This window comes from Pseudoruegeria sp. HB172150, assembly GCF_013184805.1.
Lineage (GTDB): Bacteria > Pseudomonadota > Alphaproteobacteria > Rhodobacterales > Rhodobacteraceae > Psychromarinibacter.
Genome location: NZ_JAATNG010000001.1, coordinates 622,584 through 677,657, shown reverse-complemented (window position 1 = coordinate 677,657; position 55,074 = coordinate 622,584). Strand labels below are relative to the sequence as shown.

The following is a 55,074-nucleotide window of genomic DNA, read 5'->3' as shown; positions in this document are numbered from 1 at the left end:
CCAGATGCCCTCGATCCGCAACCAGCGCGAGGATTACCTTCTGAAAGCACTGCGGGACTACAAGGCCGAACGCCGCCTTGGCGACCGTGCGGCCATGGTCGAGGTTGTGCAGGAACTCGGCGAAGCGGAACTGGCCGACCTCGCCCACTACGTCGCGCACCTGCCGGCAGAATAGCTTCGGCTAGCTGGCCGCCCGAACCGGCTCCGGCACCAGCGAGGGTCCTCCCTCCGCTCAACGGCGGTACCTTCTCATGAGGTTTAAGGCAGCCGCGATACACCGCGGTTAGACCGGCATAATCGCAGGTTTATGCCGGTGCGGCTGGGCCTCTCGGCCTCAGTCCGCCTCGCCCATCTCCATGCCCAGCGCCTTGGCGACGGTGAAGATGTCCTTGTCGCCGCGCCCGCACATGTTCATGCAGATGATGTGATCCTTCGGCAGTTCCGGCGCGATCTTCATCACATGCGCCAGCGCGTGACAGGGTTCCAGCGCCGGAATGATGCCTTCGGTCTCGCAGGACATCTGGAACGCCCCCAGCGCTTCCTTGTCCGTGATCGCGACATACTCGGCGCGCCCGGTATCGTGCAACCAGGAATGCTCCGGCCCGATCCCGGGGTAATCCAGCCCCGCCGAGATCGAGAAGCCCTCCAGAATCTGCCCGTCATCGTCCTGCAGCAGGTAGGTCCGGTTGCCGTGCAGCACGCCGGGCCGCCCGCCGGTAAGAGAGGCGCAATGCTCCATCTTCTCGTTCACACCCTTGCCGCCGGCCTCGACGCCGATGATCCGGACCTCCTTGTCGTCTAGGAACGGATAGAACAGCCCCATCGCGTTCGACCCGCCACCTATCGCGGCGATGATCGTGTCGGGCAGTCGGCCCTCGGCCTCCAGCATCTGCTCCTTGGCTTCCTTGCCGATGATCGACTGGAAGTCGCGGACCATCGCCGGATAGGGGTGCGGCCCCGCCACCGTGCCAATGCAATAGAACGTGTCGCGCACATTGGTCACCCAGTCGCGCAGCGCATCGTTCATAGCGTCCTTCAGCGTGCCGCGCCCGGATGTCACCGGCACCACCTCTGCGCCCAGAAGGCGCATGCGGAACACGTTCGGCTTCTGCCGCTCCACGTCATGCGCGCCCATGTAGACCACGCATTTCAGCCCGAACTTGGCGCAGACGGTCGCCGTCGCCACGCCATGCTGCCCCGCCCCGGTCTCGGCGATGATGCGCTCCTTGCCCATCCGCCGCGCCAGCAGGATCTGCCCCAGCACGTTGTTGATCTTGTGCGCGCCGGTATGGTTCAACTCGTCGCGCTTGAAATAGACCTTCGCGCCGCCCAGACGCTCGGTCAGCCGCTCGGCGAAATACAGGGGCGACGGACGGCCGACATAGTGCTTCCAGAGAAACTCCATTTCGTCCCAGAAGCTCTGATCGGTCTTCGCCCTCTCGTATTCCGCTTCCAGGTCCAGGATCAGCGGCATCAGCGTTTCCGACACGAACCGCCCGCCATAAAGGCCGAAACGGCCATTCTCGTCGGGTCCGGTCATGAAGGAGTTGATCAGGTCTTCGGCCATGGGTCTCTCCGCATTCGAGTGTGCCGTGGATACCGCCGCAATGCTGCAGGAACAAGCGCAACCGCCCGCCTGACCCACGGCAAGACATCGGAATTTCGCCACAATGGCCCTATATGGATCGTGAAGAGGATCCGAGCAGATGACACCCGACCAGAACACGACCGGCGGCATAACAATCGTCTATGATGGCGATTGCCCGTTCTGTTCCAATTACGTGACCATGGCGCGGCTACGCGCCGCCGCCGGCCCGGTCCGCCTGATCGACGCCCGCGAAGGCGGCGAAGAAGCGCGCTGGCTTCAGTATCAGGGCTATGACCTGAACGAAGGCATGGCGATGATCGAGGACGGCGAGGTCCATCACGGCGCAGATTGCCTGACCCGCATGGCCCTGCTCTCTACCGAATCGGACTGGTTCAACCGCCTGAACGCCCGCATCTTCCGCTCGCCCGGTCTGTCCCGCGCGCTCTACCCGGTCCTGCGCGGCGGCCGAAACCTGACCCTCCGGCTGATGCGGCGGCGTCCGATCTGACGTTCCCTGCTTAGTGGGTGCAGACCTTCGGCCGGTTGAAATCCACCGGCTTGAACAGCAGGAACCTGTGCGCCAGCGGACCCGCCGCCAGATAGGTGTTCTCCCAGCCATCCGCCGTGCTGACCGGTCCATCAGGTCCCGCCACCTCGACCACCAGCCCGGGATTCAGCGCAAGGATCCGATCGAAGGAATAGCGCACCAGCGCCAGCCCCTCGCCGACATAGGCGGCATCGAAACTCGGCTCGTTCGACCCCAGCGGCACGACCAGATCGTTCTGGTACCCGGCCCCGAACGGCAGCACCCCGGTGATCAGGTGATTGGTCTCGCCGCCCTCGGTATGCAGGTTGCTGAACATCGCGATGGAACCTTCGGTCTTCAGCCCCAGATAGGGGCTCAGCCCGTTCACGAAGAACAGGATCGGGATGATCGCCAGCCACCCGGCGTGCGGTTTCTGCTCTCCGGGTGCCGGACGCACGCAGGTCAGGACGAAGGCGTAGAAGTTCAGCGCATAGGCGGTGAAGACCCATGTGAAGCTTTCATGCGTGATCGCCAGCGACCCGAACTTCACCATCGACAGCACGACATAGCTTACCGCCAGCCCGAACAGCGCCATGCGCCCGGCCCGCAGCGCCGCCGCCTGCCCGCCCATCATCGCGGACATCTTGTCCAGCCCGATCCGTAGAGCGGCGGCAGGCAGGAACAGCGCGTAAAGCGCCAGCACCACGGTCGAGAAGTCCTTGTAATAGGCATAACCCGTCCAGCCGATGATGACGTGGAACGGAATGCCGATCGCCATGCCAACCAGCTTCCAGCGGGTGGAAAACAGCAGGACCATCGCGATCCCCTCGATCACGAAGGTCGCATAGATCGCCCCGTACTGGCCCAAACGCCAGTTCTCCAGCCCGAACACATCCGCCAGCCGCGCATAAAGCACGGTCGCGCAGCTGACCGACGGGTCAAGGAAATCGACGTTAATCTTGTGGTAGATGCCGTAGAAATACATGATCGCCAGCAGCCACCGACCCGGCCCGGCAATCGACCGGAACACGCCCTCGCGGTCATCGCCGCGGCGAAACGCCAGCAGCCCGCCCGCGACAATCGCCAGCGAAAAGAAGAACGCGGTGGTCTGATTGTTCGACGCGACCGGCGACATCGCCAGGAAATGCAGCACGAACACCGCGGCATTCACGCCCATAAGGCTGACCGCGCGGGGCAGCAGGCACTGCACGAGGCTCACGGCGATCATCGCCGCCAGCAGTGACGACGACCAGATTGAGTTGTCCTGAAAGAAATAGGTGGTCCAGATCTGCAGGAAGTAGACACCGGACAGCAGCGTGACCAGCCCGAGGCGGTCCATCGGTTGCGCCGCAAGCGCACTGCGCCGCTCCTGATACGACAGGCTTGTGGTCTCGGCCATGATCGCTGCCCCTGATTTCCGGCTCATGTTATACAAAGCCGGGAAAACCACAGAATTGGGGCGGAATCTTAACCAATTCTGGGTCAGGACGGGACCTGCGGCACAACGGACCGTGTCAATCCAGCCGCTTCTTGAACCCCACGTGGCTCGCCTCGAACCCGAGCGTTTCGTAGAATTTCCGAGACTCCGTCCGCTGCGCGTTCATCGTCAGCTGCATCAGGCTGCAGCCCGCCTCCCGCGCCCGCCGCTCCGCATCCTCGAACATCGCGCGCCCCATGCCCCGGCCGCGCAGACTGTCGGCGACCCGCACCGCCTCCACCTGCGCCCGCCGCGCCGCGCTTAGCGACAGACCCGAGATGAACGTGATCTGATAAGTGGCGACAACCGCGCCATCCTCCTCCCCCACGATCAGCAGGTTCGCCCCTTCCGCGCACATCGCGTCATAGGCGGCCAGATAGGCTTCCATGTCGGAATGCTCGCGGGTCTTGCCAAGGAAATCGTTCGCGATCAGCGCCACGACGGCCGGCACATCCTCGCGCCGGCCCTCGCGAAACACCACCGTCAAGCGAGCGCCGCCGCGAAAGCGGCAATCTTCGCCGGGTCCTTCACCCCAGGCGCGCTTTCGATGCCCGAGGACAGGTCCACCTGCCGCGCGCCGGTCAGGCGCACTGCCTCGGCCACGTTGTCCGCCGTAAGCCCGCCCGCAAGCATCCATGGCACCGGCCAGCGTCGCCCGGCAACCAGCCGCCAGTCAAAGGGAACGCCGTTGCCGCCCGGCAATTCGGCCCCCGGCGCAGGCTTGGCATCGACCATGATCTGGTCCGCCGCCTTCAGATAGCCTTCCAGCAGCGGCAGATCGTCTGCCGTGGCGATCCCGACCGCCTTCATCACCGGCAGACCGTAACGCGCCTTCACCTCTCGCACGCGGTCAGGCGTTTCGCTGCCGTGCAGTTGAAGCATGTCCAGCGGCACCTTCGCGGTGATCGCATCAAGCGTCGCGTCGTCGGCATTCACGGTCAGCGCCACCTTGCAGATGGCCATCGGCACCTGCGCCGCCAGCTCCGCCGCCGTGTCAATGTCCACGTAGCGGGGCGACTTAGGAAAGAAATTGAAACCGACATAGGCCGCACCAACCCTGGCCGCCGCCTCGATGTCAGAGGCGGTCCGCAGGCCGCAGAACTTGATCCGGACGGAATTGGTCATGCCGCGGGTCTAGCCCGCCTTGCTGCCATTCTCAAGCAGGGCCAGCACGTCGTCGTCGGCGCCGGGATTGCTTGTCTTGATCTTGCTGACCTCGCGCGCCAGCTTTTCCTTCTCGCGCCGCTGACGTGTCGCCTCGGCCCGGTGCTTGTGCTCGCGCATCCACTCCCAGATGAAGCCCAGAAGCACACCGGCAATGACGCCGCCCAGGATCACCAAGAACAACGGCAGCGTCACGTCAGCGCTGAAACCGATCAGTTCCGCCAGGTCCGCCGGCAGCAGGTGAAGCGTCACCAGTTCGCGATTGGCAAGAGCGACGGTGATAAGGCAGACCGCGATGACGGCCAGGATCGCATAGCGGATGTAGCGCATTCGGGTGTCAGGCTTTCCCGTTCAGTCTGTCGCGCAACAGCTTGCCGGTCTTGAAGAAAGGCACGTGCTTTTCTTCCACCTCGACAGATTCGCCGGTACGCGGGTTACGCCCCACTCTGGCATCTCTTTGCTTGACGGAAAAGGCACCGAATCCGCGCAGTTCGACCCGGTCGCCCCGCGCCATCGCCTCAATGATCTCGTCGAAAATCGTGTTCACGATCCGCTCGACATCGCGCTGGAACAGGTGCGGGTTTTCGTCGGCGATCTTTTGAATCAACTCCGAACGGATCATATTCAAGTTCCCCCTTCGTAATAGCTTTTCTGACCGCTTTGGTACGGCTCTTCGGCTTGGGCGACTATAAGGCGAAACCTTTGGCCCACAAACATTAACAGTCCTTCCACCCGTGATAATTCACGAGAAAACGGTCTCAATCGGCAACCATTTTGGCTATGACCCGGAAAAACGCAATGATTCCGATGAATTCGCAAAAAACGGGCAGGGTTTGGCCGGTGGTTGATTCGGTCCGGTAATACGACCATTCACCGAGTGATGCCTAGTTCTGTTTCTGACGTAACTTTTTAGATTGTTCACATGTTTAGTAAATTAATAAGAAAAAGCCCCGCACGTTAAATGCGGGGCTTCAATACTTATCAGATCGACAAGTCTAGTTGTCGTCGCCCTTCAGGGCAGCACCAAGAATATCCCCAAGCGATGCACCGGAGTCGGAGGAACCGTACTGTTCGACGGCCTCTTTTTCCTCGGCGATCTCGCGGGCCTTGATCGACAGACCCAGGCGGCGCGACTTGGGATCGACGTTGGTGACGCGAACGTCGACCTTGTCGCCAACCTGGAAGCGTTCTGGTCGCTGCTCGGCACGGTCACGCGACAGGTCGGAGCGGCGGATGAAGGACTTCATGCCTTCGTATTCCACCTCGATGCCGCCGTCCTCGATCGCCGTGACGCCCACGGTGATGATCGAGCCGCGCTTCACACCGTCCACGGCATCCGCGAACGGATCGCCTTCCAGCGCCTTGATCGACAGCGAGATACGCTCTTTCTCGGTGTCCACCTCGGTGACGACGGCCTTAACCATGTCGCCCTTGCGGTAGTTCTGGATTGCATCCTCGCCGCGCTGGTCCCAGCTCAGGTCGGACAGGTGAACCATGCCGTCGATGTCGTTCTCGAGACCGATGAACAGACCGAACTCGGTGATGTTCTTGACCTCGCCCTCGACCTCGGTGCCGACCGGGAACTGTTCTTCGAACACTTCCCACGGGTTGCGCATGGTCTGCTTCAGACCCAGCGACACGCGGCGCTTGGCGGTGTCGATCTCCAGCACCATGACATCCACTTCCTGAGAGGTGGAGACGATCTTGCCGGGATGGACGTTCTTCTTGGTCCAGGACATTTCCGAGACGTGCACCAGGCCCTCGACGCCCGGCTCCAGCTCGACGAACGCACCGTAGTCGGTGATGTTCGTGACGCGGCCGGCATGAACCGAGCCCAGCGGGAACTTGGCTTCGACCGAATCCCACGGATCGTCCTGCAGCTGCTTCATGCCCAGGCTGATACGGTGGGTTTCCTTGTTGATCTTGATGACCTGAACCTTGATGGTTTCGCCGATCGACAGGATCTCGGACGGATGGTTGACGCGGCGCCAGGCCATGTCGGTGACGTGCAGCAGGCCGTCCACACCACCCAGATCGACGAAGGCGCCGTATTCGGTGATGTTCTTGACCACGCCGTCGACGGCATCGCCTTCGCTGAGTTTGCCGATGACCTCGGCACGCTGCTCGGCGCGGCTCTCTTCCAGGATCGCGCGGCGCGAGACAACGATGTTGCCGCGGCGGCGGTCCATTTTCAGGATCTGGAACGGCTGCTTCAGACCCATCAGCGGGCCGGCATCGCGCACCGGGCGCACATCGACCTGCGAACCGGGAAGGAACGCAACGGCGCCGCCCAGGTCGACGGTAAAGCCGCCCTTGACCCGGCCAAAGATCGCGCCTTCGACGCGCGCATCGTCGGCATAGGCTTTTTCCAGACGATCCCAGGCTTCCTCGCGGCGGGCCTTGTCGCGGCTGATGACCGCTTCGCCGCGTGCGTTCTCGACGCGGTCAAGGAACACCTCGACCTCGTCACCGACGCTGATGTCGGGCGCTTCACCGGGATTGGAGAATTCTTTAAGGTCGACGCGGCCTTCCATCTTGTAGCCGACGTCGATGATGGCTTGTCCCGCTTCGATCGCGATGACCTTGCCTTTGACGACAGACCCTTCGTTCGGGGTGTCGATTTCGAGGCTTTCATTAAGGAGGGCCTCGAATTCCTCCATGGATGCGTTATGAGCCATGTGGCGTGTCAGTTCCTTACATTTTGCTATTCGGGCCGGGCGGTTGTCTCCGCCGGTCTTGGGGTTTCGTTGGTCAAGCGGTCCGCAAAACAAAGAGGGCCGGAACTTCCGACCCTGCTCGTCCTCTTGCCTTGCAGCGTTGCCCGCCTTGTCGACGGGCGCGATATAGCCGCCGCCCGGCCCGAATGCAAGCCCCGCGCCGTCGGCGCCCTTCCGCGCGGTCAGGGGGAACCTCCTGCCATCGGCGGCGTCCTGTCTTTCATGGTCGTCATCGCCGTCATCCTCATCACCTCTGCTGCGCTGATCCTCGGCGCTGTCTGGGGCGCCTTTCGCGGTCTTGGCGACCAGACGGAGGGCTTCATCGTCTCGATGGCCGGCGGCGCGCTGATCGTCTCCTTGATGGAAGAAATGATCCGCCCCAGCACCGAAACCCTGCCGCTCCTCGCCGTCACCGTCGCCATCGGCTTCGGCGCGACCCTGTTCACGCTGCTGGACAACTGGGTAGACGCGAAGCTCTCGAATGCCGGCGGCATCGGTCTGCTGCTGGCCGTCACGCTCGACGGCGTGCCCGAAAACCTCGCCCTCGGCACCGCCCTGATCGGCTCCGACGCGCTGCAGGTGGCGGCACTGGCCGGATCGATCTTCCTGTCGAACTTGCCAGAGGCGGCAGGCGGCGCCAAGCGGATGATGAAGGATGGCAGAAGCCGCGGCACGGTCATCGCGATCTGGTCCGGCGTCGCGGTTCTGCTCTCAGTCGCAGCACTTCTCGGCTACTGGGGGCTCTCCGACGCACCCGACGAACTGACCTCCGCGATCAAATGCTTCGCCGCCGGCGCCGTCGTCGCGTCGCTCGCGCGAGAGGTCTTCCCGCAGGCCAGGAAGGAAGACAAGAAATGGACGGGCGTCGCCGTCGCCCTCGGCCTCTGCCTGTCGCTCACCCTCAGCCAGCTCGGCTAACCGGCGGCACACCACTCGTAATGAACGTCCCACTCGTCGCTGCCGGTCATCCGGAACCCGCAGCGCTGGTAGAAACCGTTCGCCGGGCTGTCCCTCAGCGCCATAAGGCGCAGCGGCAGCTTCGCATCGCGCGCCTCCTGCTGGATGATCTCCACCACTGCGCGGCCCCTGCCGCCACCCTGCATCGCGGGCCGCAGATAAAGGTGGTCGAGATACAGGTGATCCGCCTGCACCCGCACCACGACAAACCCCGCCAGCACCTCGCCTACCAGGATCAGCCGCGTATCGCCGGGCTCGAAACGGTCAAAAAAACCGCGCCCGCGCCCTGACCGGATCGAACCGCCCCAGCGCCTCCAGGCTCATGCGCATCGCCTCCACACGGATATCCGCCAGCCGGTCCGCATCGCGCGCCGACGCGGGCGCCAGAGCGATCCCGCTCACCCCGTGCAGGTCAGCAATAGCGTTCCGGCCCGTTCCACTGCCCGGTGTTGTAGCGGTCGCCATGCGCCCATCCCACCGGCAGCACATCCTCGATAGAGGCCAGTTCCGACGCGCCCAGCTTCAGCTCCGCGCCTCGCGCCAGCTCGCGAAAATGCCGCACCGAGCGCGTCCCCGGAATCGGGATCACCTGATCCCCGCGCGAAATCAGCCACGCAATCGCCAGCGCCGCCGCCGGTTCTCCCAGCGCCGCCGCCAGCCGGCGGAACCGGTCGGTGATCTCGAGGTTGTAACGCAGGTTCGTCGGCTCGAACCGCGGATTCGACTTCAGGAACGGGATCGTCTCCACCCGCTCCGGCGTATGCGGATCGTCCGTCAGCAGCCCGCGCCCCACCGGCGAAAACGCTACCAGCGCCACGCCCAGCTCCGCGCAGGTCTGCACCAGCCCCAGCTCGGGCGAGCGCGTCGACAGCGAATATTCCGACTGCACCGCCGCAACCGGCGCCACCGCCGCCGCCCGCCGCAGGGACGACGGCGCGATCTCGGAAAAGCCGATGGATTTCGTCTTGCCCTTCTGCACCAGCAACGCCAGCGCCTCTGCCGCTTCCTCGATGGGCATCTCCGCCTGCCGCCGGTGGATATAGTAGAGATCGACGCACTCCACCCCCAGCCGCTTCAGGCTCTTGTCCAGCTCGCCTTCCAGATACGACGCCGAGTTGTCGTAATACCGTTCCCCTTCCGGGCTCCGCGCGATCCCGCCCTTGGTGGCGATGGAAAAGAAGTCCCGCGCCTCCGGTCGCTTCGCCAGATAGGTGCCGATGGCGGTTTCCGACCGCCCCGCACCATAGACGTTCGACGTGTCGATATGGCTGATCCCCAGCTCCATCGCGGCATCGAGGATCGCGTGGCTCTCCGCCTCGTCCGTCGGCCCGTAGAAATCGGCGAAGGACATCGCCCCGATCCCCATCGGAGAGATCTTCGCCCCGCCCTTGCCCAGTTCACGCTGCTGCATCATCGCTCTCCTGTCATCCGCGCCTCGACCGCCGCGATGGACGCCGCCACCGCCTCGTCGATACTCATTTCGCTCGTGTCGATCAGCACCGCGTCCGGCGCCATCGCCAGCGGTGCGTCGGTCCGCCCGCTGTCCCGCGCATCCCGCGCCTTCAGATCCGCAAGCACCCCGTCAAAGGTGACGTCATGCCCCGTCGCCTGCAACTCGATAAACCGCCGCCGCGCCCGCACCTCGTCCGAGGCGGTCACGTAAAGCTTCGCTTCCGCCCCCGGGCAGATCACCGTGCCGATATCGCGCCCGTCCAGAACCGCGCCGCCCTCCTGCCGGGCAAAGCCCTGCTGAAACGCCACCAGCGCCCTGCGCACATCGCCGCGCACCGCCACCTCGCTCGCGGCGGACGCCACCTCGGGCGACCGCAGACCATCGCGATGCAGGTCCTCCGGCCGCAGCGCCTGAGCCGCCGCCAGCGCATCCTCGCCATCCAGCACCCGCCGGCCCACGGCGCGATACAGCAACCCGGTATCAAGATGCGCGAACCCGAAATGCCGCGCGACCTCCTTGGAGACCGTCCCCTTCCCGGCTGCCGCCGGCCCGTCGATGGCGACGGTGAATGCGGAACCTGCGGGCATCAGACCCCTTGATCCGGCATCATGGTGGTCAACACCGGATCCTCGCCCTCCGCCTGCGGCAACCCGTCGGCGATCTCGAAATAGTCGCCCTTCGTCGCGCAGTAGATATGCCCCATCAGCGTCAGGCCTGTGGGCCCGTCCAGCGTCCCCGCATGGATCGACAGGTTCCGCCCCGGCCCGTCCCAGAACAGGCTCGACCCACAGCGTCCGCAGAACCCGCGCCGTGCCGTGTCCGACGACTGGTACCAAGACACCTCGCCGAAAACCTCGACATCCTCCCGCGGCGCCGAGGTCGCGGCCACGAAATGGCCCGAGGTCTTGCGGCACTGGATGCAGTGGCACGCGATCACCGGCCGCATCGGCCCGCTCACCACGTATCGCACGTCCCCGCACAGGCAGCTTCCCTCGGCCATGCTCACGCCCTCTCGTAGACCTGGAAGATCCGGATCCAGCCGCCCTGCCCGTCCGCATTCTCCTGCAGCACGGTCATCAACCGCCCGTCCCGCGACACACGGCGCACCGCTTTCAGGATCGCCTCGCCGCCCGCCATCGCATCGCTCAGCAAGGTGAAATCGTCCTCATGCGTGACCGAATAGCTGTCGACCCCGGGAAACCCCGCCTCCACCGGCGATCCGTCCGCCGGCGCCGCGAACTCCGTCTTCAGTTCTTTCCCCTCTGCCTCCCAGCTGACGGTGAACGCGATCTCGCCATCACGGTCCTCGATCACATAGTCGCCGCGCTCCGGGGGGCCGCCCGCCGAGTAGTGGCTGATTTCCGGGATCAGCCGCCAGTGCCCGAAATACGCGCTCACGAATTGCTCCGGACCAGCTGCGCGCCCAGCCCCGCCATCAGCGGTTCGAAGATCGGGAAGGACGTCGCGATCGGCCCGCTGTCATCGATCTTCACCGGCTTCTTCGCCGCCATCCCGCAGCACATGAAGGACATGGCGATCCGGTGATCCAGCCGCGCCTCGGCGGTGGCGCCGCCCGGCACGCCGCCCGCGCCCATGCCATGCACGATCAGAGTGTCCTCGTCCTCCTCGATGATCACACCGCAGGCCTCCAGCCCGCGCGCCATCGCGTCGATGCGGTCGCTCTCCTTCACCCGCAGTTCCTTGACGCCGCGCATGACGGTCTTGCCCGTCGCATTCGCCGCCACCACCGACAGGATCGGGTATTCGTCGATCATCGACGGCGCCCGCTCCGGCGGCACCTCGATCCCCTGCATGTCGGGAGAGAACCGCGCCCGCAGGTCCGCCACCGGCTCACCGCCCTCGACCCGCTCGTTCTCAAGGGTCAGGTCCGCGCCCATCTCGCGCAGCGTCTCATAAAGCCCGGCCCGCGTCGGGTTCAGCCCGATATTCGGTACCAGAACGTCCGATCCCTCGACGATCAGCGCCGCGCAGACCGGGAACGCCGCCGAGGACGGATCGCGCGGCACCGCGATCACCTGCGGGCGTAGCTCCGGCTGCCCGACCAGCGTGATCACCCGCTCCTCTGCCAGCGGCTCGACGGAGATTTCCGCGCCGAACCCCGTCAGCATCCGCTCGGTATGATCCCGCGTCGCCTCCGGCTCGATCACCACAGTCTCGCCCCGCGCGTTCAGCCCGGCCAGCAGCACCGCGGATTTCACCTGCGCCGAGGCCATCGGCAGGGTATAGCGCACCGGCACCGGATCCGCCGCACCCACCAGCGTCATCGGCAGCCGCCCGCCCGCGCGCCCATAGGCCCGCGTCCCGAACAGCGCCAGGGGGTCGGTGATCCGCCCCATCGGCCGCTTCCGCAAACTCGCATCCCCGGTAAAGGTCGCGGTGATCGCCGTGGTCGCCATCGCCCCCATGACCAGCCGCACCCCGGTGCCGGAGTTACCGTAATCGATCACATCCTCCGGCTCGGAAAAGCCGCCGATGCCGACGCCGTGCACCCGCCAGTGGCCGCCGCCCTCCTCGACGACGTCGGCCCCGAAAGCCCGCATTGCGGCGGCGGTATCCAGCACGTCCTGCCCTTCCAGCAGGCCCGAGATCCGCGTCTCACCCACCGCCAGCGCGCCGAGGATCAGTGAGCGGTGCGAAATCGACTTGTCCCCCGGCACATGCGCCGTGCCTTTCAGCGGTCCCGACTTGCGGGCGGTCATGGGAATCGCGGGGCCGTGGCTCGACATGGGGACCTCTCAGTAAACCGTCCCCCGATTACCCAAGCTCCGATACAAGGTCCACCGTCTGATGCAGCTGGCAGAGACGGGAACGTCCGTTACAGGCCTTCACCCGTCAGCCAGGCATGCGGATTGGTCTCCGCAATCTGGCGGAAGGTTTCTTCCCCCAACGCATTCCGCAGGCGAAAACAGATATCCCGCTCTGACAGGGCCTCGCGACGCGTCATGTAGAAATCCGACCCGAACAGAACGCGTTCGCGCAATCGTTTGCCTGCGTCGTCATCCGCCAGCAGGAAGATCCGCAGGTAGGGGATGTAGTCGTCGAAATAGAACAGGGTATAGGAGATATCCGTCCACAGCCCGGGCCAGTCGTCGCTACAGATCAGCCGGCGAATCCGCACTTGCCAGTTGTCGTTCCCGGTCGGTGCCTCGCCACGCGCATAAGCCTCCCAGTCGCGCTGGCCGCCGAAATGCGCCAGACAGACGCGCAGCTTAGGAAATTTCTGCAGCACGGGCAGAAAAGCGTCCGGCTCGCTATACCGATCGGCGGTGAAATCGCTCAGCTCACGCCCCTGCACGCCACCCCGCGAACAGTGGGTCATCACGGGCAAACCCTGTTCCGCGAGATTAGGATAAACCTGGTCCATCAGCGCCGGATCATCGGGCGCGAAACCCAGTCGCGGATACAGTTTCAGTCCCTTGAACTGCAACTCGCGGATTGCGCGCATCCCCTCGTCGATGCTGGCCTGCGATCTGGGGTCCATCGTGGCGAAGGGGATTATGCTGCCCGGCGCCTTGTCGTTCACCTGCAGCCGGTTGAGTTCGTCATGCTGCTCTTTCAGCGACATCGGGACGGGCCCGTACCCGATGCAGCTCATGTCCATCGGCAGAACGACAAACCGGGTCCCCTCCGGATAATACCCTCGTACTGCCTCCAGTATCTCGCGCTGCTCGACCTTGTCCGATTCCTGCTGGAATCGATAAAGGCGGTCGAGCATGTCCGCCCAGTCCGTTCGATTGATTACCCGCGCAACCCAGGCAAAGAACCGAACCAGAAACGGTAATCGCCGGAACGGCCGCAGAAGCGGCGACGGATAGTCGGACGGTATGTGGTTCCGGGTGAAGAGATGAATGTGGCAATTGGTGATGCAGAGGTCGGCCATTGCTAAATCCTCGGTTAGAATGACCCGAGGATATCACATTCTCCGAAACGTCAGGTAATGCGGCACCCGCCCCTCGCGCAGCGCCTTCTGCTCGTAGCGGGTCGAATACCAGTCGTCCCACGGCTCCCGCCAGTCCGCCGCCCGCTCGGCGGTCCACTCGAACCCGAACTGCGGCACCTGCTCCAGCGTCTGTCGCACGTAATCCGGGATATCCGTCGCCACCCGGAATTCCGCCCCCGGCTTCTGCACCCGCGCCAGCGGCTCTAGATGCTCCGGCGTCACGAAACGCCGCCGGTGATGCCGCTTCTTCGGCCACGGATCGGGATAGAGCAGAAACGCCTTCGCCACCGAGGCTTCCGGCAGCACGTCGAACAGGTCGCGCACGTCGCCCGGGTGAATACGGATGTTCTCTACTTCCGCCTCGCGGATCTTGCCCAGCAGCATCGCCACGCCGTTAATGAACGGCTCGCAGCCGATGATCCCGACATCCGCATGCGTCGCCGCCTGATGCACCATGTGCTCGCCGCCGCCGAACCCGATCTCCAGCCACAGCTCGCGCCCGCCGAACAGAGCCTCCACGTCCAGCGCCGTGCGCTCCGGGTTCACGTCCCAGTCCACCGGCCCGGGGCTCAGCGCCGCCAGATCTTCCTCAAGGTATTCCTGCTGCGCCGGCCGCAATGTCTTGCCGTGCCGCCGCCCGTAGAAATTGCGCCACGGCGCTTTCGGGTGCTTGGTTTCGCTCATCGGCGCGGGAACTGGCAGGTTCGATTTCCCCGGTCAAGCCCACGAAACAGGCACAAACCACGCGAGTCCGGGCGGAAAACCGGTATTCCGTTCGGGACAACGCCGAATCGTGATACCTTACCCAACGTTAGCGTAAAGTCGATTATTCGACATGGTGGGGGACAGTTATGACCGATTGGGAAATCCATGGCCGCGAGATGGTCAATTGTAACTGCAGCTATGGCTGCGGCTGCCAGTTCAACGCATTGCCGACACACGGCCATTGCCGCGCGGCAGTCATCTTCGAGATAAACAAGGGCCACTACGGCGGCGTAAAGCTCGACGGCCTCTACACCGCCTCCAACTACACCTGGGACGGCCCGGTCCACGAGGGCGGCGGCACCATGCAGCTCTTCATCGACGACAAGGCGACCGACGCGCAGGCCCAGGCGATGGAAAAGATCATGCTCGGCGAGGATACCGACGATATGGCGACCATGTGGTGGGTCTTTGCCGCCATGTCGCCGAACCGGCTCGAAACGATCCGCGCACCGATCGGCTTCGACCTCGACATAGAGGCGCGCACCGGCAAGGGCACCGTCGGCGACATTTTCGAGATGACCGCCGAACCGATCCGCAACCCTGTGACCGGCGCCGAGCACCGGGCCCGCATCGACCTGCCCAACGGCTTCGAATACCGCATCGCCGAGATCGGATCCGCCAGCACACGTTCCAGCGGCGAGATCGACCTCAGCGGCCTCGACAGCAGCTACGGCCAGTTCGCCGAGCTGCACCTTTCCGGCAAGGGCGTGCTGGAAGCCGCCTGACCGCATGACCCGGGGGCTGGTGGAAACCGCGCTTCGGCGCGACCGCACACTGCTGATCTGCGCCATGGGCGCACTGTTCCTGCTGGCCGGGCTCTACACGGTCTATGGCATCGGCATGAACATGACGGCGGTGGAAATGACGCGGATGGCGGGCATGCGCGACATGCCCGGGATGCGCGAACCCGGCGCGTGGGGCTTCGGCTACGCGGTCCTCGTCTTCCTGATGTGGTGGGTGATGATGATCGCGATGATGCTGCCCAGCGTCGCGCCGGTCATCCTGCTCTATGCCGCCCTGCTCCGGCAGACGGCGCAGGCGGCGCGTGTGCCCGCCATCGCCGCTGCGTTTCTCGGCGGATACCTCGCCGCCTGGGCAGGCTTCAGTCTGCTCGCGGCCTTCGCGCAATGGGCGCTGGAGGCGGCGGGCATCGTTTCAGCGACGATGATGACGCTGATCGACACGATCCCCGGCGCACTCGTCCTGATCGCCGCCGGCGCCTTCCAGTTCACACCGTGGAAGGATACCTGTCTCGCCCATTGCCGCTCGCCCGCCGATTTCCTGACCAGGCGCCGCCGCCCGGGTGCATCCGGCGCATTCGTGATGGGGCTCGAACACGGCGCCTATTGTCTCGGCTGCTGCTGGTTCCTGATGGCGCTGCTCTTCGTCGGCGGTATCATGAACCTCTACTGGATCGTCGGCCTTGCCGCGTTCGTGGCACTGGAAAAGCTCACGCCCTTCGGCCGCCCGCTGTCGCGGGTCGCCGGCGCCGTCCTGATCGCCTGGGGCGTCTGGGTCATCGCCGGGGCTGTCTGAGCTACTCGGCACGCGCCGCCGGGGTTTTATCCAGCCCGTCAGCCCCGTACCCCCGTCGGTGCCTCCCGCAGCAACTTCGGCCAGCCCCAAGCAGGAAGCGACCGCCAGATCGTAGACTGCCCGAAACGAAAAAGGCGACGCTCCGGCAGAGCGTCGCCTGTATCGCCTTGCAGGAAGGCCGCGCTTACACGGCCTTCTTCAGCGCCTCGGCCAGATCCGTCTTCTCCCACGAGAAGCCGCCGTCCTCTTCGGGCGTGCGCCCGAAATGGCCGTAGGCCGCGGTACGCTGGTAGATCGGGCGGTTCATCTGCAGATGCTCGCGGATACCGCGCGGGGTCAGGTCCATGACCTTGCCCACCGCCTGTTCGATCTCGGCATCGGTCACGCCGTCGCAGGTGCCGTGGGTGTCGACATAGATCGACAGCGGCTTTGCCACGCCGATGGCATAGGACAGCTGCAGGGTGCAGCGTTTCGCCATGCCCGAGGCGACCACGTTCTTCGCCAGGTACCGCGCCGCGTAGGCCGCCGAGCGGTCCACCTTGGTCGGGTCCTTGCCGGAAAACGCGCCGCCGCCATGCGGGGCAGCACCACCATAGGTGTCGACGATGATCTTGCGTCCGGTCAGCCCGGCGTCGCCGTCCGGCCCGCCGATCACGAACTTGCCGGTCGGATTCACATGCCACTCGGAGTCGGGCAGCACCCAGCCATCCGGCAGGATGTCGTAGATGTAAGGCGACACGAGCGCCTTGACGTCTTCCGAGGTCAGCGACGGGTCGAGGTGCTGCGTCGACAGCACGATCGACGTCACGCCAACCGGCTTGCCGCCTTCGTATTTCACCGTCAGCTGCGATTTCGCATCCGGCCCCAGCTTCGGCTCGGTGCCGTTCTTGCGCACCTCGGCCAGCTTTTTCAGGATCGCGTGCGAATAAAGGATCGGCGCCGGCATCAGTTCCGGGGTCTCGTCGGTCGCGTAACCGAACATGATACCCTGGTCGCCCGCGCCCTCGTCCTTGTTGCCGCTGGCATCGACGCCCTGCGCGATATCGGCCGACTGGGCATGCAGGTAGCTGTCCACCTTCATGTTGGCCCAGTGAAAGCCTTCCTGCTCGTAGCCGATATCCTTCACGCAATCGCGTGCGATTTGTTCAACGCTGCGAATGATATCGCCCGGCCCGCGGACTTCGCCGCCGATGACCACGCGATCTGTCGTTGCAAATGTCTCACATGCGACGCGGGAATAGGGATCCGCGCCTAGAAATGCATCGAGGACTGCATCCGAAATCCGGTCACAGACCTTATCGGGGTGACCCTCCGAAACGGATTCGGAGGTAAAAATATAGTTATCTCTGGACATGAGTGCTCCATTAGGGTTTTGGGCCGACCACGCCAGGAAGCCGTTGTGGCGGCACGTTCGACTGCGTTATCGGGACGCAGCGATTTCGTCAACAGAATTGCTGCGCCGCAGGAAAAGACCGATCAGCAGCACGAACAATAGCCCCGCCACGGGCCAATCACCCGTCTTCGCGTAAATAGTCGGCGGCAAAGCGGGCGGCAACGGCGCATCCACCCAGCCCGCCTCGTTCAGCGGCAGCGACTGCAGCACGTTGCCCCGCGCATCGATCACAGCCGACACCCCGGTATTCGCCGCACGCACCATCGGCAGCCCCTGCTCCACCGCCCGCAGCCGCGCCTGCGCGAGGTGCTGGTACGGGCCCGAGATTGCACCGAACCACGCGTCATTGGTGATCTGCAATAGCCAGTCGGGCCGTTCCGGCGCGGCGGCCACATCCTGCGGAAAGATCGCCTCGTAACAGATCAGCGGCAGCACCCGGCCCAGCGCCCCCAGCTCCAGCATCTCCGGCCCCGGCCCCGCACTGTAGCCGCGCCCGGTCCCGACACCGAACAGCGTCGTCCCGGCCCGGTCCAGAACCCGGTCCAGCGGCATGTACTCCCCGAACGGCACCAGGTGATACTTGTCGTATAGGTCCGAGACCTCGCCGTTCTCGTCCAGCACGATCAGGCTGTTGAAGGCGTCGTCGCCCTCGGTCCGCTGGATCCCCAAGATCACCGGAACAACGCCGGCGGATTCGTGGATCAGTTCCAGCCACACCTCCGCCTGCTCCAGCAGCACTGGAATCGCCGTCTCCGGCCAGATGATCAGGTCCGGACGGCCATCTTCACCGGCGGCGGTGAACTCCCGCGCCCGCTGAAAGAACAGCCGCGCATGGTCCGGATCCCATTTCAGGTGCTGCGCCGCGTTCGGCTGCACCAGCCGCACCACCGGCCCCAGCGGCTCCGCCAGGTGCCGCGCCCCCTGCCACACGCCCAAGCCGTAAAGCGCCACGAAGGGCAGCAGCACCAGCACGATACGCCGCCACGATGGCCACGCCGCCGCCGCCAGCGCCGCACACAGTACCGTCAGGAAACTAAGCCCAACCGGCCCGACAAAGGCGGCAAGCTGCATCGGCGCCCAGCCGACCCAGGCATGGCCGACCAGCGCCCAGGGAAATCCGGTCAGGATGTAGGACCGCGCCAGTTCCACCAGCGCCAGCGCCGCGGCAAAGGCCACCGCCCGCCCCCAGCGCCCCGATCCGACCCAATGCGCCAGCGCAAAGGCCCCGGCCCAGAACAGCGCAAAGCCACCCGCCATGAACACAAGCGCGAAGGGCGCCATCCAGCCGTCATGCGCCGCGTCGACAAAGAACGGCTCGACGATCCAGAACAGCGTCGCCGCGAAATACCCCACGCCGAACGCCCAGCCGATCCACGCCGCGCCCTTCGATCGCGCCGCCAGCGCGAACAGCGGATAGACCAGCGCCAGCCCGGCCAGCGTCGCCCAGGGCAGCGACACCGGGGCCTGCCCCAGCGCCGCCAGCACACCGAACAGCGCGGCCAGCGGCATCGAACGACGTCCGAACCGGGCCGGCAGCGCGCTAGTTGTCACGCGTTTCCTGCGGCAGCCGCACCCGCAGCCGCTTGATCCGCCGCGGGTCCGCATCGACGACCACGAATTCCACCCCGGCGGGATGCGGGATCATCTCGCCGCGTGCCGGAACCCGGCCGCACAGCATAAAGACCAGCCCGCCCAGCGTGTCGATCTCTTCCTGATCCTCTTCGTCGGCCAGCTTGATACCGATCTCGTCCTCGAACTCCTCGAGCGGCGCCTTCGCCTGGACAAGATAGGTGCCGGGCTTTTCCAGCACCCAGTAATTGTCCTCGTCGATGTCGTGCTCGTCCTCGATCTCGCCGATGACCTGTTCGATCAGGTCCTCGATGGAAACCAGCCCGTCGACCCCGCCATATTCGTCGATCACCAGCGCAAGGTGCATCCGCTGCGTCTGCATCTTCTGAAGCAGCACCCCGATCGGCATCGACGGCGGCGCGAACAGTAGCGGCCGCAGCATCTTGCGCAGGTTGAACCGCCCGCCGCCGCCGTTGAACCCGTGCGTCAGCGCAAAGTCCTTCAGGTGCACCATGCCCAGCGGCGTATCCAGCGTGCCCTTGTAGACAGGCAGCCGGGTCAGCCCGCTTTCGCGGAACACCTTGACCAGCTCTTCCTTGGTGATCTCCACCGGAACCGCCACGATCTCCACCTTCGGGATCGCCACGTCCTCCACCCGCATCCGCCGCAGGTTGAGAAGCCCCAGCGAGGCGCCTGCCTGCGAGGTTCCGTTCACCTGAACATGGGTGTCTGTGGAATGGTCCGGCTCGGTCTCGCCCGAACCGTTGGAGAAGGCATCTTTCAATCGGGCAAACAGCCCACGATACCCGTCGTTACTATGATCCTGCGCGCTCTGCGCCGCGCTAGAGGACCCGCTATCCGAGTCGCCCATCGTTCCTTTCCAAAAACACGGGCCTCCTATGGACCCGCGACGCTAATATGGGTCCGGAAGACCCAGGGTTGCAAGTATCTCGGCCTCAGTCCGTTCCATCAGTGCGGCATCGGCGTCATCTTCGTGATCGTAACCGAGTAAATGCAAAATTCCATGAACGATCAGATGCGTGACGTGATCGGCCACGGGCTTGCCCGCTTCGGCGGCTTCCCGCTCACAGACACCCCAGGCAATCGCGACGTCTCCCAGCTCGCCCGGCGCGGGCAATTCGGGCCGTTCGCCCGCCACCTCCGCCGCCCGTTCCTCGGACGGCCAGCTCAGCACGTTCGTTGGCGTCGGCTTGCCCCGGAACGCCTCGTTCAGCACCGCGATCCGGTCGTCGTCGCAGCCCAACAGAGCCGTCTCGAAATCTTCCGGCTCCAGCCCAAGGTGCGCCAGCGCCGCCGCCGCCGCCCGCGAAGCCAGTGCCTCCAGCCCCAGCGCCTCCCATTCGGGGGCCTCGATCACGACATCGACCGTCATGGCGCCATGCATCCGATCCCGCCGCAATTGTCCAGTCCTCGCCAACAAAATGAACGCGTTCGGTCCTTTGATCGACACACGCGCATGAAATCAGGAGATCATCAGAAGACCGAAGTGAAACCGTCCCGAGGCGATTGCTATCCGATAACACCCGGCTGTTTTTGAACGACAGCTCCCCGCCGGGCCAGGATCGAGGCACCAGCAAGGAGACCCGCAATGCATTTCACCGTCATGTTCCGCCGCAACTGCCTGCAGATGTATTACTTCCCGCAGCGCGCCCGCCGCCCGGCCCCGCAGCTCCGCCTCGTCGCCAGCTAAAGCGTTTCGATCTTAACCTGAAACAGACCGCATCCCGCAATGCGTTGAAATCTCTGATTTCAGGCAGCGTTGCGTGATCCAGAATAAATCGACAACGCTCTAGGCGTGACCAATCACCGGCGCGCCATCGCAGGCGTGCCGCGCGCATTCCAGCTCCAGCGTCGAATGCCCCACCTCGAACCGGCTTTTCAGCACGTCCTTGATGCGGTCCTTGATCGCGTCCGCCTCGCCCCAGCGACCTTCCTCCAGCACCACATGCGCCTCCAGCGCCGCGGCATGCTCCTCCATCTGCCACAGATGCGCGTGATGCACGCCCCGCACGCCGTCGACACCGCGCAGCGCCTCGACCACCTCGCGCGAATCGATCCCCGGCGGCGACGCCTGCATCAGGATGCGGATCACCCCGCCGATCTCGGCAAAGGCCATCCACAGGATGTACCCCGCGATCAGCAACGTCACCGCCGGGTCGATCAGCCGCCAGTCGTACAGCAGGATCAGCGTCCCCGCGACGATCACAGCCACCGAACCCAGCGCATCCGCCAGATTGTGCAGGAACGCCGCCCGGATGTTCACGCTGTTCTTCGACATCGCGTAGGTCAGCAGCGCCGTCACCGCATCCACGATCAGCGCGATGGCCGCGATGATCACCACGACCCAGCCCTCCACCGGCTGCGGATCGAGGAACCGCAGAATCGCCTCGTAGCCCAGATACAGCGCCAGCAGGATCAGCGTCGTGTAGTTGATCAGCGCCGCGATCACCTCGGCCCGGCCATAGCCGAAGGTCATCTCCGCATCCGCTGGCCGACGCGCGATCTTGCGCGCGGCGAATGCGATCACCAGCGACACCGCGTCGGACAGGTTGTGCAGCGCATCCGCGATCAGCGCCAGCGACCCCGCCAGGATACCGCCGGCGATCTGCGCCAGCGTCAGCCCGAAATTGACCGCGATGGCCAGCCACATCCGCCGGTCGCCCGCCTCCGGGTCGACATGGTGATGATGATGGTGATGATGATGCCCCATGGCCGGCCCTCCGAGTCACCCGATACCTAACCCGCCTCCGTCCGAGGGCGAGCCGCGACCCGTCGTCACCCCAGGTACAGGCTCAGCCCCATATCCCCGCAGCGCTGCGTCAGAAAGCCCGAGGCCGGATCGCTCACCGCATCGAAATAGTCCTTCGTCGACGCAAGGCTCAGGTTGTCCGACAGAACCATCGCCCCCGGCTTCAGCTTCGGCTTCAGGATCTCCAGCACCGTCAGGTACATCCCCTTCCAGCCGTCCAGCAGCACGAAATCCACCGGCCCCTCGACACCCTTCAGTGTCTCCCGCGCATCGCCTTCCAGCAGCGTCACGCAATCCTCCACGCCCGCGCGCCTGAAGGTTTCGTGCAGCGCCGCGCATTTGTCCGGATGTACCTCCGTCGTGGTGAAATGCCCGCCCGTCTTCCACATCGCCGCCGCGAAATACATCGCCGAAATCCCGAAGGACGCGCCAAATTCCACAACGTTCTGCGCCCCGGCGGAGCGGGCCAGCATGTAGACCAGCTCCCCCTCCTCCGGCGACAGCGCCAGGAATTCCGTCCCCATGCGCACGATATTGTCGCTCATGTCCTGCGGACGGAACCCGCCCCGTGCCTTACGCGCCGCCCGCGCCTCTTCCGAAGCCGCACGCAGACGAGTCAATTCCGCCGCGATCAGCGGATCATCCGGTAGCCACATCTGTCTGTCCTCATTTTGCCGGAATATCGGCTCAGGACGCCTCGTCCGCGTCGTAAGCCTCGATGATCCTCGCGACCAGCGGGTGACGCACGACGTCCTTGGCTGTGAAATAGTTGAACGAAATCCCCTGCACCGTGCTCAGCAGACGCTCCGCATCCTGCAGGCCCGACTGCACGCCGCGCGGCAGGTCGACCTGGCTTCGGTCGCCGGTAATCACCATCCGCGACCCCTCGCCAAGCCGCGTCAGGAACATCTTCATCTGCATGGTCGTGGCGTTCTGCGCCTCGTCCAGCACCACGAAAGCGTTCGACAGCGTGCGCCCGCGCATGAAGGCCAGCGGCGCAATCTCGATATTCTTCTCCTCCATCAGCTTGGCCAGCTGCTTGCCGGGAAGAAAATCGTTCAGCGCATCGTACAGCGGCTGCATGTAGGGATCGACCTTCTCCTTCATGTCGCCGGGCAGAAAGCCAAGCCGCTCGCCCGCCTCCACAGCCGGACGCGACAGGATGATCTTGTCGACATGGCCGCCGATGAACATCGACACGCCCACCGCCACCGCCAGATAGGTCTTACCGGTCCCCGCCGGGCCGATGCCGAAGGCCAGCTCGTTGGAAAACAGCGACTTCACATAAGCCTTCTGCGCCTCGGTCCGCGGCTCCACCGTCTTCTTCCGGGTCTTGATCTCCACCCGGCCGCCCTGGAACAGTTCCATCTGGTCTCCGTCCCGCGCGCCCGTGTCCTTGTCGCTGCCGCCCAGCCGGATCAGCCCGTCGATATCGCCCGCATCCACAGAACGCCCGGCTTCCAGCCGCGCGTACAGTTCCTGCAGCACCGCCGCCGCCTGCCCGCGCGCCTCGCCGTCGCCGATCACCGCCAGGTGGTTGCCCTTTCGAAAGATCTGCACCGACAGCCCGTGCTCGACCTGCGCAAGGTTGCGGTCGAACTCTCCGCAGAGGTCGATCAGCAATCGGTTATCCGGGAATTCCAGAAGGGTTTCGTGAATCTCTTCGGGTGAGACAGGCGGGGTCAAGGTGCCAATGGCCAAGTAGCTCTCCGTTCCCTGGTACTTGCTTCGAGCGTGCCAAGCGCCGATGCCGGACGCAAGTCACAATCGGCGGCAGGCGCCAATATGGGGGCCAGTCTGCACACATGGTTGTGGCAAAAGCATGAAACCGCGGCAGATATTGTACGCGTTCGCCGGATCCCGCCATTGCCGCACCGCAGCAGCCCGCAAAGTGCCGATCAGGAATAACCCACCGTGCGGCCGCCGCGCCATTCCGTCCGCCCGCTCCGTCCGCCCGCGATATCCGCAGCCGCCACCAGGCATCAGTTCCGCACAGGCGTTTCCCGCAGCATCCGTGCCACCGCCTTGCGCAGCCCGGCCGGGTCGTTGACCAGCGCCGGATCGCGGCAGATCCGGTTCGCGATCGCGCTCGCTGTCGCAATGTCGTAGCCGGCGGCGACAAGGCTGTCGATGAATTCCGGCTGCGGCCGGTCCCAGATCACCTGCTGCCATGGCCCGCGATAGCAGCTGATCGCGATCGTGGGCCGCATCGCCACGTAACCGGCATTCGCACTCAGCCGCTGCGCTTCCGCGACACCGGCGAGGCCGGCCAAAACAAGGACAAATCCGGCAATTCTCAGCATCCGCAACCCTCCAGCCTCACGAAAAAGGGCGAATATGCTGCAATGACCGGTTCTCCTCCGAACCGGCCCATCGCCCCCATACCTGGCAGGCGCAGGCTAGACTGCTCTGGTTAAGAAAGGCTTTCCGGAACCGGCGCCCGGCGGCGCTACACCAGTTCCCCGGCCAGCGAGTTCGGCCCGCTCGCGGTGATCCGCACCCGGGCCAGATCGCCCACGGCCACGTTCGCGCCCTCGACATACACCGCGTGCAGGTGGTCGGACTTGCCCGCCATCTGCCCCGGCATCCGCCCCTTGCGCTCGAACAGCACGCCGACCTCGCAGCCGACCATCTCGTCCTGGATCTCCCGCTGCTGCCGCGTCAGCAGCGCCTGCAGCCGCGCCAGCCGCTCGCTCGCAACATCGGCATCGACCAGCGCCCGCTCCGCAGCCGGCGTTCCCGGCCGCGCCGAATACTTGAAGGAATAGCACTGCCCGTACCGAACAGCTTCGACCAGCGCCATCGTGTCGGCGAAATCCGCCTCGGTCTCTCCCGGGAAACCGACGATGAAATCCCCAGACATCAGGATATCCGGCCGCGCCGCCCGGATCCGCTCGATCAGCCGCAGATATTTCTCCGCCGTGTGCTTGCGGTTCATCGCCTTCAGCACCCTGTCCGACCCCGACTGCACCGGCAGGTGCAGGTACGGCATCAGCTTTGCGCAGTCCCCATGCGCCGCGATCAGGTCGTCGTCCATGTCGTTCGGGTGCGAGGTGGTGAACCGGATCCGCTCCAGCCCGTCGATCCCGGCCAGTTCCCGGATCAGCCGCGCCAGCGACCAGTCGCCGCCCTCCGCTGCCCCGTGATAGGCATTCACGTTCTGCCCCAGCAGGGTGATCTCCCGCACCCCGCGCTCCACCAAATCCCGCGCCTCGCCCAGCACCTGCGCCACCGGCCGCGACACCTCGGCGCCCCGCGTATAGGGCACCACGCAGAAGGCGCAGAACTTGTCGCAGCCCTCCTGCACCGTCAGGAAGGCGGTCGGCCCGCGCTTCGCCTGCGGCCGCCGCTTCAGCCGGGTAAACTTGTCTTCCTCGGGAAACTCGGTATCCAGCGCCTTCTCGCCGCCGCGCGCCCGCGCCTCCAGCTCCGGCAGCCGGTGATAGCTCTGCGGCCCCACTACCAGATCGACCAGCGGCTGCCGCCGCATGATCTCTTCGCCTTCGGCCTGCGCCACGCAGCCCGCCACGCCGATCTTCAGGTCCGGCCGCGCCGCCTTCAGCTCCTTGAACCGCCCCAGCTCGGAATAGACCTTCTCCGCCGCCTTCTCGCGGATATGGCAGGTGTTCAGCAGGATCATGTCCGCGTCGTCCGCCGACGCGGTTTCCACATAGCCCGCGCCGCCCATGGCTTCCGCCATGCGCTCGCTGTCATAGACGTTCATCTGACAGCCATATGTCTTGATGAACAGCTTCTTCGGCTCCGCCATCGTCGGCCAGTCTCACCTGCTAGGATCAGGCCCGCCGCATACACCCAACCGCCCCGTCTTGCAAACCGCGCCGTGATCGGGGCACGCTCCCGGAAACCCGACGCAACCGGACCCGCCCATGCGCTACCCGAGCCTCGACGCATTCCTGAAAGACGGCAAAGCCGCGCTGGCGAAAGGCCCCGTCGCGATGATCTTCGTCGAGGACCTCGTCGAGGTCGATTCCACCATCCGCCACCATATGAATCTCGGCTTCCCCACCGTCCTGCTCTTTGCCCCCGGGGAGCTTTCGCTTCCCCGCCACCTCGCCGAGGACGTGCACCGCATCGACCACCCGCTGCAGCGCGCCGGCGCCCATATCCAGGCGGTCAACGCCGTCATAGCCGCGGCCCCCGGCACGTGGCTCTATTACTGCTTCAACGCCGAATACCTGTTCTTCCCGTTCTGCGAGACGCGCTCCATCGCCGAGATGCTGGCCTTCCACACCGAGGAACGCCGCGACGCCGTGCTCACCTACGTCGTCGACCTCTACGCCGCCGACCTCGAAACCCATCCCGACGCCGTCAGCCTCGAGGACGCGCATCTCGACAAATCCGGCTACTACGCCCTCGCCCGCCTCGACCCCGACGGCAATCAACCCAAGGAACGGCAGCTCGACTTCTTCGGCGGCCTGCGCTGGCGGTTCGAGGAACACGTTCCCCCCGCCTCCCGCAAGATCGACCGCATTGCGCTGTTCCGCGCGAAAAAGGGGCTGACCCTGCGCCCCGACCACACCTTCTCGGACGAGGAATACAACACCTATTCCTGCCCCTGGCACCACAACATTACGGCGGCAATCTGTTCATTCCGGACCGCAAAGGCGCTCAAGACCAATGCCGGCTCCACCTTCGACATCCCCACCTTCCACTGGCACAACTCGACATCTTTTACGTGGCATTCCAAGCAGTTGCTCGACCTTGGGTTGATGGAGCCCGGCCAATGGTTCTAGGCCGATAACCGCCGGCCCGGCCCCGGCGCCGCATTTTCGCCGTATTCAATCCGTAGCCCTGTGGATAAATAAAAACACCTATCGACGCAGACAAAACAAAAAACACAGAGGCTAACAGGCACGCCATGCGGATCTTTCAGATCGGCTTCAACAACTGTGGCACGACGGCTCTCAACCACCTGTTCCAGGCCAGCGGAATCATGTCGCTGCACGGAACCGGCCGCTACTGGCGCGAAAAGGGCCATCCCGCCGTCCAGGGCCGCAACGTCCAGCTCGCGATCCACCGAAACATCTCCGCCGGCCGCCCGGCGGTCTACGGGTTCGACGACTTCCGCGCCTTCTTCGGCATGGAATTCTCCCAGGGCGGGCTGCAGATAGAAAACTTCCGCCGCTTCGCGCTCCTCGCCGAGGAATATCCGTCGGCGAAATTCATCCTGAACACCCGCGACACCGACCGCTGGCTGCAGGACCGCATCGACCGCCAGGGCGGCCGCTACCTGCAATGGGCGATGGATCGCACGGGCATGAGCCTCAAGGGCGTGCTGAACCTCTGGGCCGACGACTTCCACCGCCACCACGACATGGTGCGAGAGCATTTCCGCGCCGATCCCGACCGGCTGATGGAATTCGACGTCGACAGCGGCTCGGTCAAGGACCTAATCAAATTCGCCCGCAGCGCCAACATGCGCCTGTCCTCGCGCCACTGGAAACGCGCGCGCGTCAGCGATCACTGGCAGATCCCGGACCGCTTCCGCGCCGCCTGATCCGCCACCGGGCCGCGCCCTGTTTCGGAAAGCCCGAAGCTGAATTCCACGCGACACACAGCACCGCCCAAAAGGCGGCGCGTCCCCTCACCTATTTCAGAAAAAACAGCGCGCTGATGCGCTCATTCCAGCAACAACAGCCGAAAAAGGGAAACTCAGCCCCGCGCCGGACGCAGCCGGATCACCACGTCGACCTTGGCGATCTCCGCCCCTTCCGGTGCCTGTGGCAGCTGCGCGATCTTCAGCTCCTCCGCCGGCGCATCCGTCAGATGCGCATCGTCTTCCCAGAAGAAATGCGGATGGTTCGAGGTGTTGGTGTCGAAATAGCTCTTCGACCCGTCCACCGTGATCTCGCGCATCAGCCCCGCCTCGCAAAAGGCGCGCAGCGTGTTGTAGACGGTGGCCAGGGAAACCTTTTCGCCGCTGTCGCAGCTTGCGGCATAGAGGCTCTCCGCCGTCACATGCCGGTCCTTGCCGTCACCGATCAGCAGCGCGGCCAGGGCAACGCGCTGCCGTGTCGGGCGCAGCCCGGCACCAGCCAGCCAATCGGCCCCGCGTTTCTGGCGTGTTTCGGTCGCCTGCATCGTGATCCCGTCCCGCATGAAACCTAATATAGTGTCCACAGACCCCGAGTTTCAAACGGAATCCTGCCCCCGCGGTATCGGACAGGTAAACGCACGCGCTTGCCAGCCCGCGGATACGGGTGATAGAGACCCCGTGATTCAAGAGGCATAAGCCGAAAAACGGGGGGGAAATGTCCCAATATCCGACGTCATTCGACAAGGAAGCGCTGTTGAAATGCGCACGCGGAGAGCTTTTCGGCCCCGGCAACGCGCAATTGCCGGAACCGCCCATGCTGATGATGGACCGGATCACCGAAGTGTCCGCCGACGGTGGCGAGAACGGTAAGGGTCATATCACGGCGGAACTCGACATCTCGCCCGACCTCTGGTTCTTCCCCTGCCACTTCCCCGGCAACGAGGTGATGCCCGGCTGCCTGATGCTCGACGGGCTCTGGCAGCTCACCGGCTTCAATCTCGGCTGGCGTGGCTGGCAGGGCCAGGGCTTCGCGCTCGGCGTCGGCGAGGTCAAGAATTCCGGAATGGTCCGCCCTGACCGCAAGCTTGTCACCTACGAAGTGACCTTCACGCGGGTCATAGACCGCAAGCTGAAGATGGGCGTTGCAGACGGCCGCGTGCTGGCCGATGGTGAGGTCGTCTGCGAGGCAACCGGCTTGAAGGTCGGCCTCGCCGCCGCCAAGTCCTGACGAGGACCGGGCAGCAGGGAGAGTGCAAATGCGTCGTGTCGCAGTCACCGGACTGGGGATCGTCTCCTCCATCGGCAATTCCGCCGAGGAGGTGACAGCAAGCCTGAAGGCCGGGAAATCCGGTATCGTCGCCGCGCCGGACTATACCGAGCGCGGCTTCCGAAGCCAGGTCAAGGGCGCCATCGACATCGACGTCGAGGCGCAGATAGACAAGCGCCTGCTGCGCTTCATGGGCCCGGGTGCCGCCTATTCTTATATCGCCATGTCCCAGGCCATTGCGGATGCCGGCCTGTCCGAAGAGGAGGTGTCGAATCCCGGCACCGGCCTTATCGCGGGTTCCGGCGGCCCCTCGACCTCGGCCATGTTCGCCGCGCACCAGACCGTGCTGGAAAAGGGCGCACCGAAACGCATCGGTCCCTTCGCGGTGCCGAAATGCATGTCGTCGACGATCTCGGCCAACCTCTCGACGGCCTACAAGATCAAGGGCGTCAACTTCTCGATCACCTCGGCCTGCTCGACCTCGCTGCATTGCATCGGCATGGCGGCGCAGCAGATCATGCTCGGCCAGCAGGATGTGATGTTCGCCGGCGGCGGCGAGGAACTCGACTGGACGCTCAGTTGTTTGTTCGATGCCATGGGCGCGATGAGCAGCAAATACAACGATACCCCCGCGACGGCCTCCCGCGCCTTCGACGCCAACCGCGACGGCTTCGTCATCTCCGGCGGCGGCGGCATAGTCGTGCTGGAAGACCTCGAACGCGCCAAGGCGCGCGGCGCGAAGATCTATGCCGAGGTCACCGGCTTCGGCGCCACCTCCGACGGGCACGACATGGTCGCCCCCTCCGGCGAGGGCGGCGAACGCGCCATGAAGCTCGCGCTGAAAACCCTGCCGGAGGACCGCAGGATCAGCTACATCAACGCCCACGGCACCTCGACCCCGGTCGGCGATGTCGGCGAGGTCGAGGCGGTGCGCCGCATCTTCGGCGAGGGTAGCACGCCCCCCGTCTCCTCGACAAAGTCGATGACCGGCCATGCGCAGGGCGCGGCCGGCGCGCTCGAGGCAATCTTCTGCCTCCTGATGCTGCGGGACGATTTCATCACCCCCTCCATTAATATCGAGACCCTCGATCCGGCGCTTCACCCGGACGAGATCGCCACGGAAACGGTCACCGGCGCCGGTCTCGACACGGTAATGACCAACTCCTTTGGCTTCGGCGGCACGAACGGTTCGATGCTGCTCAGCAGATACGACGGATGAAACGACATGGCTGACCTGATGCGCGGCAAGCGCGGGCTTATCATGGGCGTGGCGAACGAACGCTCCATCGCCTGGGGCATCGCAAAAGCGATGGCCGCAGAGGGTGCGGAGCTGGCCTTCACCTACCAGGGCGAGGCCTTCGGCAAGCGGGTAAAGCCGCTGGTCGAGACACTGGGCGAAAACATCCTGATCGACTGCGACGTGATGAACGAGGCGAAGATGGACGCCACCTTCGCCGAGCTTGGCGACAAGTGGGGCAGCCTCGATTTCGTCGTCCACGCCATCGCCTATTCCGACCGCTCGGAACTGACCGGCCGCTTCATCGACACCTCGCTGATGAACTTCACCAACTCGATGGCGATCTCCTGCTATTCGCTGATCGACGTCGCCCGCCGCTCGCGCGCGCTGATGCCGAACGGCGGCACTGTGCTGACGATGACCTACCAGGGCTCGCACCGCGTCACGCCCTATTACAACGTCATGGGCGTGGCCAAGGCGGCGCTGGAATCCACCGTGCTCTACCTCGCCAACGACCTCGGCCCCGAGGGCATCCGCGTCAACGCCATCTCCCCCGGCCCGATGAAGACGCTGGCCGGCGCTGCGATCGGCGGCGCCCGCAAGACCTTCAAGCATACCGAGATCAACGCCCCCCTGCGCCGCAACGCCGCGCTGGAATCGGTGGGCGGCACCGCGGTCTACCTCGCCTCCGACTACGGCGCCGACACCACGGGCGAGATCATCAAGGTCGACGGCGGCTTCCACGTGCTGGGCATGCCGCAGACCGATAATCTCTGACCATGATCCGCGGGAGCCTGCGATGACGGAACTACATCGCGGCTCCTGTCAGTGCGGCGCCGTCCGCTTCGAGATCGAGGGCGAGTTCGAGCGTTTCTTCCTCTGCCACTGCAGCCGCTGCCGCAAGGGCTCCGGCTCCTCCCACGGCGCCAAGCTGTTCTCCTCCACCGCCCGCCTCACCTGGCTGTCGGGAGAGGATCACCTGCGCACCTACCGCATCCCCGCCGCGCGCCACCAGACGACCTTCTGCACCAATTGCGGCGCCCCGGTCCCCGACCTGCGCAACGACGGCGCCCTGCTGATGGTGCCCGCCGGCTGCCTCGACACGCCCGTCGATTTCCGCCCGCTGGCGCATATCTACATCGCCAGCCGCGCCAACTGGGACGACCACCTCGAAGACCTCCCCGCCTTCGACGAACGCCCGGCCTGACCCGCCGGCGGCCAACCGCCGGTGTTCACATGAGCCGGAAGCTTAATACCACCCCGCCAATGCTCATCCCCTACCCGTCCGTATGCCGTGTCGCCGGATGCAACGAGGTCGCCAGGATGTGGTCCGACTTGTGCACCACATGCTCCGCCCGCCCCACGATCAAAGGATCCGGCGTGCCGACGATGCTGTCATCCTTCTCCGGGTAATCCAGCGTCGACAGGAAATGCCGCATCGCGTTGATCCGCGCCCGCTTCTTGTCGTTCGACTTCACTATCACCCACGGCGCATCGGCGGTGTCGGTGTAAAAGAACATCGCCTCCTTCGCCTCGGTATAGTCGTCCCACCGCTCCAGCGAGGCCAGGTCCACCGGCGACAGCTTCCACCGCTTCAGCGGATCGGTCTTGCGGCGCTCGAACCGCCTGTGCTGCTCGTCCTGCGTGACCGAAAACCAGTATTTGTACAGCTGGATCCCCGACTGCACCAGCATCCGCTCCAGTTCCGGCGTCTGGCGCATGAATTCGAGGTATTCGTTGGGCGTGCAGAACCCCATCACCCGCTCCACACCGGCCCGGTTGTACCAGGACCGGTCGTAGAACACCATTTCGCCCACGGTCGGCAGCTCCGCGATGTAGCGCTGGAAAAACCACTGCCCGTGCTCCTCCCAGGTCGGCTTGTTCAGCGCCACGACCCGCGCCTGCCGCGGATTCAGATGCTCCATGAACCGCTTGATCGTGCCGCCCTTCCCGGCCGCGTCCCGCCCCTCGAAGAGCAGCGCGAATTTCTGGTCCGTCTCCTGCGCCCAGATCTGCACCTTCAGCAGCTCGGCCTGAAGCTGCGCCTTCTCGCGCTCGTAATCGGGCCGGGTCATCTTCTCGGAATAGGGATACTGGCCGCTTTCGAACGCCTCGCGCACCTGATCGGGCGTCACGGTAGGAAAGCCGGTGGGATCCGCCCCGTTGGCCTTGGGCGCTTCGCTTACGGGCTTAGGAACATCCTGCATCGCGCATCTCCTCGAACCTGTCCGCTCCCCGGATAGCGCAGTTTACCTGACAACGCCTTGATACGTGTCAAATATATGACAATGCGCGCCGGGCCGCCCACACGGCCCGGCGATCCGGTTGGCACGATCGCGCAGCTCAAAGCGAAGACGCATCTCGCAAGTGTTGAGCAGAACAGCCCGCAACTCGGATCGCCCTGCCGCTCTTACCCGCTGGCCTCAGCACGAACAGAAGCCCAATCCATCACCGATCGGACCTTCAGCCGCCGACGGCGACCCATACGCCACCAAGCGCGGTCGCCAGACCAAGTCCGCGAACGATCTTCGGACCGGTGATGGCGCGTCCTGCCAGCACGGCAATGGTGACGCCAAAGGCATGGAGGATGGCCGTCGACACTGCAAATCCGGCTCCGAAGGCGATGGCACCCGCGGTCCCGAGTTCGCCGCCATGGGCATGGCCGTGGAACAGGCCGAAAACGCCGACGATGCCCGCCGCCGCCTCGACCGGCAGGCGAAGAGCGAAGGCGACCGCAAGTCCGAGGGCGAAGACCGAGACAAGGATCATCGGTTCAACGAATGGCAGAGGCATCCCCGCGACGGCGGCAAAGAACCCGACAACCATTGACCCGACGAAGGCGGTCGGAAGAAGCCAGGTGGCACGCCCGCCGAGCGACGCCGCCCAGAGACCGACCGCGACCATCGCAAGGATGTGGTCCAGCCCGAAGACAGGATGCGACAGGCCCGCCATGAACGACCCGTGTTCATCGGGGTTCAAATGGGCAAGCGCCGGAGTCGCGGCAAGAACGGCGGCAATGGTCAGAAAAGTGCGTTTCATATCGGTTCCTTGCTTGGGTTAACCGGATACCTCGATGGGAGTCGTATCCATGTTCGACGTAAAGCAACTATGGGCACTCATGGATCGGCCAGGCAACCGCTTCGCCGCAGATGGCGAAACCGAAGGCAGAGTGTGCCTGATTTGTATGCTTTCCCGCCGTTTGACTGATTTTCAACCGAACTCGGCCAGGAACCGGATTTCGTTAGACCCGCGCACATGGCGGCAAGGCCGCCGCGCTTCGCCGGGCCGCGACTCTGCGCCCGGGCTGCAACACCGTTGTCTCGCAAAGCAGTCGGAACTGGTTCGCACGGGAACAGCTCAACTCGCACTCAGCGATCGCGTGTTAGAATGCGCCTTCCGGAACGTAGAGGCAAAGCAGATAGCCTTCCTTGCTGCTGATGCATGCGTGGAAGTAGTTGTCTCGTGAAGGCCGCACCCTGAAGTCATCAAAGTGAATAATATACTTCACAGATGAATTTAACATCGGATGGTCATTCGCCTTGAGTGAGACAATCCAGGCACCATCAACTGCAACTGCAGTCGCCCGAATATGTGCGCAGTCACGATCAGAACAACAATATGGATCGTACCAACCATGCGGTTGGGCGGCTGTGGCGAAAATTAACAAGAGAAATGCTTGCAGTTTCATACGCAAGCCCCCCCGTTAATACTATCATATCCTTACGTAAAAAAGTAGACCGGTGCCTCTTGAGCATGAAACCCACATGCGTCCAATGCAGCCGCAGGACTCCGCGGAATGAAATGTCCGTCTCAGCGTCGCCACGGTCGGTGAATGACCGGGCCCGATGGGCCCGGCCCACGTCACACGCACAAAGTCAAAACCAACTCAGGCTTTCCGGCGCAGCACCCGGCGCGCGCCGACCAGACCCAGCGCACTGGCCAGCAGCAGGCCGCCCGCCGGCAGCGGCACCGGCGCGACCGGATCGCCCTCGACCTTGATGCCGAAATCCTTGACCGGGTTGCTGGAGCCGAAGTTGAACAGTCCGTCCTCGTCATAGGCCGAGGTGCCGGGCGTATCGACGCCGGCATAGCTGTTCGGCGCAAGCACTTCGACGGTGCTGCCGCCCAGCGTGCCGACCCCGTCGAAGACGATGGTGTAATCGCCCACCAGCGCGCCCAGCGCCGAGAAGTCGAAGCTCCCCAGAACGGCATCGTAACGGGTCGCATCGGCGTAGAAGGACAGGGTCGCCAGCACGGCGCCGCCCAGTCCGGTACCCTCGACCAGCGTCGCGGTGATGTCGGCATAGGATCCGAAGGTCGAAAAATAGGCACTGATCTCAAGATTGGTGGTCTCTTCGGACAGGGTGAAACTCTGCCCGACCGGGCCATATGAGGCCAGGTTGAAGAACCGGAGCCCGCCCTGGTTGGTGTAATAGTCGAACGGCTCGGTATTGGTACTCAGCGTGTCGAGCACGGTCACGGCATGCGCCGCGCCGGTGCCCAGGACAAGGGTGGCCGCAACGGCAATCGCCTTGAAAAGGTTCATGGAATCATTCCCTCTGATTGATTTCCCCACGCTGCGAGCCTGCGCGGCGGACAAGACAACTTGTTAACAGATTCCGGTAACATTCATGACGCCTCGTCGCGCCCGCGCGAAGCCGAACGCGCCACCGCCCCCGCCGGTTGCACCGGCCGCGGAGGCCGCCGAAAGACCGCTCCGCCAACAGCCGGCAAGGCTTTCCACGCCCCCCCAAACCTGCCATTATGGCGGCAAGCAAACACAAGATAGAGCAGAGAATGGCCGACGACCTCCTGGCCGGCGCCCACGCCGAACACTCCTACGATGCAAGCTCGATCGAGGTGCTCGAGGGCCTCGAACCGGTCCGCAAGCGCCCCGGCATGTATATCGGCGGCACCGACGAGCGGGCGCTGCACCACCTTGTCGCCGAGGTCCTCGACAACTCGATGGACGAGGCCGTCGCCGGCTTCGCCAACCGCATCGAGGTGGAACTGCACGAGGATTACGCCGTCACCATCCGCGACAACGGTCGCGGCATGCCCTTCGACCCGCACCCGAAATTCCCCGGCAAGTCCGCTCTGGAGGTGATCCTCTGCACCCTCCACGCCGGCGGCAAGTTCTCCGGCAAGGCCTACCAGACCTCCGGCGGCCTCCACGGTGTCGGCGCGTCCGTCGTCAACGCGCTCTCCGACAGCATGGTCGTCCAGGTCGCCCGCGACCGCAAACTCGTCGAACAGCGCTTCTCCCGCGGCATCCCCCTCGGCCCGGTCACCGATATCGGCGCCGCCCCCAACCGCCGCGGCACCACCACCACCTTCCACGCCGACGAGGAAATCTTCGGCCACCACCGCTTCAAGCCCAAGCGCATGTTCACCATGGTGCGCTCCAAGGCGTACCTCTTCTCCGGGGTGGAGATCCGCTGGAAATCCGCCATCGACGACGGCGAAACCCCCACCGAGGCCACCTTCCACTTCCCCGGCGGCCTCGCCGACTACCTCGGCGAACAGCTCAACGGCTCCTCCACCTACGCCGACCGCCCCTTCGCCGGCACCGTCGACTTCACCGAACGCTTCAACACCCCCGGCAAGGTCGAGTGGGCGATCAACTGGACCCCCTCGCGCGACGGCTTCATCCAGTCCTACTGTAACACCGTCCCAACGCCAGAGGGCGGCACCCACGAACAGGGCTTCTGGGCCGCGATCCTGAAAGGCATCCGCGCCTACGGCGAACTCGCCAACAACAGAAAAGCCGCCCAGATCACCCGCGACGACCTGACCTCCGGCGGCTGCGCGCTGGTCTCCTGCTTCATCCGCGAGCCCGAATTCGTCGGCCAGACCAAGGACCGCCTCGCCACGACAGAGGCCGCCCGCCTCGTCGAATCCGCCGTCCGCGACCATTTCGATAACTGGCTCGCCTCAGACACCAAATCCGCCGGCGCCATCCTCGACTTCCTCGTCCTGCGCGCCGAGGAACGCCTGCGCCGCCGCCAGGAAAAGGAAACCGCCCGCAAGTCCGCAACCAAGAAACTCCGCCTCCCCGGCAAGCTGGTGGACTGCTCCGCCACCGCCCGCGAAGGCACCGAGCTTTTCATCGTCGAGGGCGACAGCGCCGGCGGCTCCGCCAAGATGGCGCGCGACCGCAAGACCCAGGCGCTGCTGCCGCTCCGCGGCAAGATCCTCAACGTCCTCGGTGCCGCCTCGTCCAAGCTCGGCCAGAACGCCGAGATCAGCGACCTCTGCCAAGCGCTCGGCGTCTCGATGGGCACCCGCTTCAACATCGACGACCTGCGCTACGACAAGATCATCATCATGACCGACGCCGATGTCGACGGCGCCCATATCGCCTCGCTGCTGATGACCTTCTTCTTCACCCAGATGCGTCCGATGATCGACACCGGCCACCTCTACCTCGCCTGCCCGCCGCTGTTCCGCCTGACCCAGGGCGCGAAGCGCGTCTACTGCATCGACGAGGCGGAAAAAGAGGCCTGGCTGGAAAAGGGTCTCGGCGGCAAGGGCAAGATCGACGTCTCCCGCTTCAAGGGCCTGGGAGAGATGGACGCCAAGGACCTCAAGGACACCACGATGAACCCCGAGACGCGCAAGCTGATCCGGGTAACGATAGACGAGGACGAACCGGGCGAGACCGGAGACCTCGTCGAACGGCTGATGGGGAAGAAGCCGGAACTGCGCTTCCAGTATATTCAGGAGAATGCGCGGTTCGTGGAGGAGTTGGATGTTTAATAGAATTCGTGGCCGTACTCGTTGATTAGCTCAGAGCACGTGCCATTAATTATCTTTATTAGTTTCATTTCGTCATATCGGATCGCATCTTTTACGTTTGTGCGGCCAGCTTGAAATACAGATATCCCATGCTTTGCCCGCGTGGTGAGATACTCGCTCAAACCATAAGCAGTCGCATAAATCTCGCGGCGCCTTTGATTTGGTTGCAATGCATTTGAATTTGCGCCCAATAAATTTAGATTCTGCTCGGCGAACCCGAAGCCAAGAAAGACAACCTTTCTCGATTCTATAATCATTTCTTGAATCTCATCACTCAGTTTTTTGCTAACGCTTTCGGTAAAGGTTCTAATCCTTTCAAAGCCAGAAACCGCCTCCTTCAGTTTGTCGGTATCTCCGAAGCCTATTGCATCTTGGATTTCATCCTTAAACGGGAGCTCTGAGATTACTCCATAAGGATGAGATATGTTAATTTGACCCACTAAGTCAGCTGCATCTGCATCAGATAGATGATCATATTGGCGAAAAGCATGAAATAGAAAGTGCTCAATACACCTATCGTAGTTGAATATTATCAGGTTTGTCATCTTTAATCTGTCGCTCATTTCGGGAAGGGTCGCCCCACCACGAAGCACCCTAAAAAACGGCACCAGCCAAGTCGAACGAAGCTCCGCAAAGTCCAATTCCTGAAATTTTGGTGGGCCCGGATCAAAAAGCAGATTTGATCTGTCTTCGTCATCATCATTTGAAAACATTGTATTTTCGTGATGCAGAATTGCGGCCATGATTGCCATTTTCCCGATTGCGACGATGTTTTCGTCGTTCTGATCGTTCAAAAAGTTGTCAATACTCTTAGAAAGCCACAGTGATCGAGCAAACCGCGACAGTAGCGACGCGGCAGCGTCCGGTTCATGCGCTAATCCTGGTTGTTTCAGAACATACTCGTGCACTGCGTTTACAAGTGCATCGACTGCATCGTTTCGTTCAAACCGGAATGGATCTCGATCATGAGAATAATAATCATCTACAGGTGTGCAGAACCTCGAGATTACGGAAATTAGCTGGTCACCAGTCGGCATTCCAAAATCTACGCTTGCTCCAGCTCCAACTACAAAGGTAACTTTGTTTTCCAAGATAGATTTGTCCTTTCACTTTCTTATGGAATGTATAAAAACCTTTCGCGAGTTGGAAAGTATGTTTTCTCCTCTACCCACCCGAGCCCAACACAAAGGGCAGCGCCCGACCTGGAGGGCGCACCGCACCGGCTGAATTGCGCGCCCACACCGCCACACGCCCAACACTTGCACCACTTGCCACGTCGGAAAAGCGCCCTCCGGGGGGAGGGTTCGCGGCGTCCCGGAAATCGTCCAATGGACGATTTCAGCCGCGAACGGGCGAAGCCCCGGGCGGGCGCTGCCCGGCGTAGCCGCCGGGCGGAACCCGTGACAAGCGCGCCGCCCACCACACCCCACGCCACAACTTGCACCCCCTGCGCCCTCCCGCCTACTCTCCGCCCGTCACCACAACGGAGCCGACGATGCTGTCCGACACCCTGCGCTACGCTGCCGTCATGTTCGCCGCCGGCGTCGGCATCCCGCTCCTTGCCGCGATCAATGCGCAGCTGGGCGCCCGCATCGGCGCGCCCTTCGCCGCCGGTGTCATCCTGTTCCTCGTCGCTTTCGTGATCGCCGCAACCGCGATGCTGCTCGCCGGGCAGGGTTCCGCACTGGCCAAACTTCCGGCGCAGCCACCGCACCTGTTCCTCGGCGGCGTCTTCGTCGCCTTCTACGTCCTCTCCGTCACGGTGATCGCGCCGAAATTCGGCGTCGGAAACGCGGTGATGATGGTGCTGCTGGGTCAGCTCGTCTCGACCGCCGTGATCGACCATTTCGGCCTGTTCGGCGCCCGCGTAACCGGCCTTTCGCCGCAGCGCGCCATAGCACTTGCCCTGATGGCCGCCGGGGTGATCCTCGCCCAGCAGGCGTAGGATGGGGTTTCACCCCATCCCCACGGCATGCCCGAACCCATTCGCCACCCTAAAGGCGGCAAAATTACTCAAGATTAACAATGGTTAACACGTTTCCGCTTTAACGGGACGGGCGCCGTTTTCCCCGGCCGAAACAGTGCCGAAACATGCTGTATTGCGTCATTGCTTCCCCAAGGTCCCTTTACCGGCCCGCATTGCCGGGCGTAGGATTTATCAACGGAGGAAAGGACTTGGCACGCAAAGCCATTGCCTCCGAAGGGGGCCGTATTATCGCGGCCGGGGTGGAGCGCCGGGTAATCTGCCGGCACGCGTCAGGCGAGTTTCTTCGGGCAGGGTACCAGCTTGGAGGAAATGGTAATGCCACGTTTCATCACATATGCATCCTATTCCGCAGAAGGCATGAGGGGCCTTCTGAAGAAACCGGAGGACCGCGCCGCCGCGATCGGGGCGCTGGTCGAGAAATCCGGCGGCAAGCTCATCGCGCTTTACATGACGTCCGGTTCGAACGACGCGGTCGCAATCACCGAAACGCCGGATGGCGATGCCGCGGCGGCCGTCTCCATGGCCATCGGCGCCTCCGGCATCCTGTCGCGGATCGAAACCGTCCGCGCCTGGACCTCTGCGGAATTCGTGGATGTGGCGAAGAAGGCGGCGGGACTCTCCTCTGCCTACACACCGCCCGGCGCCTGACCGCGCCACTGGATGGCGCGCCACCCGTCGCGCCATCCACCCTGCTCCCCCGTACCTCTCCGTGCCCGCTCTGGCAGCCTGCGCGCCGCAGGCTATCTCTGCGTCACATACCGGAGGTTCCCAATGTTACGCCTGTCTTCCGCCTTTCTGGCCGGCCTCGCCACCGCCGGCCTGCTGCCCCTCCTCGCCGCCCACGCGCAGGAGGAGGAACCAGACATCTTCCAGCTGATCGAGGATAACTGCATCGTCCGGACCCGCGTGAACGTCCGCGTTCAGGTGCAGATCCCCTCCGGCACCTTCAGTTCCAGCTACGGCGTCGGATCCGGCGACGGTTCGGGCGAAGGCACCATCATCTGTACCCCTCCGGAATAGAGCGGCCCGCCCGACGTGTCCCCACACCGAGGTTAGCGCTAACACGCCTGAAATCAATGACTTGACCCCCCGTCCCCATGGGGACGCCCACAAAAAAGCCCGCCGGAGTCCCCTCCGGCGGGCCCTTTTCTACAAGTCAGGATGGCTCAGATCGACGCCTGCCAGGCATCCACCTCGCGCCGCGCTTCCTCGCGCGCCTTGCCATATTTTTCCTGGACCAGCCCGATCAGCTGCTCCCGCTCGCCGCGGGCCTCTTCCAGCTCATTATCGGTCAGCTCGCCCCACTTCTCGCGGGCCTTGCCTTTCATCTGAGTCCAGTTGCCTTGCACTTGGTCCCAATTCATGACGTCCTCCATCATTTCCGCCGGCACCCTCGCCGGCGCTCTGACGGGAAAACGCACCGCCCCCGCCCCCTGTTCCAAGCTTTCCGATCACATTTCCGGAAGGCGAAACCGCGCCTGTCCCACCTACTCCTGCCGCGCCTCCAGCCATTCGACCAGCTCGACGATCGCCTTCGAGGTCACTACCGGCTGCCCCGCCGCCGTCTTCAGCGCCGCCGTCTCGCCCTCGAAGAGCGGCCCGAACTGCGGCATCTCCCCCGCATGCCCCGGCAGCGGATCCCGCCCGTCGATCTGGAAAACCACCGCCGCCCGCGGAAACACCCCGCCGTTCCGTTCCGCCAGCTTCGTCAGGTCCGGCGCCTCACCGTCGAGTATCATCGAGGCGATCCCCCCGCCCTTCGCATCCTCGCCATGGCAGCCGGCGCAGTGGATGGCAAAGTTCCTCTCACCGCTCCCCAGGTCCTGCCCCAGCACGGGCGCGGCCAGACACGCAATCATCAAAGCGGGAACAAATCTCATCGCGGCACCCTCCTTCAGGCGAAGATTACCACGACGCGCACCGTCACGCCTTGTCCTGAATCACTGCTGAATGCTCTCCAGATATGACGTCAACGCCACCAGCGGCTCCGGTGTCGGCGTCAGGATTCCGTCACCCGTCTCCACCAACACCGTCGGACCATCCAAGAGCGGCCAGAACGCGGGCATGGCGCCACCATGCGCCTCCCCCCTAGCATAGCCGTAGATCTTGGACATAACGTCAACCCGCGGAAACGTCCCACCATTCCGCGCGGAGATCCGGGTCAGGTCGGCAGGCTTGGTTGTAAGGTTGGCCACCATCGGCCCGTTTCCCTGTCCGGTCTCCCCATGGCAGCCGGCGCAAAGGTCCGCAAAGGAGGCACGCCCCGTCTCGACCTCGTTCGTACACGCCCCCAGCGCCAACACGCCTGACATGGCAAAAAACAGAGAAACCGCCCGCATGATACTGCACCGCCCGATATTGTTATTTTGCAATAATCTACCACGATTCAGCGGGGTTGTGAAAATTATTCTTTCATGTGTGCAAGATGACGCGGCGTATACGGTCCGTTCAGTTCTGGATCAGCCGCAGGTAATCGACGATCTCCAGCACGGCACCGTTGGTCTCGATGCGGGTTCCGTCCGAGGCTGTGTATACGACGGGTTCCCCGTCCAGCAGCGGCCCGAAATCCGGCATTGCGACGACGCCGGCATGGAAGTCGCTGATCCGTGTGACAACCTCGACCACATACGTATCCGGGAATGTGCCGCCGTTCCCCGAGCTCAGACCGCGCAGGTCGGGCACACCGGTGGGTACGAACACAGACAGTTGCCCAGCGCCGTCTGCCCCGGATCCGTGGCAGACGGCGCAATAGGTCCGGAACGATGCCGCACCCGTGGTTTCGGGCATCGGTTCCGGCTCTGGCTTTGGTGCACAGGCGACCAGAACTACTGACAGCATCAGGAGAGTACCCGTGCGCACGTTGTTACGCGGCGGCATGTCACTCCGCCTGTTGCGAGGCGAGGTATTCGGCGATCTTCAACACGTCGCCGCGGGTCTGGATCACGCCGCCTTCGGGTGCATCGATGACCGCGCTGCCGCCTCCCAGCATCGGCCCGAAAACCGGCATTGGCCCGCCATGCGCATCCAGAAGCATTCGACCGTCGATCGTTTGCACCACGTCGGAAAGCGGAAACACACCATCATTCCTCGCGGCCAGCCCGGTCAGGTCGGCCACCGGCACTGTCAGCAGGTCGGCCAGAGCACCGTCGCCACTGGCGGAAACACCATGACATCCGGCGCAGTAGGCGCGGTAAAGCTCTTCTCCGGTTACGGGCTCTTGCGCGATGGCCGGCACGGCCGTCAAAATCAGGGTTATCAGGGCGTATCGCATCGGCGTCTCCGTCTAGGCTGTCTGCGCGAGTAGCTAACCCGCGCTAAATGGCTTCTGTCGGGGCCGTCAGACGATCTGCCCCCCTTCCAGCCGCACGGTTCGATCCATCCGCGCGGCAAGGTCCAGATTATGCGTCGCAATCAGCGCCGCAAGCCCGGTCTCGCGCACAAGCTCCATCAGCGCTGAAAAGACGCGGTCCGAGGTGTCGGGGTCGAGGTTACCGGTCGGCTCGTCAGCCAGCAGCAACTGCGGAGCGTTCGCCAGCGCGCGGCAGAAGGCGACGCGCTGCTGTTCACCGCCCGACAGGGCGGCAGGACGGTGCGTGGCGCGCTCAGCCACGCCGACACGTCCCAGCAGATCACGGCCGCGTTCTTCCGCCTTTGGCTTTGCGGTTCCGTTCGCAAGCTGCGGGATGACGATATTTTCCAGGGCCGAGAATTCCGGAAGCAGGTGGTGGAACTGGTAGACAAAACCCACCTCAGACCGGCGGACCCGCGTGCGTTTGCGATCCGACAGGCCGTTCATCATTTCGCCGCCTATGCGCACTTCGCCCGTGTCGGGCGTATCCAGTAGCCCCGCAATGTGGAGGAGGGTGGATTTCCCGGCGCCGGACGGCGCCACAAGGGCGACAACCTCTCCCGGATGCACGCGCAGTTCCGCGCCGCGCAGGACGACCACCTCGCCGGGTTTACCACGGTTGTAGCCCTTTTCGAGCCCAGTCAGCTCCAGCGCCGCCTCACTCATAACGCAGGGCCTCCACCGGGTTCATCCGGGCCGCCCGGCGCGCCGGGAAGATCGTGACGACAAAGGACAGTCCCAGCGCCAGGAAGACCGCCGACAGGACATCACCAAGTTCCAGCCTTGCGGGCAGATAGTAGATGCCTCGGATCGAGGGATCCCAGACGCCACCGCCCATGATCGTATTCACAAAGGAGAAAATCGGATCGATATAGATGGCGAACAGGCACCCAAGGATTACCCCGGCAATAGTTCCGATGGTGCCGGTGAACGCGCCACACAGAAAGAATATTCGCAGGATGGATCCTTCGGTCAGGCCCACCGTCCGCAGAATTCCGATATCGCGGCCCTTGTTCTTCACCAGCATGATCAGGCCGCTGACAATGTTCATCGCCGCGATCAGGACGAGGATCGACAGGATGATGAACATCACGTTGTCCTCGACATCCAACGCGCGCAGGAAGGCGCCTGACGCATCGCGCCAGGTCCATACCAAAGCGCGTTCACCGGCCGCTTCCAGCAGGGCCGGTGTGTAGGCATCGACATTGTCCGGGTCTTCGACCATCACCTCGAATTCGTCGGCCTGTTCCTCCTTGTTGAAGAAGGATTGTGCCTCGGCGAAGGGCATGTAGACCCGCGTACGGTCGATATCGTAGCGGCCCGCCGTGAAGATGTAGACAACCTCGTAGGCATTCACGCGCGGGCTGGTACCCATGACAGACCGAACGCCATTCGGGTTGATGATCTTGATGCGGTCGCCGATTGTCGCGCCAAGCTCCCGCGCCACGCCGGAGCCGATGGCGACGCCTTCCTCCAGCCGATTGATGTCGCCCCAGGCTTCTTCCGCCTCGGCGATGCGCGGCAGGCTCAGCAGGTCATCTTTCTGAATGCCGAAAACCTCGATGCCGGCATTGCTGTCGCGCAAATTGGCCAGTACCTGCCCTTTCACCAGCGGCGCCGCACGGGTCACGCCGGGAACCGCGGCAAGCCGGTCTGCGATCTCGTCGTAGTCAGTAAAGGTGCGCAGCGTCTGCCCGGTGTCAGTGACATAGGTGCTGGAATAGACCGTCACATGCGCGTTCGCGCCGAGGATCGTGTCGACGAATTCGGCGCGAAAACCGGAGCGTACGGCGAGTGTGGCAATCAGGGCGAAGACGGCCAGCGTGATCCCGATCAGGCTGATCCATGTCATGACCGAGACGCCACCCTCGGCGCGGCGCGCGCGCAGGTAGCGCCAGGCGATCATCCATTCAAATCCGGAGAACATCGGCATGCGGCGGAGCCTTAGCGGATTGCGCGGGGGCGTCAAGCGGCGGCGGAACGCGGTCGAAGCAAGGCCAAGGAGCGGCGTCAGTTACACTAGTGCCCGTCCCTGCCTGTTCTCTCGTCTTCCGGCAGATTTCGGATAGGTCCCTGAAAATCAAATGCGCGCGGGTGATCCCGCGCGCAAGTTTCCGCCAGCCTTGGGCCGATTGGCCCTGTCCGGTGGTCAAGCGGCCTTTTTCAGCTTCTTGGCCTTCGATTTCTTGGTCTTCTTTTCGGCCTTCTTGGCCTTCGCCTTTTTTGCGGTCTTGGCCTTCTTGTCCGACTTGGACGCTTTCGCATCCTTCGATTTCTTTTTCGACTTCTCCGCCTTGGCTTTTTTCTTTGCCTTGGCGTCCTTGTCTGCTTTCTTCACCTTCTTTTCCGCCTTGGCTCTCTTCGTTGGCTTGCTGGCCTTATTAGTCTTCTTTGCCTTGGCAGGCTTTTCGACTTCGGCTTCGGCGACGGGTTCGGTTGGTTCCGGTTTCGCGGCTGGGGCGGTCACTGGTTTCGTGGCGGACGCTGCAGCGGGTGTGGAAGTTGCCTCGGGTTTCGGCGTGGGAGCGGGGCTCGCAGCAGGTTTACGGGCGGCCCTGCGCGCGGCCAGTTGCGCGGCCGGGCTCGGCACTGCGGCAGGCGAGGAAAGCGCGGCGCGGGCGGCGGCGGCAAGGGTCACCGCGCGCGCCGTCCCGATCCCGGGTACCGCGCCCAATCCGGACTCGCCGGCCGAAACCATCGCTTCGGCGCTGTCGATTCCGCTTTCTTTCAGCGCCCGGGCCAGCGACGGCCCAACGCCTTTCACTTCGGTCAGCTCAGCCATCGTTTGCGTTCCTTGTTCCTATAGAGGCGGGCGCCGGCGATCCAATGCGCCGACGCCCTGAATGGATCCGTGAGTGCGGCTGCCCGTGTCAGGCGGCTTTCTTGAGGGCCTTCTTGGCCTTCTTCAGCTTCGTTTCCTGACGCTTGACCTTGGCCTGGCGGGATTTGACCTCTTTTTTCAGGCTCTTGATCTTCGATTTCTTGGACATGAATGCCTCCTCTCTACTACCAGCCGGTACTGTCCGGCCTCGTGGGAGGGCGGTATAACATGTCTATAGCGTTTGTATATACCTTTTTCCGATCAGGCGCCAAACACAGCAAGAAATCGCTGTTTGAGGCTGATTTTACCCAGTGCACCGCATGTCGGAAACAGCGCGCAATCTCGCATCGGTTGATATCTGGAAAGGCTTCAGCCCATGGAGCCGAAGCCGGCGACCCGACGCGGCTCTATCCAGCAGGCTACGATGTCAGTCGAGCCACCGCCAGTTCCGGCGTCAGTTCCTCGCTTTCGCCGGTGCGGCGGTCGGTCAGTTCGACCACACCCTTTTCAAGCCCGCGCGGTCCGACCGTGATACGGAACGGCAGCCCGATCAGGTCCATTGTCGCGAACTTTGCGCCGGCCCGCTCTTCACGGTCGTCGTACAGCACTTCGAGACCCGCCTTCGTCAGCGCCGCTTCCAGCTGCTCGCAGGCTGCATCGGCCGCCGGATCGCCCTGCTTGACGTTGACGATGCCGACATGGAAGGGCGCGACCTCCCAAGGCCAGATGATGCCCCTGTCGTCGTGGTTCGCCTCGATCAATGCCCCGGCGAGGCGGGAGACACCGATCCCGTGCGAGCCCATGTGGACCGGGACAGACTTGCCGTCGGGGCCCTGCACCGTGGCGCCCATGGGTTCGGAATACTTGGTGCCGAAGTAGAAGATCTGGCCGACCTCGATCCCGCGGGCCTTGCGGCGGCGGGCTTCGGGTATCTCAAGGAACAAGTCGTCGTCGTGGGTCTCGTCGGTGCGGGCATAGCGCGAGGTGAACTCGGCCAGGACGGCGGCGCATTGTTCGTGGCTGTCGTAATCGATGTCGCGGTCGCCGAACTTCAGGTCGGTGATCTCGCTGTCGTAGAAGACTTCGCTTTCGCCGGTCTCGGCGAGGACGAGGAATTCGTGGGTGTCGTCGCCGCCGATGGGGCCGCTGTCGGCGCGCATCGGGATCGCCTGCAGGCCCATCCGCTCGTAGGTTCGCAGGTAGCTGACGAGGTGGCGGTTATAGGCGTGGAGGGCGTCTTCCTTGGTCAGGTCGAAGTTGTAGCCGTCCTTCATCAGGAACTCGCGGCCGCGCATGACGCCGAAGCGGGGGCGGACCTCGTCGCGGAACTTCCACTGGATGTGGTAGAGCGTGAGGGGGAGGTCCTTGTAGCTGCTGACATGGGACCGGAAGATGTCGGTGATCATCTCCTCGTTGGTGGGGCCGTAGAGCATGTCGCGGTCGTGGCGGTCGCGGATGCGGAGCATCTCGGGGCCGTAGGCGTTGTAGCGGCCGGACTCCTGCCACAGGTCGGCGGGCTGGATGGTGGGCATCAGCAGGGGTATATGGCCGGCGCGCTGCTGCTCCTCGTGGACGATCCGCTCGATGTTGCGGAGGACCCGGTAGCCGAGGGGGAGCCAGGAATAGATGCCGGCGGCCTGCTGGCGGATCATGCCGGCGCGGAGCATCAGGCGGTGGCTGGCGATCTGGGCCTCGGAGGGCGTCTCCTTGAGGACGGGCAGGAAGTAGCGGGAGAGGCGCATGAGGGCTCCTTGGCGCGGGTATCCGTGGTCGGAAGCGGTCTAGGGGATTGCCGGGGGCAAGACAAGCGAGGTGAGTGCGGCGGGCAGGCCGCGGAGGGGCGTCCCCATGGGGACGGGGGGTCAAGTCATTGATTTCAGGCATGTTAGCGCTAACCTAGGTGTGAGGACAGGTGCGGACAGGCAGGCTGGATCAGGCATGGCGCATGCCCGGGAAGGCGGTCCCGGTCCCGCCGTTCCGCCCGACCATTGCCGCCGCATCGCGCAGCACCCGGCAGTGCCGGAGGTGATACCGGACGGCCCTGCGCCCGCCGAGGTCCGGCGGGCGCAGGGCTTCGGCTTCAGATCGTCATGTCTTCAGGAACCGGAGGGCCAGAGCCGCCCCGCCGAACAGCACCGCGAGCGATGCGTATCCGACCGCCGGCCCGCCCGACAGCGCCGCGCCGAAACCCAGCGGGCCGAGAACATAGCCCAGCCCCCAGGCGAAATAGTAGGCGCCGGAAACCGTTCCCTTGAGCGCGTCGGACACGCAGTCGTTCAGCTCGGCAATCGACGCGATGCAGAACACGCCCAGCCCGATGCTCGCGACACCGAGCGGCAGGAATACCCATAGCCCCGGAACGAACGGGACCGCGCCGAACCCGAGCGCCGCCGCGACCATCCCCCCGATCAGGAAGCCGGACCGTCCGACACGGTCCGACACCCTGCCCGCGACGACCTGAGAAAAACTGACTGCCGCATAGAACAGAACGAAGCTCATGCTCACGGCGGCGCTACCGAAGCCATGAGTCACCGTCAGGGAGACGGGCAGGACACTGACGAACACGCCGTATCCGGCACCGTAGAGCACGACGCCGGCCAGAAGGATCGCGGGCTTCCGCCGCCACAGGACGCCAAGCGCCTCCCGGAGACTCACCCGCGCCGGTCCCACCGACACCGGCGCCGATGGGAGGAACAGCAGCGTCAGGAGCCCGGCGGTGAAGCAGAGGAGCGCGAAGACGAGAAAAGGCGCCTGGCCCTGACCGTCCGGCGCGATCAGCAGGCCCAGCAGCGGCCCGAGGGTCAGGCCGGTGTGGATTGCCGCATTGTAGATGCCGATGGCCCGGCCCTTGGCGGCCGGGTGGGCAAGCGACAGGAACGCGGGACCCAGCGCCCAGATCGGCGCCTCGCCCAGCCCCTGAAGGGCACGGCCGAGATAGATCCCGCCCGCTGTCCCTGCACCGAAGAACACGAGCCCGGAGGCGGCACACAGGAAATAGCCGAGCACGAGGAACCGCTTTGCCCCGAGGCGGTCGGACAGGGCGCCGATGGGCAGCTGCGCCAGCAGGTAGGTGAAGGCGAAGACCGAGGCGATCAGGCCGACGCTTTCCAGCGTTCCGGTCATGGCATGCACCCGCTGCGGCAGCAGGGCGACGATCATCCCGACACCGACCATCAACAGGGTCGCGGACAGGCTGAGGACGAATAGAGAGGAGTTATTGGACATGGAATTTGGCCTCACGAAAGCCACGCAGCACAGGACGCATGCGCCGCCCCCCCGGGACCGGGCGGCGCCATGCGGCTGCGGAGTAAAAAGGTGGGATTGCGTGAGAGGCGGACAGAACGACCCGGCCCGCCGGTTCGGCAGGCTCAGCCGCGCAAAGGCCGCGCTTTCACGAAGGCGGGCACCACCGGCGCGTCAGCGCGGGTGGCAGCGCCCTGTTACGCGAGGGGCGGAGGCGATACTGCGAAGATGCGGGTGACCGGTGTCATCGGGTCGTTGTCCAGGTGTTTGGAGTCCGTTCCGGCGAGGATTGCGCGATACGCTGGCGTTGGCAAGCCGGGTTGGAAGTGCTGCCTGTGGCGGTGCACCGCGTTCGCCCTGCCTTGACGCGGGTTGATATTGCGGGAGCCTCCGGCGGGGATATTTTCAACCAGAAGAAGCGTGCGGATTTTTCGGGGTATCCAGGCGGTATTTCCGGAAGGTGCTGCCGTCGTAATCGACTTCTCCCACGAAGCGCGCGCCAAGGCGATCGAGGCCGCGCAGATGCCTGCGCGAGGGCGGCAGCAGGAAGGTCACGTAAGGGATGCGTTCATCTGCGCGGGCGAAGGCCAACGCATGGTTGGTGATCCGCGTGCCCAGCCCGAACTGTCCCGGTTTCAGGACAAGGCCGTAGTCCCAGTCTTCGCCTTCCTTCTGGAAGCCGCCCCAGCCGACATATTCGCCGTCGGCCAGGATGGCCCAGTGGCCCAGGCCGTCCCGCTGCCAGCAGGCTTCCTTTGCTTCGACAAACGCGGCGCAGGTGTCCTGGGTCCATCCGCCCTTCGCGAGCGGCATATGCTCGGTCACGCGCGGGTCGGACATATGTGCGATGATCTCGGCCGGCGCGACCTCTGTCAGGCGGACGAATGAGATATCGGGAAGGTCTCTGGGCATCGGGTACAAGCTGGCTCTGCCGAATTGACGGATGAAATGATTGCGGCGTCCCTCTTAGAGCCGTGAAGATCACATCGGAAGTCACATTGGCGCGTGGCGAGCGTGTCTGCACCGCCCCACCGCCGCGGCGCAGAGAGATTCCAGTTTACGCAAACGCGACAAAAGATATTCTGCACCTGCACAATAACCATTAACCGGAGGACACCCGATGGCCGATTTCAAGAAGATCCTGATTGCAAACAGGGGCGAAATCGCGATCCGGGTGATGCGGGCAGCGAACGAGCTCGGCAAGCGAACGGTGGCCGTCTATGCCGAGGAGGACAAGCTTTCGCTTCACCGGTTCAAGGCCGACGAGGCCTACAAGATCGGCGAGGGGATGGGTCCGGTGGCGGCCTATCTGTCCATCGACGAGATCATCCGGGTCGCCAAGATGTGCGGCGCGGACGCGATCCATCCGGGCTATGGCCTGCTGTCCGAGAACCCGGATTTCGTGGAAGCCTGCGCGGCGAACGGCATCACCTTCATCGGCCCCAAGGCGGAAACGATGCGGGCGCTTGGAGACAAGGCGTCGGCGCGGAAGGTGGCGATTGCCGCGGGCGTGCCGGTGATCCCGGCGACCGAGGTGCTGGGCGACGACATGAAGGCCATCGCCAGGGAAGCCAAGGAAATCGGCTATCCGATGATGCTGAAGGCCTCCTGGGGCGGCGGCGGCCGGGGCATGCGGCCGATCATGGGGCCGGAAGAGCTGGAGTCGAAGGTCAAGGAGGGCCGGCGCGAGGCCGAGGCGGCGTTCGGGAACGGCGAGGGTTACCTCGAGAAGATGATCATGAAGGCGCGTCACGTCGAGGTGCAGATCCTCGGCGACCAGCACGGGCATATCTATCACCTGTGGGAGCGCGACTGTTCGGTCCAGCGGCGGAACCAGAAGGTGGTGGAGCGGGCCCCTGCCCCCTACCTGTCGCCGGCGCAGCGCGAACACCTTTGCAGTCTCGGCAAGAAGATCGCCGAGGCGGTGAATTACGAATGCGCGGGCACCATCGAATTCCTGATGGATATGGAGTCGGGCGAGTTCTACTTCATCGAGGTAAATCCGCGCGTGCAGGTGGAGCATACCGTGACCGAGGAGGTGACGGGGATCGACATCGTGCGGGCGCAGATCCTGATCGCCGAGGGCAAGTCGCTTATGGAGGCGACGGGGGTGGCGTCGCAATATGACGTGCATCTGGACGGGCACGCGATCCAGTGCCGGATCACCACAGAGGACCCGCAGAACAACTTCATCCCCGACTACGGGCGGATCACGGCGTATCGCGGGGCGACGGGGATGGGGATCCGGCTGGACGGGGGAACGGCGTATTCAGGCGCGGTGATCACGCGGTATTACGACTCGCTGCTGGAGAAGGTGACGGCCTGGGCGCCGACGCCGGAGGCGGCGATCAAGCGGATGGACCGGGCTTTGCGGGAGTTCCGGATCCGGGGGGTCAGCACGAATATCGACTTCGTCATCAACCTGCTGCGGCATCCGGTGTTCCTGTCGAACGAGTACCATACCAAGTTCATCGACCAGACGCCGGCGCTGTTCGATTTCCGGCAGCCGCGCGACCGGGCGACGCGGCTGCTGACCTATATCGCGGATATCACGGTGAACGGGCATCCGGAGACGGAGGGGCGGCAGCGGCCGCATGCGGAGCTGAAGCTGGCGCGGGTGCCGGCGCTGCGCGTGGATACGCCGCCGGCGGGCACGCGGCAGATCCTGGACGAGCGCGGGCCGGACGGGCTGGCCGAGTGGATGAAGGAGCAGACGCGGCTGCTGGTCACCGACACGACGATGCGGGACGGGCACCAGTCGCTGCTGGCGACGCGGATGCGGTCGCTGGACATGATCAAGGCGGCGCCGGCCTATGCGGCGAACCTGCCGGAGCTGTTTTCCGTCGAGTGCTGGGGCGGTGCGACGTTCGACGTGGCCTACCGGTTCCTGCAGGAATGCCCGTGGCAGCGGTTGCGCGATATCCGGGCGGCGATGCCGAATATCCTGACGCAGATGCTGCTGCGCGGGTCGAACGGGGTGGGTTACACGGTTTACCCGGACAACGTGGTGCGGGCCTTCGTCAAGCAGGCCGCCGAGAGCGGGGTCGATATCTTCCGCGTCTTCGACTCGCTGAACTGGGTGGAGAACATGCGGGTGTCGATGGATGCGGTGGTGGAGGCCGGGAAGGTCTGCGAGGGCACCGTCTGCTACACTGGCAACATGCTGGACCCGGACCGGGCGAAGTATGACCTGAAGTATTACGTCGGCATGGCCAAGGAACTGGAGAAGGCCGGGGCGCATGTGCTGGGCGTCAAGGACATGGCCGGGCTTCTGAAGCCGGTGGCCGCGAAGGTGTTGTTCAAGGCGCTGAAGGAAGAGGTCGGGCTGCCGATCCATTTCCACACCCACGACACGGCGGGCATCGCCTGCGGGACGATCCTGGCGGCGTCGGAGGCCGGGGTGGACGCGGTGGACTGCGCAATGGACGCGCTATCGGGGAACACATCGCAGGCGACGCTGGGCACCGTCGTCGAAGCGCTGACCATGACGGAGCGGGATACCGGGCTCGACATCGGGGCGATCCGCGAGATGTCGAACTACTGGGAAGCCGTGCGCGGCCAGTACGCGGCGTTCGAGAGCGGCATGCAGGCGCCGGCGTCGGAGGTCTATTTGCACGAAATGCCGGGCGGCCAGTTCACCAACCTGAAGGCGCAGGCGCGCTCGCTTGGGCTGGAGGAACGCTGGCACGAGGTCGCCGAGATGTATGCCGATGTGAACCTGATGTTCGGCGACATCGTGAAGGTGACGCCGTCGTCCAAGGTCGTGGGCGACATGGCCCTGATGATGGTGTCGCAGGGTCTGTCCCGCGAGCAGGTCGAAGATCCGAAGGTGGAGGTTTCCTTCCCGGACTCGGTAATCGACATGATGCGCGGGAACCTCGGCCAGCCGCCGGGCGGGTTCCCGGACAAGATCGTCAAGAAGGTGCTGAAGGGTGAGAAGCCCAACACCGAGCGGCCCGGCGCGCATCTGCCGGATGCGGACCTTGAAGCGACCAAGAAGGAACTGTCGGAGAAGTTTCCCGAGGATGAGATCGACGACGAGGATCTGTGCGGATACCTGATGTATCCCAAGGTCTTCACCGACTATTCGTCGCGGCATCAGATCTACGGCCCGGTCCGGACCCTGCCGACGCGGACGTTCTTTTACGGGATGGAACCGGGCGAGGAAATCTCTCCCGAAATCGCGCCGGGCGTGACGCTGGAAGTGCGGCTGTCGGCTGTCGGGGAAACCAACGAGGACGGCGACAAGCGGGTGTTCTTCGAGATCAACGGCCAGCCCCGGGTGATCCGGGTGCCGGATCGCAAGGTGGCGGGCGACAAGGCGGTGCGGATGAAGGCGGAGGCCGGAAATCCGAACCATGTCGGCGCACCGATGCCGGGTGTCGTGGCAACCGTCGCGGCGCAGGTCGGGGCGAAGGTGAAGCAGGGCGACCTGCTGCTGACCATCGAGGCGATGAAGATGGAAACCGGCCTGCATGCCGAGCGCGACGCGGTCGTGAAGGCCGTGCACGTCACACCGGGCGCGCAGATCGACGCCAAGGACCTGCTGGTTGAACTGGAGTAGCGGGCCAGAAACGCGAACCGCCCGCAACCGGATGGTGGCGGGCGGTCCGACAGGTTCAATGTATAACGCCTACGGCATCTCGCACGCGTGGCTGGCTGCTTCTCCGGCATCTCCCTCGCCGTCATAGACGGCAACCGAGGGATACGGGCAAAGCAGGCTTTCGCGGGTGGCCGCACCGTCGGCTTCCTGCACCGCGACGATGGTTTCCGGCGCCACGCCGTTTTCCACCCAGTCGATCAGCGGCGTCAGTGCGTCGAGCTTGTCGGGCCCGTAGCCTGTGCGGCAGTGGAACATGCCGGGCACCATGAACAGGCGGTAGAAATCGGGAACCTCTGCTTCGCCCATCTCGGCCCTGACGGACTCGTAGTAGTTGACGCCCATCATCGGATTGAGCGCGGGATCGGCCCAGCCGAAATAGGTGATCAGCTTGCCGCCCTTGTCGCGGAACGCCGACAGGTCCGGATCGGTCGCGTCGAGGATCTCGCGGATCATGCCAATCTCGCCATAGCGGCCGGCGATGTCGAAGCTGCGCCAGTCGATATCGGTGCCGCGCGCCGGCAGCAGCGCCATGTTCTGCACGAAGGTCTCACCGTAAAGACCCTGACGGCTGGGTCCGCTGTCGTTGACGATCCACTGGTTCCAGCCGCTGAAGCCGTTGGTGTCGACGCCCTCGACGCCCCACGGCACGCCGGGGAAAATCTGTTCGCCTTCCACGAAGACGCCTGCATTGATCTTGCCGATGGCCTCTGCCTGTTCGGGCGTGAAGCAGGAGTCGCTTGCTTCGCCCTCACATTTCGGCAGATCGGCGGCAGGGTCGAAGTCGCATTGCCGCGGGTCGGTGATCAACCCGTCCTCGACGCCGTCGATGGCATCGCACTTGCCCATTACCGCCTCGGCAAAGGCGCCAAGCTGCGCTTCCGAGATCGGGGCGGCGTCGAGCATCTGCGCGTTGTAGACACCCCAGAGTTGCGTGCCGGTGAAATCCAGCACCGGCGCGCCCGCGACGATGCCGTCGAAATCGCCGGGGAACCGCTGCGCCGACATCAGGCCCTGGCGCCCGCCTGTGGAGCAGCCGTCCCAGTAGGAAAAGGCTGGTTCGCGGGTGTAGTAAGACGCCGCCATGATCTTGCTGAGCGAGACGGTTTCATGGACCGCGCGGAAGGCATAGTCGACCAGCGCGGCGAGGTCGCCGTCTGCGAAGCTGCCCAGCGGTTGAGTCCGGGCGTCATGGCCGGTGTTCTGCTGTACCGTCAGGAAGCCGCGGGTCAGGGCCATGTCGCGCGTCCCGACCCGGCTGGCCGCGGTCAGATCCTCGCCCGCGTAGCCCCCGTTGCCAAACATGTAGAGCCGCCGGTTCCAGTTATCCGGCAGGGAAATCTCGAATTCGATGGCGGGGCTGATGATGCCGGTGACGCGGCAGAAGCCGGTGCCGTCGACCTCGGCGGTTTCCGCCTTGAGGAACGACACGCCCTCGAAGCTGGCGGCATTCAGGGTGTCGCATGCTTTTGCCGCGGAGACGGGCGTGGCAAAATCGGCCGCATCGGGGCTGGTGAAGCTGAAGCGGTTCTGCGCCTGCAGCGGCAGGGTCAGTGAAAGCGCTGCGGCCACGGCCGCAGGCCCCACAAGTGGGTTGATCTTCATGGGTTCTCCTCCTCTTCCTGGGCGAATGCTACGTCTCACCCGGGGATTCGATCAAGGAAGTTAACCTGTTCAGATAGCAGCTTCCGGTTGCATCTTCGCCTGGCTGGGCGCCGCAAGGGTCAGTCGGAATAGGCGCTGTCCGCCGGTTTCAGACTGGTGTCGAACCAGAGGTCCCCCGGCAGTGACCGGTCGCGCAGACAGACGCGGTCGCGGTCGGGATAGGTGATCCGGTCATAGGAGGCGCGGGTGCCGACGACAAGGCAGCGCGTCGGTGCGTCGGAGCGGTTGATGAGGCAATGCCCCACCGGCTCGTTCGCCCTGAAGGTGGCGGCGTCGCCGGGATGCAGCACGGTTTCCTCGTCGCCTTCGATCAGGGTGATCTCGCCCTCCAGCACATAGATCATCTCGTCCTCGGCGCTGTGCCAGTGCTTGATCGACGAGCTGGAGCCGGGCGGCAGGATTTCGACGAAGGCGCCGAACTGGGTCAGGCGGTCTGGGTCACTGATACGGATACAGCGGCTGGGGCCACAGGGGCCGTCGCCGTTCAGTTCGACATGCATGTCGCCTTCGGGGATTGCAGGCATGGGATGGGTCCTCTTCGGGTGTCTCGGGGTTACCATGGCACGGAAGGACGACGCCAAGGCAAGCACGCCGTGCCAATCGGCGGTGCGCCGCTTGCCAAGGGTCTGTTCCCCGCCTAGGTCTTCGGCAACGCAAGCAGAACGGGGCGCGCA

General features: G+C 64.2%; 61 protein-coding genes and 1 riboswitch (2 of these 62 running past the window's edge). Of the genes, 17 read left to right on the top strand and 44 right to left on the bottom strand.

Features of this window, described 5'->3' with window-relative positions:
* Nucleotides 1-175, top strand: the 3' end of a protein-coding gene (locus HCO70_RS03250; RefSeq protein WP_172293025.1) for a c-type cytochrome. It extends 404 nt beyond the left edge of the window; the window shows 175 of its 579 coding nt (coding positions 405-579); its start codon lies off the left edge, out of view; the stop codon is at nt 173-175.
* 159 nt (nt 176-334) lie between these two features.
* Here HCO70_RS03250 and trpB read toward each other — a convergent pair whose 3' ends face one another.
* Nucleotides 335-1,567 (bottom strand): tryptophan synthase subunit beta, encoded by a 1,233-nt coding sequence (gene trpB, locus HCO70_RS03245; protein ID WP_172293023.1) that lies wholly within the window; start codon nt 1,565-1,567, stop codon nt 335-337.
* Between the two features lie 139 nt (nt 1,568-1,706).
* Here trpB and HCO70_RS03240 point away from each other — a divergent pair, with 139 nt between their 5' ends.
* The gene (locus HCO70_RS03240; protein ID WP_172293021.1) at nt 1,707-2,096 is read left to right on the top strand and encodes a DCC1-like thiol-disulfide oxidoreductase family protein; all 390 of its coding nucleotides are present in this window, start codon (nt 1,707-1,709) and stop codon (nt 2,094-2,096) included.
* A 10-nt stretch (nt 2,097-2,106) separates the two neighbouring features.
* Here the strand turns inward: HCO70_RS03240 and HCO70_RS03235 are convergent, their stop codons facing one another.
* From HCO70_RS03235 to rpsA, 6 genes are all read right to left on the bottom strand, one after another.
* Complete coding sequence (locus tag HCO70_RS03235; RefSeq protein WP_172293019.1) at nt 2,107-3,513, bottom strand: thiol-disulfide oxidoreductase; 1,407 nt, start codon at nt 3,511-3,513, stop codon at nt 2,107-2,109.
* A 115-nt stretch (nt 3,514-3,628) separates the two neighbouring features.
* Nucleotides 3,629-4,072 carry an N-acetyltransferase family protein gene (locus HCO70_RS03230; protein WP_371742193.1) on the bottom strand — a complete coding sequence of 148 codons (444 nt, stop codon included), beginning with the start codon at nt 4,070-4,072 and terminating at the stop codon, nt 3,629-3,631.
* Nucleotides 4,073-4,074: 2 nt separating this feature from the next.
* Complete coding sequence (locus HCO70_RS03225) at nt 4,075-4,716, bottom strand: phosphoribosylanthranilate isomerase (RefSeq protein ID WP_172293015.1); 642 nt, start codon at nt 4,714-4,716, stop codon at nt 4,075-4,077.
* A gap of 9 nt (nt 4,717-4,725) precedes the next feature.
* Nucleotides 4,726-5,085, bottom strand: a complete 360-nt coding sequence (locus HCO70_RS03220; protein WP_172293013.1) for a lipopolysaccharide assembly LapA domain-containing protein — start codon at nt 5,083-5,085, stop codon at nt 4,726-4,728.
* A 7-nt stretch (nt 5,086-5,092) separates the two neighbouring features.
* Nucleotides 5,093-5,377, bottom strand: a complete 285-nt coding sequence (gene ihfB / locus HCO70_RS03215) for an integration host factor subunit beta (RefSeq protein ID WP_172293011.1) — start codon at nt 5,375-5,377, stop codon at nt 5,093-5,095.
* Between the two features lie 373 nt (nt 5,378-5,750).
* The gene (gene rpsA, locus HCO70_RS03210) at nt 5,751-7,433 is read right to left on the bottom strand and encodes a 30S ribosomal protein S1 (protein WP_172293009.1); all 1,683 of its coding nucleotides are present in this window, start codon (nt 7,431-7,433) and stop codon (nt 5,751-5,753) included.
* Nucleotides 7,434-7,559: 126 nt separating this feature from the next.
* Here rpsA and HCO70_RS03205 point away from each other — a divergent pair, with 126 nt between their 5' ends.
* Complete coding sequence (locus HCO70_RS03205) at nt 7,560-8,390, top strand: ZIP family metal transporter (RefSeq protein WP_253913100.1); 831 nt, start codon at nt 7,560-7,562, stop codon at nt 8,388-8,390.
* Here HCO70_RS03205 and HCO70_RS03200 read toward each other — a convergent pair.
* The 9 genes from HCO70_RS03200 to HCO70_RS03165 all read right to left on the bottom strand — a co-directional run bounded on the left by HCO70_RS03200 (nt 8,387) and on the right by HCO70_RS03165 (nt 14,527).
* Nucleotides 8,387-8,650, bottom strand: coding sequence for a GNAT family N-acetyltransferase (locus tag HCO70_RS03200; protein WP_371742150.1), 264 nt, complete (start codon nt 8,648-8,650; stop codon nt 8,387-8,389). The two genes, HCO70_RS03205 and HCO70_RS03200, sit on opposite strands and share 4 nt — an antisense overlap.
* A gap of 43 nt (nt 8,651-8,693) precedes the next feature.
* Nucleotides 8,694-8,831: a hypothetical protein gene (locus HCO70_RS24740; RefSeq protein WP_253913099.1), complete on the bottom strand. Its 138-nt coding sequence runs from the start codon at nt 8,829-8,831 to the stop codon at nt 8,694-8,696.
* A gap of 10 nt (nt 8,832-8,841) precedes the next feature.
* The gene (locus HCO70_RS03195; protein ID WP_172293007.1) at nt 8,842-9,840 is read right to left on the bottom strand and encodes an aldo/keto reductase; all 999 of its coding nucleotides are present in this window, start codon (nt 9,838-9,840) and stop codon (nt 8,842-8,844) included.
* Nucleotides 9,840-10,469, bottom strand: coding sequence for a d(CMP) kinase (locus HCO70_RS03190; protein WP_172293005.1), 630 nt, complete (start codon nt 10,467-10,469; stop codon nt 9,840-9,842). The genes HCO70_RS03195 and HCO70_RS03190 overlap by 1 nt, the downstream gene beginning before the upstream one ends.
* On the bottom strand, nt 10,469-10,882 hold the full coding sequence (locus tag HCO70_RS03185; RefSeq protein WP_172293003.1) for a GFA family protein: 414 nt from the start codon (nt 10,880-10,882) through the stop codon (nt 10,469-10,471). The genes HCO70_RS03190 and HCO70_RS03185 overlap by 1 nt, the downstream gene beginning before the upstream one ends.
* 2 nt (nt 10,883-10,884) lie before the next feature.
* Entirely contained in the window at nt 10,885-11,280 is a 396-nt protein-coding gene (locus HCO70_RS03180; protein WP_172293001.1) for a hypothetical protein, read from the bottom strand.
* The gene (aroA, locus tag HCO70_RS03175; protein WP_172292999.1) at nt 11,277-12,629 is read right to left on the bottom strand and encodes a 3-phosphoshikimate 1-carboxyvinyltransferase; all 1,353 of its coding nucleotides are present in this window, start codon (nt 12,627-12,629) and stop codon (nt 11,277-11,279) included. Before aroA ends, HCO70_RS03180 begins: the two co-directional genes overlap by 4 nt.
* A gap of 89 nt (nt 12,630-12,718) precedes the next feature.
* Entirely contained in the window at nt 12,719-13,783 is a 1,065-nt protein-coding gene (locus HCO70_RS03170; RefSeq protein ID WP_172292997.1) for an amidohydrolase family protein, read from the bottom strand.
* Nucleotides 13,784-13,816: 33 nt separating this feature from the next.
* Complete coding sequence (locus HCO70_RS03165; RefSeq protein WP_172292995.1) at nt 13,817-14,527, bottom strand: tRNA (guanosine(46)-N(7))-methyltransferase TrmB; 711 nt, start codon at nt 14,525-14,527, stop codon at nt 13,817-13,819.
* Between the two features lie 167 nt (nt 14,528-14,694).
* Between HCO70_RS03165 and HCO70_RS03160 the strand changes: the two genes are divergently transcribed.
* Entirely contained in the window at nt 14,695-15,333 is a 639-nt protein-coding gene (locus HCO70_RS03160; RefSeq protein WP_172292993.1) for a DUF1326 domain-containing protein, read from the top strand.
* A 4-nt stretch (nt 15,334-15,337) separates the two neighbouring features.
* Nucleotides 15,338-16,144: a DUF2182 domain-containing protein gene (locus tag HCO70_RS03155; RefSeq protein WP_172292991.1), complete on the top strand. Its 807-nt coding sequence runs from the start codon at nt 15,338-15,340 to the stop codon at nt 16,142-16,144.
* A 184-nt stretch (nt 16,145-16,328) separates the two neighbouring features.
* On the opposite strand, the gene metK is transcribed toward HCO70_RS03155, so the two are convergent.
* The 9 genes from metK to miaB form a co-directional block, all read right to left on the bottom strand.
* Nucleotides 16,329-17,498 (bottom strand): methionine adenosyltransferase, encoded by a 1,170-nt coding sequence (gene metK / locus HCO70_RS03150; RefSeq protein WP_172292989.1) that lies wholly within the window; start codon nt 17,496-17,498, stop codon nt 16,329-16,331.
* Between the two features lie 3 nt (nt 17,499-17,501).
* A riboswitch (SAM-SAH riboswitch) is annotated at nt 17,502-17,553 on the bottom strand.
* Nucleotides 17,554-17,564: 11 nt separating this feature from the next.
* A complete protein-coding gene (gene lnt / locus HCO70_RS03145; protein ID WP_253913185.1) occupies nt 17,565-19,046 on the bottom strand; it encodes an apolipoprotein N-acyltransferase in 1,482 nt (493 codons plus the stop codon).
* Nucleotides 19,047-19,077: 31 nt separating this feature from the next.
* Nucleotides 19,078-19,977, bottom strand: a complete 900-nt coding sequence (locus HCO70_RS03140; RefSeq protein WP_172292985.1) for a hemolysin family protein — start codon at nt 19,975-19,977, stop codon at nt 19,078-19,080.
* A 42-nt stretch (nt 19,978-20,019) separates the two neighbouring features.
* Entirely contained in the window at nt 20,020-20,499 is a 480-nt protein-coding gene (ybeY, locus tag HCO70_RS03135) for an rRNA maturation RNase YbeY (protein ID WP_172292983.1), read from the bottom strand.
* A gap of 417 nt (nt 20,500-20,916) precedes the next feature.
* Nucleotides 20,917-21,837: a cation diffusion facilitator family transporter gene (locus HCO70_RS03130; protein ID WP_172292981.1), complete on the bottom strand. Its 921-nt coding sequence runs from the start codon at nt 21,835-21,837 to the stop codon at nt 20,917-20,919.
* A 65-nt stretch (nt 21,838-21,902) separates the two neighbouring features.
* Nucleotides 21,903-22,532, bottom strand: a complete 630-nt coding sequence (locus HCO70_RS03125) for an O-methyltransferase (RefSeq protein WP_172292979.1) — start codon at nt 22,530-22,532, stop codon at nt 21,903-21,905.
* Nucleotides 22,533-22,563: 31 nt separating this feature from the next.
* Nucleotides 22,564-23,577, bottom strand: a complete 1,014-nt coding sequence (locus HCO70_RS03120; protein ID WP_172292977.1) for a PhoH family protein — start codon at nt 23,575-23,577, stop codon at nt 22,564-22,566.
* 281 nt (nt 23,578-23,858) lie between these two features.
* Nucleotides 23,859-24,179, bottom strand: a complete 321-nt coding sequence (locus HCO70_RS03115; protein WP_172292975.1) for a hypothetical protein — start codon at nt 24,177-24,179, stop codon at nt 23,859-23,861.
* 146 nt (nt 24,180-24,325) lie between these two features.
* Entirely contained in the window at nt 24,326-25,645 is a 1,320-nt protein-coding gene (miaB, locus tag HCO70_RS03110; RefSeq protein ID WP_172292973.1) for a tRNA (N6-isopentenyl adenosine(37)-C2)-methylthiotransferase MiaB, read from the bottom strand.
* Nucleotides 25,646-25,763: 118 nt separating this feature from the next.
* Between miaB and HCO70_RS03105 the strand changes: the two genes are divergently transcribed.
* Nucleotides 25,764-26,630, top strand: coding sequence for a glycosyltransferase family 2 protein (locus HCO70_RS03105; RefSeq protein ID WP_172292971.1), 867 nt, complete (start codon nt 25,764-25,766; stop codon nt 26,628-26,630).
* A 125-nt stretch (nt 26,631-26,755) separates the two neighbouring features.
* Nucleotides 26,756-27,394, top strand: a complete 639-nt coding sequence (locus tag HCO70_RS03100) for a sulfotransferase (protein WP_172292969.1) — start codon at nt 26,756-26,758, stop codon at nt 27,392-27,394.
* A 155-nt stretch (nt 27,395-27,549) separates the two neighbouring features.
* Here the strand turns inward: HCO70_RS03100 and irrA are convergent, their stop codons facing one another.
* Entirely contained in the window at nt 27,550-27,996 is a 447-nt protein-coding gene (gene irrA / locus HCO70_RS03095) for an iron response transcriptional regulator IrrA (protein WP_305849429.1), read from the bottom strand.
* Nucleotides 27,997-28,148: 152 nt separating this feature from the next.
* Between irrA and fabA the strand changes: the two genes are divergently transcribed.
* The 4 genes from fabA to HCO70_RS03075 are packed head-to-tail and all read left to right on the top strand — an operon-like array spanning nt 28,149 to nt 31,144.
* Nucleotides 28,149-28,661 carry a bifunctional 3-hydroxydecanoyl-ACP dehydratase/trans-2-decenoyl-ACP isomerase gene (gene fabA, locus HCO70_RS03090; RefSeq protein ID WP_172292967.1) on the top strand — a complete coding sequence of 171 codons (513 nt, stop codon included), beginning with the start codon at nt 28,149-28,151 and terminating at the stop codon, nt 28,659-28,661.
* 28 nt (nt 28,662-28,689) lie between these two features.
* Nucleotides 28,690-29,919: a beta-ketoacyl-ACP synthase II gene (locus HCO70_RS03085; RefSeq protein ID WP_172292965.1), complete on the top strand. Its 1,230-nt coding sequence runs from the start codon at nt 28,690-28,692 to the stop codon at nt 29,917-29,919.
* 6 nt (nt 29,920-29,925) lie between these two features.
* Nucleotides 29,926-30,714 (top strand): enoyl-ACP reductase, encoded by a 789-nt coding sequence (locus HCO70_RS03080; protein WP_172292963.1) that lies wholly within the window; start codon nt 29,926-29,928, stop codon nt 30,712-30,714.
* A gap of 22 nt (nt 30,715-30,736) precedes the next feature.
* Nucleotides 30,737-31,144, top strand: coding sequence for a GFA family protein (locus HCO70_RS03075; protein WP_172292961.1), 408 nt, complete (start codon nt 30,737-30,739; stop codon nt 31,142-31,144).
* A gap of 70 nt (nt 31,145-31,214) precedes the next feature.
* Here the strand turns inward: HCO70_RS03075 and ppk2 are convergent, their stop codons facing one another.
* The 4 genes from ppk2 to HCO70_RS03055 form a co-directional block, all read right to left on the bottom strand.
* Nucleotides 31,215-32,144: a polyphosphate kinase 2 gene (gene ppk2 / locus HCO70_RS03070; RefSeq protein ID WP_172292959.1), complete on the bottom strand. Its 930-nt coding sequence runs from the start codon at nt 32,142-32,144 to the stop codon at nt 31,215-31,217.
* Nucleotides 32,145-32,400: 256 nt separating this feature from the next.
* The gene (locus HCO70_RS03065; RefSeq protein WP_172292957.1) at nt 32,401-32,976 is read right to left on the bottom strand and encodes a HupE/UreJ family protein; all 576 of its coding nucleotides are present in this window, start codon (nt 32,974-32,976) and stop codon (nt 32,401-32,403) included.
* Between the two features lie 343 nt (nt 32,977-33,319).
* Nucleotides 33,320-33,625 carry a hypothetical protein gene (locus tag HCO70_RS03060; protein ID WP_172292955.1) on the bottom strand — a complete coding sequence of 102 codons (306 nt, stop codon included), beginning with the start codon at nt 33,623-33,625 and terminating at the stop codon, nt 33,320-33,322.
* A gap of 198 nt (nt 33,626-33,823) precedes the next feature.
* Nucleotides 33,824-34,483 carry a hypothetical protein gene (locus HCO70_RS03055; RefSeq protein WP_172292953.1) on the bottom strand — a complete coding sequence of 220 codons (660 nt, stop codon included), beginning with the start codon at nt 34,481-34,483 and terminating at the stop codon, nt 33,824-33,826.
* Nucleotides 34,484-34,734: 251 nt separating this feature from the next.
* On the opposite strand from HCO70_RS03055, the gene parE reads away from it, so the two are divergent.
* Nucleotides 34,735-36,696, top strand: coding sequence for a DNA topoisomerase IV subunit B (gene parE, locus HCO70_RS03050; protein WP_172292951.1), 1,962 nt, complete (start codon nt 34,735-34,737; stop codon nt 36,694-36,696).
* On the opposite strand, the gene HCO70_RS03045 is transcribed toward parE, so the two are convergent.
* The gene (locus tag HCO70_RS03045) at nt 36,693-37,826 is read right to left on the bottom strand and encodes an SIR2 family protein (RefSeq protein WP_172292949.1); all 1,134 of its coding nucleotides are present in this window, start codon (nt 37,824-37,826) and stop codon (nt 36,693-36,695) included. The two genes, parE and HCO70_RS03045, sit on opposite strands and share 4 nt — an antisense overlap.
* Before the next feature lie 404 nt (nt 37,827-38,230).
* Between HCO70_RS03045 and HCO70_RS03040 the strand changes: the two genes are divergently transcribed.
* From HCO70_RS03040 to HCO70_RS03030, 3 genes are all read left to right on the top strand, one after another.
* Entirely contained in the window at nt 38,231-38,680 is a 450-nt protein-coding gene (locus HCO70_RS03040) for a DMT family transporter (protein WP_172292947.1), read from the top strand.
* Between the two features lie 357 nt (nt 38,681-39,037).
* A complete protein-coding gene (locus HCO70_RS03035; RefSeq protein WP_172292945.1) occupies nt 39,038-39,370 on the top strand; it encodes a GYD domain-containing protein in 333 nt (110 codons plus the stop codon).
* Nucleotides 39,371-39,493: 123 nt separating this feature from the next.
* Nucleotides 39,494-39,742, top strand: a complete 249-nt coding sequence (locus HCO70_RS03030) for a hypothetical protein (RefSeq protein WP_172292943.1) — start codon at nt 39,494-39,496, stop codon at nt 39,740-39,742.
* Between the two features lie 146 nt (nt 39,743-39,888).
* Here the strand turns inward: HCO70_RS03030 and HCO70_RS03025 are convergent, their stop codons facing one another.
* The 11 genes from HCO70_RS03025 to HCO70_RS02975 all read right to left on the bottom strand — a co-directional run bounded on the left by HCO70_RS03025 (nt 39,889) and on the right by HCO70_RS02975 (nt 49,047).
* Nucleotides 39,889-40,086, bottom strand: coding sequence for a CsbD family protein (locus HCO70_RS03025; protein WP_172292941.1), 198 nt, complete (start codon nt 40,084-40,086; stop codon nt 39,889-39,891).
* A gap of 123 nt (nt 40,087-40,209) precedes the next feature.
* On the bottom strand, nt 40,210-40,602 hold the full coding sequence (locus tag HCO70_RS03020) for a cytochrome c (RefSeq protein WP_172292939.1): 393 nt from the start codon (nt 40,600-40,602) through the stop codon (nt 40,210-40,212).
* A gap of 60 nt (nt 40,603-40,662) precedes the next feature.
* Nucleotides 40,663-41,061 (bottom strand): cytochrome c, encoded by a 399-nt coding sequence (locus HCO70_RS03015; RefSeq protein WP_172292937.1) that lies wholly within the window; start codon nt 41,059-41,061, stop codon nt 40,663-40,665.
* A 109-nt stretch (nt 41,062-41,170) separates the two neighbouring features.
* Nucleotides 41,171-41,599 (bottom strand): cytochrome c, encoded by a 429-nt coding sequence (locus HCO70_RS03010; RefSeq protein ID WP_172292935.1) that lies wholly within the window; start codon nt 41,597-41,599, stop codon nt 41,171-41,173.
* A gap of 1 nt (nt 41,600) precedes the next feature.
* A complete protein-coding gene (locus HCO70_RS03005; protein ID WP_172292933.1) occupies nt 41,601-41,993 on the bottom strand; it encodes a c-type cytochrome in 393 nt (130 codons plus the stop codon).
* A 66-nt stretch (nt 41,994-42,059) separates the two neighbouring features.
* Nucleotides 42,060-42,737, bottom strand: a complete 678-nt coding sequence (locus tag HCO70_RS03000) for an ABC transporter ATP-binding protein (protein WP_172292931.1) — start codon at nt 42,735-42,737, stop codon at nt 42,060-42,062.
* Nucleotides 42,730-44,004, bottom strand: coding sequence for a lipoprotein-releasing ABC transporter permease subunit (locus HCO70_RS02995; protein WP_172292929.1), 1,275 nt, complete (start codon nt 44,002-44,004; stop codon nt 42,730-42,732). The genes HCO70_RS03000 and HCO70_RS02995 overlap by 8 nt, the downstream gene beginning before the upstream one ends.
* Nucleotides 44,005-44,220: 216 nt before the next feature.
* Nucleotides 44,221-44,853: a helix-hairpin-helix domain-containing protein gene (locus HCO70_RS02990; RefSeq protein ID WP_172292927.1), complete on the bottom strand. Its 633-nt coding sequence runs from the start codon at nt 44,851-44,853 to the stop codon at nt 44,221-44,223.
* Nucleotides 44,854-45,311: 458 nt separating this feature from the next.
* On the bottom strand, nt 45,312-46,634 hold the full coding sequence (proS, locus tag HCO70_RS02985) for a proline--tRNA ligase (RefSeq protein ID WP_172292925.1): 1,323 nt from the start codon (nt 46,632-46,634) through the stop codon (nt 45,312-45,314).
* A 346-nt stretch (nt 46,635-46,980) separates the two neighbouring features.
* Entirely contained in the window at nt 46,981-48,117 is a 1,137-nt protein-coding gene (locus HCO70_RS02980) for an MFS transporter (RefSeq protein ID WP_172292923.1), read from the bottom strand.
* Nucleotides 48,118-48,540: 423 nt separating this feature from the next.
* Nucleotides 48,541-49,047, bottom strand: coding sequence for a GNAT family N-acetyltransferase (locus HCO70_RS02975; RefSeq protein ID WP_172292921.1), 507 nt, complete (start codon nt 49,045-49,047; stop codon nt 48,541-48,543).
* 208 nt (nt 49,048-49,255) lie between these two features.
* Between HCO70_RS02975 and HCO70_RS02970 the strand changes: the two genes are divergently transcribed.
* Nucleotides 49,256-52,699 carry a pyruvate carboxylase gene (locus HCO70_RS02970; protein WP_172292919.1) on the top strand — a complete coding sequence of 1,148 codons (3,444 nt, stop codon included), beginning with the start codon at nt 49,256-49,258 and terminating at the stop codon, nt 52,697-52,699.
* Nucleotides 52,700-52,768: 69 nt separating this feature from the next.
* On the opposite strand, the gene HCO70_RS02965 is transcribed toward HCO70_RS02970, so the two are convergent.
* Together HCO70_RS02965 and HCO70_RS02960 are read right to left on the bottom strand one after the other, a co-directional pair.
* Nucleotides 52,769-54,340: a DUF6351 family protein gene (locus HCO70_RS02965; RefSeq protein WP_172292917.1), complete on the bottom strand. Its 1,572-nt coding sequence runs from the start codon at nt 54,338-54,340 to the stop codon at nt 52,769-52,771.
* Nucleotides 54,341-54,459: 119 nt separating this feature from the next.
* Nucleotides 54,460-54,924 carry a cupin domain-containing protein gene (locus HCO70_RS02960; protein ID WP_172292915.1) on the bottom strand — a complete coding sequence of 155 codons (465 nt, stop codon included), beginning with the start codon at nt 54,922-54,924 and terminating at the stop codon, nt 54,460-54,462.
* A 149-nt stretch (nt 54,925-55,073) separates the two neighbouring features.
* Here HCO70_RS02960 and HCO70_RS02955 point away from each other — a divergent pair, with 149 nt between their 5' ends.
* Nucleotide 55,074, top strand: partial view of an MAPEG family protein gene (locus HCO70_RS02955; protein WP_172292913.1) — a 1-nt sliver only. The gene runs 389 nt beyond the window's last position; only 1 of the gene's 390 nt is visible here; its start codon straddles the right edge of the window (only 1 of its three bases is visible, at nt 55,074); its stop codon lies beyond the right edge, outside the window.

Coding starts and splice junctions, on each gene's coding strand:
- HCO70_RS03010 (WP_172292935.1), bottom strand. CDS start 41,599: ATGCCGCCGCGTAACAACGTGCGCACGGGTACTCTCCTGATGCTGTCA.
- HCO70_RS02990 (WP_172292927.1), bottom strand. CDS start 44,853: ATGGCTGAGCTGACCGAAGTGAAAGGCGTTGGGCCGTCGCTGGCCCGG.
- HCO70_RS03235 (WP_172293019.1), bottom strand. CDS start 3,513: ATGGCCGAGACCACAAGCCTGTCGTATCAGGAGCGGCGCAGTGCGCTT.
- HCO70_RS03190 (WP_172293005.1), bottom strand. CDS start 10,469: ATGCCCGCAGGTTCCGCATTCACCGTCGCCATCGACGGGCCGGCGGCA.
- HCO70_RS03165 (WP_172292995.1), bottom strand. CDS start 14,527: ATGAGCGAAACCAAGCACCCGAAAGCGCCGTGGCGCAATTTCTACGGG.
- trpB (WP_172293023.1), bottom strand. CDS start 1,567: ATGGCCGAAGACCTGATCAACTCCTTCATGACCGGACCCGACGAGAAT.
- HCO70_RS03185 (WP_172293003.1), bottom strand. CDS start 10,882: ATGGCCGAGGGAAGCTGCCTGTGCGGGGACGTGCGATACGTGGTGAGC.
- HCO70_RS03000 (WP_172292931.1), bottom strand. CDS start 42,737: ATGAGTGAGGCGGCGCTGGAGCTGACTGGGCTCGAAAAGGGCTACAAC.
- ybeY (WP_172292983.1), bottom strand. CDS start 20,499: ATGACGGTCGATGTCGTGATCGAGGCCCCCGAATGGGAGGCGCTGGGG.
- HCO70_RS02965 (WP_172292917.1), bottom strand. CDS start 54,340: ATGAAGATCAACCCACTTGTGGGGCCTGCGGCCGTGGCCGCAGCGCTT.
- HCO70_RS03220 (WP_172293013.1), bottom strand. CDS start 5,085: ATGCGCTACATCCGCTATGCGATCCTGGCCGTCATCGCGGTCTGCCTT.
- metK (WP_172292989.1), bottom strand. CDS start 17,498: ATGTCCAGAGATAACTATATTTTTACCTCCGAATCCGTTTCGGAGGGT.
- HCO70_RS03085 (WP_172292965.1), top strand. CDS start 28,690: ATGCGTCGTGTCGCAGTCACCGGACTGGGGATCGTCTCCTCCATCGGC.
- HCO70_RS03030 (WP_172292943.1), top strand. CDS start 39,494: ATGTTACGCCTGTCTTCCGCCTTTCTGGCCGGCCTCGCCACCGCCGGC.
- HCO70_RS03075 (WP_172292961.1), top strand. CDS start 30,737: ATGACGGAACTACATCGCGGCTCCTGTCAGTGCGGCGCCGTCCGCTTC.
- HCO70_RS03080 (WP_172292963.1), top strand. CDS start 29,926: ATGGCTGACCTGATGCGCGGCAAGCGCGGGCTTATCATGGGCGTGGCG.
- lnt (WP_253913185.1), bottom strand. CDS start 19,046: ATGCCGCTGGCCGCGCTGTTCGGTGTGCTGGCGGCGCTGGGGCAGGCC.
- HCO70_RS03025 (WP_172292941.1), bottom strand. CDS start 40,086: ATGAATTGGGACCAAGTGCAAGGCAACTGGACTCAGATGAAAGGCAAG.
- HCO70_RS03170 (WP_172292997.1), bottom strand. CDS start 13,783: ATGGCCGACCTCTGCATCACCAATTGCCACATTCATCTCTTCACCCGG.
- HCO70_RS03055 (WP_172292953.1), bottom strand. CDS start 34,483: ATGAACCTTTTCAAGGCGATTGCCGTTGCGGCCACCCTTGTCCTGGGC.
- HCO70_RS03160 (WP_172292993.1), top strand. CDS start 14,695: ATGACCGATTGGGAAATCCATGGCCGCGAGATGGTCAATTGTAACTGC.
- HCO70_RS03040 (WP_172292947.1), top strand. CDS start 38,231: ATGCTGTCCGACACCCTGCGCTACGCTGCCGTCATGTTCGCCGCCGGC.
- HCO70_RS03035 (WP_172292945.1), top strand. CDS start 39,038: ATGCCACGTTTCATCACATATGCATCCTATTCCGCAGAAGGCATGAGG.
- HCO70_RS03195 (WP_172293007.1), bottom strand. CDS start 9,840: ATGCAGCAGCGTGAACTGGGCAAGGGCGGGGCGAAGATCTCTCCGATG.
- HCO70_RS03225 (WP_172293015.1), bottom strand. CDS start 4,716: ATGACCAATTCCGTCCGGATCAAGTTCTGCGGCCTGCGGACCGCCTCT.
- HCO70_RS03015 (WP_172292937.1), bottom strand. CDS start 41,061: ATGCGGGCGGTTTCTCTGTTTTTTGCCATGTCAGGCGTGTTGGCGCTG.
- miaB (WP_172292973.1), bottom strand. CDS start 25,645: ATGGCGGAGCCGAAGAAGCTGTTCATCAAGACATATGGCTGTCAGATG.
- HCO70_RS03065 (WP_172292957.1), bottom strand. CDS start 32,976: ATGAAACGCACTTTTCTGACCATTGCCGCCGTTCTTGCCGCGACTCCG.
- parE (WP_172292951.1), top strand. CDS start 34,735: ATGGCCGACGACCTCCTGGCCGGCGCCCACGCCGAACACTCCTACGAT.
- HCO70_RS02975 (WP_172292921.1), bottom strand. CDS start 49,047: ATGCCCAGAGACCTTCCCGATATCTCATTCGTCCGCCTGACAGAGGTC.
- HCO70_RS03140 (WP_172292985.1), bottom strand. CDS start 19,977: ATGGGCGACTCGGATAGCGGGTCCTCTAGCGCGGCGCAGAGCGCGCAG.
- HCO70_RS02980 (WP_172292923.1), bottom strand. CDS start 48,117: ATGTCCAATAACTCCTCTCTATTCGTCCTCAGCCTGTCCGCGACCCTG.
- HCO70_RS03125 (WP_172292979.1), bottom strand. CDS start 22,532: ATGTGGCTACCGGATGATCCGCTGATCGCGGCGGAATTGACTCGTCTG.
- rpsA (WP_172293009.1), bottom strand. CDS start 7,433: ATGGCTCATAACGCATCCATGGAGGAATTCGAGGCCCTCCTTAATGAA.
- HCO70_RS03115 (WP_172292975.1), bottom strand. CDS start 24,179: ATGCTGAGAATTGCCGGATTTGTCCTTGTTTTGGCCGGCCTCGCCGGT.
- HCO70_RS03105 (WP_172292971.1), top strand. CDS start 25,764: ATGCGCTACCCGAGCCTCGACGCATTCCTGAAAGACGGCAAAGCCGCG.
- HCO70_RS03155 (WP_172292991.1), top strand. CDS start 15,338: ATGACCCGGGGGCTGGTGGAAACCGCGCTTCGGCGCGACCGCACACTG.
- HCO70_RS02995 (WP_172292929.1), bottom strand. CDS start 44,004: ATGCCGATGTTCTCCGGATTTGAATGGATGATCGCCTGGCGCTACCTG.
- HCO70_RS03130 (WP_172292981.1), bottom strand. CDS start 21,837: ATGGGGCATCATCATCACCATCATCATCACCATGTCGACCCGGAGGCG.
- irrA (WP_305849429.1), bottom strand. CDS start 27,996: ATGCGGGACGGGATCACGATGCAGGCGACCGAAACACGCCAGAAACGC.
- HCO70_RS03020 (WP_172292939.1), bottom strand. CDS start 40,602: ATGAGATTTGTTCCCGCTTTGATGATTGCGTGTCTGGCCGCGCCCGTG.
- HCO70_RS02970 (WP_172292919.1), top strand. CDS start 49,256: ATGGCCGATTTCAAGAAGATCCTGATTGCAAACAGGGGCGAAATCGCG.
- fabA (WP_172292967.1), top strand. CDS start 28,149: ATGTCCCAATATCCGACGTCATTCGACAAGGAAGCGCTGTTGAAATGC.
- proS (WP_172292925.1), bottom strand. CDS start 46,634: ATGCGCCTCTCCCGCTACTTCCTGCCCGTCCTCAAGGAGACGCCCTCC.
- ppk2 (WP_172292959.1), bottom strand. CDS start 32,144: ATGCAGGATGTTCCTAAGCCCGTAAGCGAAGCGCCCAAGGCCAACGGG.
- HCO70_RS03100 (WP_172292969.1), top strand. CDS start 26,756: ATGCGGATCTTTCAGATCGGCTTCAACAACTGTGGCACGACGGCTCTC.
- ihfB (WP_172293011.1), bottom strand. CDS start 5,377: ATGATCCGTTCGGAGTTGATTCAAAAGATCGCCGACGAAAACCCGCAC.
- HCO70_RS03005 (WP_172292933.1), bottom strand. CDS start 41,993: ATGCGATACGCCCTGATAACCCTGATTTTGACGGCCGTGCCGGCCATC.
- HCO70_RS03060 (WP_172292955.1), bottom strand. CDS start 33,625: ATGAAACTGCAAGCATTTCTCTTGTTAATTTTCGCCACAGCCGCCCAA.
- HCO70_RS03240 (WP_172293021.1), top strand. CDS start 1,707: ATGACACCCGACCAGAACACGACCGGCGGCATAACAATCGTCTATGAT.
- aroA (WP_172292999.1), bottom strand. CDS start 12,629: ATGTCGAGCCACGGCCCCGCGATTCCCATGACCGCCCGCAAGTCGGGA.
- HCO70_RS02960 (WP_172292915.1), bottom strand. CDS start 54,924: ATGCCTGCAATCCCCGAAGGCGACATGCATGTCGAACTGAACGGCGAC.